Source organism: Bombilactobacillus sp. ESL1187 (genome assembly GCF_058107155.1).
Genome location: NZ_JBYLTZ010000001.1, coordinates 288358 through 346028, shown reverse-complemented (window position 1 = coordinate 346028; position 57671 = coordinate 288358). Strand labels below are relative to the sequence as shown.

The 57671-nt window shown below is 39.4% G+C and carries 48 protein-coding genes, 27 tRNA genes and 3 rRNA genes (2 of these 78 only partly in view); 65 read left to right on the top strand and 13 right to left on the bottom strand.

What is annotated here, in order from left to right; translation table 11 throughout:
* From AC3B5B_RS01880 to AC3B5B_RS01805, 16 genes are all read left to right on the top strand, one after another.
* Positions 1-871, top strand: the 3' portion of a protein-coding gene (locus tag AC3B5B_RS01880; protein ID WP_489769156.1) for a DHH family phosphoesterase. It extends 71 nt beyond the left edge of the window; 871 of the gene's 942 nt are visible here — the last part of the coding sequence; its start codon lies off the left edge, out of view; the stop codon is at positions 869-871.
* 32 nt (positions 872-903) lie between these two features.
* The gene (locus AC3B5B_RS01875; protein ID WP_489769155.1) at positions 904-2247 is read left to right on the top strand and encodes a DEAD/DEAH box helicase; all 1344 of its coding nucleotides are present in this window, start codon (positions 904-906) and stop codon (positions 2245-2247) included.
* Between the two features lie 327 nt (positions 2248-2574).
* Positions 2575-5244 (top strand): alanine--tRNA ligase, encoded by a 2670-nt coding sequence (gene alaS / locus AC3B5B_RS01870; protein WP_489769154.1) that lies wholly within the window; start codon positions 2575-2577, stop codon positions 5242-5244.
* A 111-nt stretch (positions 5245-5355) separates the two neighbouring features.
* Complete coding sequence (locus tag AC3B5B_RS01865; protein WP_489757249.1) at positions 5356-5619, top strand: IreB family regulatory phosphoprotein; 264 nt, start codon at positions 5356-5358, stop codon at positions 5617-5619.
* A complete protein-coding gene (ruvX, locus tag AC3B5B_RS01860; RefSeq protein ID WP_489757250.1) occupies positions 5616-6056 on the top strand; it encodes a Holliday junction resolvase RuvX in 441 nt (146 codons plus the stop codon). The genes AC3B5B_RS01865 and ruvX overlap by 4 nt, the downstream gene beginning before the upstream one ends.
* A 12-nt stretch (positions 6057-6068) precedes the next feature.
* Positions 6069-6374: a DUF1292 domain-containing protein gene (locus AC3B5B_RS01855; RefSeq protein WP_489757251.1), complete on the top strand. Its 306-nt coding sequence runs from the start codon at positions 6069-6071 to the stop codon at positions 6372-6374.
* A gap of 24 nt (positions 6375-6398) precedes the next feature.
* A complete protein-coding gene (locus AC3B5B_RS01850) occupies positions 6399-6941 on the top strand; it encodes a CvpA family protein (protein WP_489757252.1) in 543 nt (180 codons plus the stop codon).
* 251 nt (positions 6942-7192) lie between these two features.
* Positions 7193-9547 (top strand): endonuclease MutS2, encoded by a 2355-nt coding sequence (locus AC3B5B_RS01845; RefSeq protein WP_489769153.1) that lies wholly within the window; start codon positions 7193-7195, stop codon positions 9545-9547.
* Positions 9548-9624: 77 nt separating this feature from the next.
* Complete coding sequence (gene trxA / locus AC3B5B_RS01840; RefSeq protein ID WP_489757254.1) at positions 9625-9933, top strand: thioredoxin; 309 nt, start codon at positions 9625-9627, stop codon at positions 9931-9933.
* 172 nt (positions 9934-10105) lie between these two features.
* Positions 10106-10246 carry a teichoic acid D-Ala incorporation-associated protein DltX gene (locus tag AC3B5B_RS01835; RefSeq protein WP_489757255.1) on the top strand — a complete coding sequence of 47 codons (141 nt, stop codon included), beginning with the start codon at positions 10106-10108 and terminating at the stop codon, positions 10244-10246.
* Positions 10247-10257: 11 nt separating this feature from the next.
* Positions 10258-11769 (top strand): D-alanine--poly(phosphoribitol) ligase subunit DltA, encoded by a 1512-nt coding sequence (gene dltA, locus AC3B5B_RS01830; protein WP_489769152.1) that lies wholly within the window; start codon positions 10258-10260, stop codon positions 11767-11769.
* Positions 11762-12982 (top strand): D-alanyl-lipoteichoic acid biosynthesis protein DltB, encoded by a 1221-nt coding sequence (dltB, locus tag AC3B5B_RS01825; RefSeq protein WP_489757257.1) that lies wholly within the window; start codon positions 11762-11764, stop codon positions 12980-12982. The genes dltA and dltB overlap by 8 nt, the downstream gene beginning before the upstream one ends.
* An 83-nt stretch (positions 12983-13065) precedes the next feature.
* Positions 13066-13308 (top strand): D-alanine--poly(phosphoribitol) ligase subunit DltC, encoded by a 243-nt coding sequence (dltC, locus tag AC3B5B_RS01820; RefSeq protein WP_489757258.1) that lies wholly within the window; start codon positions 13066-13068, stop codon positions 13306-13308.
* Positions 13301-14581, top strand: a complete 1281-nt coding sequence (dltD, locus tag AC3B5B_RS01815; protein ID WP_489769151.1) for a D-alanyl-lipoteichoic acid biosynthesis protein DltD — start codon at positions 13301-13303, stop codon at positions 14579-14581. The genes dltC and dltD overlap by 8 nt, the downstream gene beginning before the upstream one ends.
* Before the next feature lie 140 nt (positions 14582-14721).
* Positions 14722-15516 carry a glutamate racemase gene (gene murI, locus AC3B5B_RS01810; RefSeq protein WP_489757260.1) on the top strand — a complete coding sequence of 265 codons (795 nt, stop codon included), beginning with the start codon at positions 14722-14724 and terminating at the stop codon, positions 15514-15516.
* A gap of 3 nt (positions 15517-15519) precedes the next feature.
* The gene (locus tag AC3B5B_RS01805; RefSeq protein WP_489769150.1) at positions 15520-16113 is read left to right on the top strand and encodes an XTP/dITP diphosphatase; all 594 of its coding nucleotides are present in this window, start codon (positions 15520-15522) and stop codon (positions 16111-16113) included.
* 133 nt (positions 16114-16246) lie between these two features.
* On the opposite strand, the gene AC3B5B_RS01800 is transcribed toward AC3B5B_RS01805, so the two are convergent.
* Positions 16247-17155 carry a mechanosensitive ion channel family protein gene (locus AC3B5B_RS01800; RefSeq protein ID WP_489757262.1) on the bottom strand — a complete coding sequence of 303 codons (909 nt, stop codon included), beginning with the start codon at positions 17153-17155 and terminating at the stop codon, positions 16247-16249.
* A gap of 110 nt (positions 17156-17265) precedes the next feature.
* Between AC3B5B_RS01800 and AC3B5B_RS01795 the strand changes: the two genes are divergently transcribed.
* Both AC3B5B_RS01795 and AC3B5B_RS01790 read left to right on the top strand, forming a co-directional pair.
* Positions 17266-17667, top strand: a complete 402-nt coding sequence (locus AC3B5B_RS01795) for a DUF948 domain-containing protein (protein WP_489757263.1) — start codon at positions 17266-17268, stop codon at positions 17665-17667.
* 14 nt (positions 17668-17681) lie between these two features.
* On the top strand, positions 17682-17960 hold the full coding sequence (locus AC3B5B_RS01790) for a hypothetical protein (RefSeq protein WP_489757264.1): 279 nt from the start codon (positions 17682-17684) through the stop codon (positions 17958-17960).
* Positions 17961-18042: 82 nt separating this feature from the next.
* On the opposite strand, the gene AC3B5B_RS01785 is transcribed toward AC3B5B_RS01790, so the two are convergent.
* Entirely contained in the window at positions 18043-19146 is a 1104-nt protein-coding gene (locus AC3B5B_RS01785; RefSeq protein ID WP_489769149.1) for a M24 family metallopeptidase, read from the bottom strand.
* Between the two features lie 149 nt (positions 19147-19295).
* Here AC3B5B_RS01785 and ccpA point away from each other — a divergent pair, with 149 nt between their 5' ends.
* Complete coding sequence (gene ccpA, locus AC3B5B_RS01780) at positions 19296-20303, top strand: catabolite control protein A (protein WP_489757266.1); 1008 nt, start codon at positions 19296-19298, stop codon at positions 20301-20303.
* 96 nt (positions 20304-20399) lie between these two features.
* Here ccpA and AC3B5B_RS01775 read toward each other — a convergent pair whose 3' ends face one another.
* Positions 20400-23228 (bottom strand): transglycosylase domain-containing protein, encoded by a 2829-nt coding sequence (locus AC3B5B_RS01775; protein WP_489769148.1) that lies wholly within the window; start codon positions 23226-23228, stop codon positions 20400-20402.
* Between the two features lie 246 nt (positions 23229-23474).
* On the opposite strand from AC3B5B_RS01775, the gene AC3B5B_RS01770 reads away from it, so the two are divergent.
* Entirely contained in the window at positions 23475-24641 is a 1167-nt protein-coding gene (locus tag AC3B5B_RS01770) for an MFS transporter (RefSeq protein ID WP_489757268.1), read from the top strand.
* Positions 24642-24778: 137 nt separating this feature from the next.
* Here the strand turns inward: AC3B5B_RS01770 and pepV are convergent, their stop codons facing one another.
* Positions 24779-26176 (bottom strand): dipeptidase PepV, encoded by a 1398-nt coding sequence (pepV, locus tag AC3B5B_RS01765; protein ID WP_489769147.1) that lies wholly within the window; start codon positions 26174-26176, stop codon positions 24779-24781.
* 59 nt (positions 26177-26235) lie between these two features.
* On the bottom strand, positions 26236-27654 hold the full coding sequence (locus AC3B5B_RS01760) for a glycerophosphodiester phosphodiesterase (protein WP_489769146.1): 1419 nt from the start codon (positions 27652-27654) through the stop codon (positions 26236-26238).
* A gap of 30 nt (positions 27655-27684) precedes the next feature.
* On the opposite strand from AC3B5B_RS01760, the gene AC3B5B_RS01755 reads away from it, so the two are divergent.
* The 5 genes from AC3B5B_RS01755 (at position 27685) to AC3B5B_RS01735 (ending at position 31480) form a co-directional block, all read left to right on the top strand.
* Positions 27685-27996: a hypothetical protein gene (locus AC3B5B_RS01755; protein WP_489757271.1), complete on the top strand. Its 312-nt coding sequence runs from the start codon at positions 27685-27687 to the stop codon at positions 27994-27996.
* 63 nt (positions 27997-28059) lie between these two features.
* Positions 28060-29451, top strand: a complete 1392-nt coding sequence (locus AC3B5B_RS01750; RefSeq protein ID WP_489769145.1) for a bifunctional metallophosphatase/5'-nucleotidase — start codon at positions 28060-28062, stop codon at positions 29449-29451.
* 1 nt (position 29452) lies between these two features.
* The gene (locus AC3B5B_RS01745; RefSeq protein ID WP_489757273.1) at positions 29453-30064 is read left to right on the top strand and encodes a YutD family protein; all 612 of its coding nucleotides are present in this window, start codon (positions 29453-29455) and stop codon (positions 30062-30064) included.
* A 7-nt stretch (positions 30065-30071) separates the two neighbouring features.
* Positions 30072-30845 carry a TIGR01457 family HAD-type hydrolase gene (locus tag AC3B5B_RS01740; protein ID WP_489757274.1) on the top strand — a complete coding sequence of 258 codons (774 nt, stop codon included), beginning with the start codon at positions 30072-30074 and terminating at the stop codon, positions 30843-30845.
* Positions 30845-31480 carry a TIGR01906 family membrane protein gene (locus AC3B5B_RS01735; protein ID WP_489757709.1) on the top strand — a complete coding sequence of 212 codons (636 nt, stop codon included), beginning with the start codon at positions 30845-30847 and terminating at the stop codon, positions 31478-31480. The genes AC3B5B_RS01740 and AC3B5B_RS01735 overlap by 1 nt, the downstream gene beginning before the upstream one ends.
* A gap of 53 nt (positions 31481-31533) precedes the next feature.
* On the opposite strand, the gene AC3B5B_RS01730 is transcribed toward AC3B5B_RS01735, so the two are convergent.
* Together AC3B5B_RS01730 and AC3B5B_RS01725 are read right to left on the bottom strand one after the other, a co-directional pair.
* The gene (locus AC3B5B_RS01730) at positions 31534-32169 is read right to left on the bottom strand and encodes a VTT domain-containing protein (protein WP_489757275.1); all 636 of its coding nucleotides are present in this window, start codon (positions 32167-32169) and stop codon (positions 31534-31536) included.
* Between the two features lie 67 nt (positions 32170-32236).
* Positions 32237-33220, bottom strand: a complete 984-nt coding sequence (locus AC3B5B_RS01725; RefSeq protein WP_489769144.1) for an NAD(P)/FAD-dependent oxidoreductase — start codon at positions 33218-33220, stop codon at positions 32237-32239.
* Positions 33221-33290: 70 nt separating this feature from the next.
* Between AC3B5B_RS01725 and AC3B5B_RS01720 the strand changes: the two genes are divergently transcribed.
* The 30 genes from AC3B5B_RS01720 to AC3B5B_RS01575 all read left to right on the top strand — a co-directional run bounded on the left by AC3B5B_RS01720 (position 33291) and on the right by AC3B5B_RS01575 (position 41089).
* Positions 33291-33698, top strand: a complete 408-nt coding sequence (locus AC3B5B_RS01720; protein ID WP_489757277.1) for a CvfD/Ygs/GSP13 family RNA-binding post-transcriptional regulator — start codon at positions 33291-33293, stop codon at positions 33696-33698.
* A 273-nt stretch (positions 33699-33971) separates the two neighbouring features.
* Positions 33972-35538 (top strand): 16S ribosomal RNA (locus AC3B5B_RS01715).
* A gap of 155 nt (positions 35539-35693) precedes the next feature.
* Positions 35694-38610: ribosomal RNA gene (locus AC3B5B_RS01710) — 23S ribosomal RNA — on the top strand.
* A 73-nt stretch (positions 38611-38683) separates the two neighbouring features.
* Positions 38684-38800: ribosomal RNA gene (gene rrf, locus AC3B5B_RS01705) — 5S ribosomal RNA — on the top strand.
* Together the 16S, 23S and 5S rRNA genes with 26 tRNA genes alongside form the textbook arrangement of a ribosomal RNA operon.
* Positions 38801-38815: 15 nt before the next feature.
* Positions 38816-38888, top strand: a tRNA-Val gene (locus AC3B5B_RS01700).
* A 2-nt stretch (positions 38889-38890) separates the two neighbouring features.
* Positions 38891-38963: transfer RNA gene (locus AC3B5B_RS01695), tRNA-Lys, on the top strand.
* 4 nt (positions 38964-38967) lie between these two features.
* Positions 38968-39050, top strand: a tRNA-Leu gene (locus tag AC3B5B_RS01690).
* Positions 39051-39093: 43 nt separating this feature from the next.
* Positions 39094-39166, top strand: a tRNA-Thr gene (locus tag AC3B5B_RS01685).
* A 4-nt stretch (positions 39167-39170) separates the two neighbouring features.
* Positions 39171-39242, top strand: a tRNA-Gly gene (locus tag AC3B5B_RS01680).
* A gap of 14 nt (positions 39243-39256) precedes the next feature.
* Positions 39257-39342 (top strand) — tRNA-Leu (locus tag AC3B5B_RS01675).
* A 9-nt stretch (positions 39343-39351) separates the two neighbouring features.
* Positions 39352-39425 (top strand) — tRNA-Arg (locus AC3B5B_RS01670).
* Positions 39426-39434: 9 nt separating this feature from the next.
* Positions 39435-39508 (top strand) — tRNA-Pro (locus AC3B5B_RS01665).
* Positions 39509-39527: 19 nt separating this feature from the next.
* Positions 39528-39601, top strand: a tRNA-Met gene (locus AC3B5B_RS01660).
* 6 nt (positions 39602-39607) lie between these two features.
* Positions 39608-39681, top strand: a tRNA-Ile gene (locus AC3B5B_RS01655).
* A gap of 37 nt (positions 39682-39718) precedes the next feature.
* Positions 39719-39792, top strand: a tRNA-Met gene (locus AC3B5B_RS01650).
* 3 nt (positions 39793-39795) lie between these two features.
* Positions 39796-39869: transfer RNA gene (locus tag AC3B5B_RS01645), tRNA-Asp, on the top strand.
* A 6-nt stretch (positions 39870-39875) separates the two neighbouring features.
* Positions 39876-39948: transfer RNA gene (locus AC3B5B_RS01640), tRNA-Phe, on the top strand.
* A gap of 15 nt (positions 39949-39963) precedes the next feature.
* A tRNA-Gly gene (locus AC3B5B_RS01635) sits at positions 39964-40034 on the top strand.
* 3 nt (positions 40035-40037) lie between these two features.
* Positions 40038-40111, top strand: a tRNA-Ile gene (locus tag AC3B5B_RS01630).
* Between the two features lie 2 nt (positions 40112-40113).
* Positions 40114-40201, top strand: a tRNA-Ser gene (locus AC3B5B_RS01625).
* A 30-nt stretch (positions 40202-40231) separates the two neighbouring features.
* A tRNA-Ser gene (locus tag AC3B5B_RS01620) sits at positions 40232-40319 on the top strand.
* A gap of 10 nt (positions 40320-40329) precedes the next feature.
* Positions 40330-40403 (top strand) — tRNA-Met (locus tag AC3B5B_RS01615).
* Positions 40404-40406: 3 nt separating this feature from the next.
* Positions 40407-40480: transfer RNA gene (locus tag AC3B5B_RS01610), tRNA-Asp, on the top strand.
* A gap of 6 nt (positions 40481-40486) precedes the next feature.
* Positions 40487-40559 (top strand) — tRNA-Phe (locus AC3B5B_RS01605).
* Positions 40560-40564: 5 nt separating this feature from the next.
* Positions 40565-40647: transfer RNA gene (locus tag AC3B5B_RS01600), tRNA-Tyr, on the top strand.
* Between the two features lie 7 nt (positions 40648-40654).
* A tRNA-Trp gene (locus AC3B5B_RS01595) sits at positions 40655-40725 on the top strand.
* Positions 40726-40735: 10 nt separating this feature from the next.
* Positions 40736-40809 (top strand) — tRNA-His (locus AC3B5B_RS01590).
* Between the two features lie 10 nt (positions 40810-40819).
* Positions 40820-40891 (top strand) — tRNA-Gln (locus AC3B5B_RS01585).
* A gap of 9 nt (positions 40892-40900) precedes the next feature.
* Positions 40901-40971 (top strand) — tRNA-Cys (locus tag AC3B5B_RS01580).
* Positions 40972-41004: 33 nt separating this feature from the next.
* A tRNA-Leu gene (locus AC3B5B_RS01575) sits at positions 41005-41089 on the top strand.
* A 186-nt stretch (positions 41090-41275) separates the two neighbouring features.
* On the opposite strand, the gene AC3B5B_RS01570 is transcribed toward AC3B5B_RS01575, so the two are convergent.
* Together AC3B5B_RS01570 and AC3B5B_RS01565 are read right to left on the bottom strand one after the other, a co-directional pair.
* Positions 41276-42598, bottom strand: a complete 1323-nt coding sequence (locus tag AC3B5B_RS01570; RefSeq protein WP_489757278.1) for a PTS sugar transporter subunit IIC — start codon at positions 42596-42598, stop codon at positions 41276-41278.
* A gap of 72 nt (positions 42599-42670) precedes the next feature.
* Entirely contained in the window at positions 42671-44044 is a 1374-nt protein-coding gene (locus AC3B5B_RS01565; RefSeq protein WP_489769143.1) for a glycoside hydrolase family 1 protein, read from the bottom strand.
* 153 nt (positions 44045-44197) lie between these two features.
* Here AC3B5B_RS01565 and AC3B5B_RS01560 point away from each other — a divergent pair, with 153 nt between their 5' ends.
* From AC3B5B_RS01560 to adhP, 3 genes are all read left to right on the top strand, one after another.
* Positions 44198-44929, top strand: coding sequence for a GntR family transcriptional regulator (locus tag AC3B5B_RS01560; RefSeq protein WP_489769142.1), 732 nt, complete (start codon positions 44198-44200; stop codon positions 44927-44929).
* A gap of 165 nt (positions 44930-45094) precedes the next feature.
* A complete protein-coding gene (locus AC3B5B_RS01555) occupies positions 45095-46126 on the top strand; it encodes a branched-chain amino acid aminotransferase (protein ID WP_489769141.1) in 1032 nt (343 codons plus the stop codon).
* Positions 46127-46305: 179 nt separating this feature from the next.
* Complete coding sequence (gene adhP, locus AC3B5B_RS01550; RefSeq protein WP_489757282.1) at positions 46306-47325, top strand: alcohol dehydrogenase AdhP; 1020 nt, start codon at positions 46306-46308, stop codon at positions 47323-47325.
* 98 nt (positions 47326-47423) lie between these two features.
* Here the strand turns inward: adhP and AC3B5B_RS01545 are convergent, their stop codons facing one another.
* Positions 47424-48731, bottom strand: a complete 1308-nt coding sequence (locus AC3B5B_RS01545; protein WP_489757283.1) for an APC family permease — start codon at positions 48729-48731, stop codon at positions 47424-47426.
* Positions 48732-48805: 74 nt separating this feature from the next.
* Between AC3B5B_RS01545 and AC3B5B_RS01540 the strand changes: the two genes are divergently transcribed.
* From AC3B5B_RS01540 to wecB, 5 genes are all read left to right on the top strand, one after another.
* Entirely contained in the window at positions 48806-49555 is a 750-nt protein-coding gene (locus AC3B5B_RS01540; RefSeq protein ID WP_489769140.1) for a GH25 family lysozyme, read from the top strand.
* Position 49556: 1 nt separating this feature from the next.
* Positions 49557-50540, top strand: coding sequence for a Gfo/Idh/MocA family protein (locus AC3B5B_RS01535; RefSeq protein ID WP_489769139.1), 984 nt, complete (start codon positions 49557-49559; stop codon positions 50538-50540).
* Positions 50541-50547: 7 nt separating this feature from the next.
* Positions 50548-51744 carry a DEAD/DEAH box helicase gene (locus AC3B5B_RS01530; protein ID WP_489769138.1) on the top strand — a complete coding sequence of 399 codons (1197 nt, stop codon included), beginning with the start codon at positions 50548-50550 and terminating at the stop codon, positions 51742-51744.
* Positions 51745-51783: 39 nt separating this feature from the next.
* Positions 51784-51857, top strand: a tRNA-Arg gene (locus AC3B5B_RS01525).
* A gap of 256 nt (positions 51858-52113) precedes the next feature.
* Positions 52114-53265 carry a non-hydrolyzing UDP-N-acetylglucosamine 2-epimerase gene (wecB, locus tag AC3B5B_RS01520; RefSeq protein WP_489769137.1) on the top strand — a complete coding sequence of 384 codons (1152 nt, stop codon included), beginning with the start codon at positions 52114-52116 and terminating at the stop codon, positions 53263-53265.
* A 99-nt stretch (positions 53266-53364) separates the two neighbouring features.
* Here the strand turns inward: wecB and AC3B5B_RS01515 are convergent, their stop codons facing one another.
* Entirely contained in the window at positions 53365-54285 is a 921-nt protein-coding gene (locus AC3B5B_RS01515; RefSeq protein WP_489769136.1) for an aldo/keto reductase, read from the bottom strand.
* Positions 54286-54405: 120 nt separating this feature from the next.
* Here AC3B5B_RS01515 and AC3B5B_RS01510 point away from each other — a divergent pair, with 120 nt between their 5' ends.
* Positions 54406-55761 carry a serine hydrolase domain-containing protein gene (locus AC3B5B_RS01510; protein ID WP_489769135.1) on the top strand — a complete coding sequence of 452 codons (1356 nt, stop codon included), beginning with the start codon at positions 54406-54408 and terminating at the stop codon, positions 55759-55761.
* 58 nt (positions 55762-55819) lie between these two features.
* Here AC3B5B_RS01510 and AC3B5B_RS01505 read toward each other — a convergent pair whose 3' ends face one another.
* Complete coding sequence (locus AC3B5B_RS01505; protein ID WP_489757290.1) at positions 55820-56266, bottom strand: GtrA family protein; 447 nt, start codon at positions 56264-56266, stop codon at positions 55820-55822.
* 22 nt (positions 56267-56288) lie between these two features.
* Positions 56289-56738 (bottom strand): flavodoxin, encoded by a 450-nt coding sequence (locus tag AC3B5B_RS01500; RefSeq protein WP_489757291.1) that lies wholly within the window; start codon positions 56736-56738, stop codon positions 56289-56291.
* 199 nt (positions 56739-56937) lie between these two features.
* Between AC3B5B_RS01500 and map the strand changes: the two genes are divergently transcribed.
* Positions 56938-57671, top strand: the 5' portion of a protein-coding gene (map, locus tag AC3B5B_RS01495; RefSeq protein WP_489757292.1) for a type I methionyl aminopeptidase. Its footprint extends 55 nt past the window's final position; 734 of the gene's 789 nt are visible here — the first part of the coding sequence; its start codon is at positions 56938-56940; its stop codon lies beyond the right edge, outside the window.

The window sequence follows — 57671 nt, the reverse complement described above, 5'->3', positions numbered from 1 at the left end:
TCCTGATCCAGATGCTCTAGGGTCACAGTTAGGTTTAGCATCCAGCATTCAAGCAACTTATCCGGATAAAACGGTTTTGTTAGCGGGGGGGTCAGTCGGTGATTTAGACTGGATTAGTACGATGGATCAAGTTAGTGATCTGCAGTATCAACAAGCATTAGTGATTGTCGTTGATACAGCTAATCAACCGCGCATTAGTGATCAGCGTTATAGTGAAGGTGAAAAACTGATTAAGATTGATCACCATCCCAATGTGGATTCATATGGTGATTTACAGTATGTGAATACGAGTGCTTCGAGTTGTTCAGAAATTATCGGTGATTTAATTAATAGTGCTGGTTCTGATTTGGTTTTCACGGACCAAGTAGCCCGCGCTTTATATGCAGGAATAGTCGGTGATACGGGACGCTTCATGTATCAAAGTACAACTTCTCATACTTTAGCTTTAGCCGCACAATTAATTGGTTATCGTTTTGATGCCGCCGCTTTAAATCGTAATATGGGGCAAATGACGTTAGAACAAGCCAAATTACAAGGTTATGTCTTTGAACATTTAGTGATTGCTCCTAATGGTGCAGCCAAAGTGGTTTTGCCAGCTGAATTGTTAACGAAATTAGGTTTACAGCAGGCAGATGCTCATGTGGTCGTTGGGACACCCGGGCGGTTAAAGAATGTTCAATCTTGGGTCATTGCGGTAGCTAAAGCTGATGGCACTTACCGTATTCATTTGCGTTCTAAGCAAGTATCCATTAATGATTTGGCAGCACAACATGACGGTGGCGGACATCCACTAGCTAGTGGTGCTAATGCGCAAGATTTGGTAGAGGTGGAACAAATTTATCAGCAACTACAAGCTAAATTAGACGATTAAGATAGAGATTAAGGAAATTTGAGGTTAAAATTATGGCTAATTTTGCAGATTACCATTTTGCAGAATTTTTGAAGACAGCGCTGACTAAAATTAATTTTCAGCAGCCTACTAACGTTCAACAGCAAGTCATTCCAGTGATCCAAAAAGGTCATGATGTGATTGTACAGGCACAAACGGGTAGTGGCAAAACGCACGCATATTTGTTACCGTTAATTAATCAGTTAATGGCTACTAAACAAGTACAATTATTAATTACTGCTCCCAGTCGGGAATTAGCATATCAAATTCGCGAAGCAGCACAGCAATTAATTCAAACGAGTACTTTAGATTTGCACATTGGTTTATACGTCGGAGGAACCGATAAATTAAAACAAGTACAACATTTGAAACAGCAGCAACCTCAAATTGTTATTGGTACTCCAGGACGAATTTGGGATTTGATCAAAAATCAGGCGCTCTTGGTTTACCAAACTAAATATTTTGTGATTGATGAAGCTGATATGACTTTGGATTTAGGTTTTTTGCAAGAGGTCGACCATATTGCCAGCAGTTTGCCTGACAAATTACAAACGATGGTGTTTTCAGCAACAATTCCGGATAAGTTACAGCCATTTTTGAAAAAATATTTATATGAACCACAAGTGATTAAACTAGCGGTTCCAACAATTATTGCCCCTAATATTACGAATTTGGCAATTTTTACGCGTGGACGGGATCGGAAGACTGTTTTATATCAAGTTTTAACCTTAGGTCAACCGTATTTAGCGTTAATCTTTGCGAATAAGAAAAAAACGGTTGATGAAGTTTTTAATTTTTTGAAAGTTAAAGGGTTAAATGTTGCCCGCATTCATGGCGGATTAACGCCACGGGAACGTAAGCGCACCATGAAGGCGATTGAAAATATGGATTATCAATTTGTCGTAGCGTCTGATCTAGCTGCTCGGGGGATTGATATTCCGGGAGTTTCTCATGTAGTTAATTATGAAATTCCGGACGATGATGACTTTTTTGTTCACCGCGTGGGACGGACTGGGCGCAATCAAATGGCCGGGAGCGCTATTACGTTATATGCACCGGAAGAAGAAGAAAAGTTACAACATTTAGAAAATTTAGGAATCAAATTTGCAGCTAAAGAAATCAAAAACGGTGAATTAGTTGCGACCCATCAGCATGATCGCCGCCAACAACGCACGGCTTCGCAGCATCAGTTAGATCCAACATTAGTCGGCTTAGTTAAAAAAGAAAAGAAGAAGAAAAAGCCTGGTTATCGTAAGAAAATTAAACAAGCGGTTGACCAAGACCGACGGCAAAAACGTAAAATAGAACAACGTGCTCAGCGCAATCAACGCAAAAAAATGCGGAAACAACAGCACTAAAGTGTTTAGTATGATATGCCTCCCTGAGAATTAGGACAATAATCTTAATTTTTGGAGGCATTTTTTATGAGCAGATTATTGAAAAAGAATTGACTTTCTAGAATTTTAAAATTATTATTAAAACTAATTGGATATGCTGTGTTCAAACTTTCTTGAGAGAGGGTAAGGTTGGTGGAATTACCTGTTGGTTTTAATGCAGTGCTCCCAACGTTTAAATTAAAATAATAAATGAAGTGGCAAACGACAAAATCGTTGCAATCAAGGTGGTACCACGCTTAAGCGCCCTTGTGAAGCAATGATTTTGTTTTTTTATTGAGGAGTGAAATTATGAAACAAATGACTAGTGCGCAAGTGCGCCAAATGTTCTTAGATTTTTTTGCTCAAAAAGGTCATACGATTGAGCCGAGTGCATCATTAGTACCCAAGGATGATCCAACATTATTGTGGATTAATTCTGGTGTAGCAACGATGAAAAAATATTTTGACGGTGAAGTAATTCCGAAAAATCCGCGTTTAGTTTCGGCACAAAAAAGTATTCGTACTAATGATATTGAAAATGTGGGACATACTGCTCGACATCAAACCTTTTTTGAAATGTTAGGTAATTTTTCAGTCGGTGATTATTTTAAAGACCAGGCTGTTGCTTGGGCATGGGAGTTGTTGACTAGTCCCGAGTGGTTTGATTTTGATCCGGAAAAATTATTTGTCACAGTTTATCCTAAGGACCAAGCGGCTTATGATTGTTGGATTAAGCAAGGTGTGCAGCCTGATCATATCTATAAAGTTGAAGATAACTTTTGGGATATTGGGGTGGGTCCTTGCGGTCCAGATTCTGAAATCTTTTATGATCGCGGACAGGAAAATAATGATGTTGCGGAAAACGATCCTGAGAATTATCCCGGGGGCGAAAATGCACGTTACTTGGAAATTTGGAACATCGTGTTCTCCCAGTTAAACCATTTGCCTAATGGTCAATATGTGGATCAACCACATAAAAATATTGATACTGGTATGGGCTTAGAGCGGATTGTTTCCGTGATTCAAAATGCACCAACAAATTTTGAAACTGACTTGTTCTTACCAATCATTCGAGCTACAGAAACTTTTACTGCTGATAAACATTATGGTGCTGTTGCTAGCGATGATGTGGCTTTTAAGATTATTGCCGATCATGTGCGGACGGTTAGTTTTGCAATTGGTGATGGCGCTTTGCCGTCGAATGAAGGTCGGGGCTATGTTTTGCGGCGTTTAATTCGACGCGCGGTTTTAAATGGTCATAAATTAGGAATTCAAGGTCCATTTTTAAGTCAATTAGTTCCTGTAGTTGGAAAAATTATGGACAGTTATTATCCAGAAATATTGGCCCAATTAGAATATATTCAAAAGGTGATTGCTAGTGAAGAAAAACGGTTTGCCGAAACCTTGAATGATGGTTTAGCTTTGCTAAATGAAACGATTGCTCAAGTTAAAGTTAACGGCAGCCAACAAATTAGTGGTAGTGCGGCTTTTAAATTGTTTGATACCTATGGTTTTCCGTATGAATTAACGGTTGAGTCAGCACAAGAGCAAGGTTTAAGTGTCGATCGCGCTGGATTTGATGCCCAAATGGAGCAACAAAAGCAACGTGCTCGGCAAGCACGTGGTAAACAACAGTCTATGGGTAATCAAGATCAATTATTAATGGGCTTAAACATTGAGAGCGAATTTGTTGGTTATGACCAAATGAGCATTGATGATGGTGTTTTACAAGCGATCATCGTGGCTGATCAAACAGTTGCTGAGGTCAAAGCTGGTCAAGCACAATTAATTTTTGATCGAACGCCTTTTTACGCTGAAATGGGTGGTCAAGTGGCCGATATTGGGGTGATTCAAGACCAAAACGGAACCACGGTTGCCCAAGTTATCGACGTTCAACATGCACCAAATGGTCAAAATTTACATTTAGTTGATGTCAAAGCACCGTTGGTGCAAGGCCAAACCTATCATTTAGCTATTGATCAAACTTTCCGGAAAAAAGTTCGGCGGAATCATACAGCTACGCATTTATTGGATCAGGCGTTACGGAATGTTTTGGGCGATAAAACCCATCAAGCTGGTTCATTAGTCGAGCCAGATTATCTGCGCTTTGATTTTACTAGTTTAGATCGTTTGACTGACGCGCAGTTGCGCCAAATTGAGCAAATCGTTAATGAACAAATTTGGCAAGAAATTCCTGTAGAAACGATTGAAACAGATTTACAATCGGCGAAGAAATTAGGTGCCATTTCACTATTTGATGACAAGTATGGGGATCAAGTCCGAGTTGTGAAAATTGCTGACTTTTCCATGGAATTTTGTGGTGGTACGCATGTCAAAAACACGGCCGAAATTGGCATGTTTAAGATTATTGCTGAAACAGCTATTGGTTCCGGTGTCAGACGAATTACGGCGGTTACGAGCCAAGAAGCTTACGAGGCCGATCAAGAACAGTTGCATTATTTGCAACAAATGCAGCAAGAATTAAAAGTTCCGCAGATGAAAGTTTTGCCTGAAAAAGTCACACAATTGACCGCCGAATTAAAGAGTACTAAGCAAAAATTACGAGATTTAAAAGTCAAGGTGGCCCAACAAGAAGCCGGTGACTTATTAAATCAGGTTGAACAACTTGGTTCCATGACAGCGATTATTACAGCCGTACCTGATACGGGAATGAATGAATTGCGGCAAATGGCAGATACTTGGAAGCAAAAGTCGCAATCAGATGTCTTGGTATTGGGAACTAAAAACGGAAGTAAAGCTAATTTAATTGTAGCTGCTTGCCGATGTCTTGGTATTGTAGCTGCTAGTTCTAAGGCGATTGCCCAAGGATTGACAGCTGGGCAATTAATTAAGCAAATTGCTCCGAAAATCAATGGCGGCGGCGGCGGTCGCGATCAATTAGCCCAGGCGGGCGGGAAAGATGCAACTGGATTAGATGCAGCTTTAACTTTGGCCCGTCAATTAATTGCTCAAGCTTAATCAATGGTCAAGGACCTCTTTTTAGACTATGATATAATGATTACTTGAAAATAGATTTGTGATTGAATCAGTTTTTGAGTATGATAAGGATTATAAAAAGAGGTGTAGCTTGTGAGTTCTTTAGATAATACAATGAGCTTTGACTTCAACGAGAGTCGAAGACAGGATGTTCGCGATACTTTGCAAAAGGTTTATAAGGCACTGGAAGATAAGGGGTATAATCCTATCAACCAAATTGTAGGTTATCTGTTGTCGGGTGATCCAGCTTATATTCCCCGTTATAATGATGCGCGTAATTTGATTCTAAAGCATGAGCGGGATGAAATTATCGAAGAATTAGTTCGTTATTATTTAGAAAATGGTGACAATCATTGAGAATTATGGGCTTAGATGTTGGCTCCAAGACCGTTGGTGTCGCGGTGAGTGACCTACTAGGCTGGACTGCTCAAGGCGTCGAAATTATCCGCATTGATGAAGACCAACAAGAGTTTGGTTTGGAGCGCTTGGCACAGTTAGTACAGCAATATCAAGTAGAGCAATTTGTCGTGGGCTTACCTAAAAATATGGATAATTCTGAGGGTGAACGTGTTACTAAATCCCAAGAATATGGTAAAATGATTGCCACAAAGTTTAATTTACCCGTTGATTATATTGATGAACGCTTAACGACAGTGCAAGCTCAACGGATGTTGATCGAAGAGGCTGATGTATCACGGCATAAACGTCATCAAGTAATTGATGAAGTCGCAGCGATGATGATTCTGCAAAATTATTTAGATAAACTGGCCTATCAAAAGGCTAATCCACAGTAGAGAGGTTAACTAATGGACGGCAAACCTGAAAATATTGACCAAGAAATTGTCTTAAGTGACGATCAAGGCAACCAAGAAGTTTATAAAATTTTATTTACATTTGATTCGGATGATTATGGCAAATCATATGTTCTAATGTATCGCGCTGCTCAAGAAGATGACGATGAAATTGAAATTCAAGCTTTTAGCTTTATTCCTGATGAAAATGGGGATGTAACTTCTGGTGACTTGATGCCAATTACTGATGACGATGAGTGGGAAATGGTACAGGAAGTTTTAAATACCTTTTCTAGTGATGAAGATAATTCACAACAATAAATTTTATAATGATCAGGTGTCAGAATGTTAAGTGTATTAATAATTCTAACTTTGGCTTACGGAATTTATGCTGGGATTAGAAGAGGATTAGCGCTGCAAAGCGTTTATACAATCGGTTATGTAATTAGTTTCGTTTGTGCGTGGGGCACCTATCGCTGGTTAGGTCCTAAATTAGACTTAATTGTTCCTTATCCATCCGCTTCGCCGCAAAGCTATTTTGCTTTTTTTAGTCAACGTGTACGATTAAGTTTAGATAGTTCCTTTTATTTAGGAATTGCATTCTTATTTGTGGTTTTTGGTGGTTGGTGTTTGACGCGAATAGTTGGAGCGTATTTTAACGATTTGACGTATCTTTCTTTCGGCGGCGATTTTAATCGCCCTTTGAGTGCAATTTTGGCTTTAGTATGCAATTATGTGGGAATTTTTATGGTCTTATATATTTTAGCCTTAATTCCAATTACGGGCTTGCAGCATATTTTAAGTCGTTCGACAATTGCTTCAACAATGATCCGTTACTCAACTGGACTAACACAATTGTTTACTAATTTGTTAATTGGTGTTTTATAAAGAAACTGAGCATAAAGTTATTTAGAACATGCAAAATAATGGGAACAAATCAAAAGGTGTGCTTACTGAAAAGATTTGTCTAGGTTATCGCAAATTCTAAGAACTTTGGACTCAGTTTTTTGTTTGGTTAGAAAATTAACCACTACTGAAAATTTATTCAAAGTATGCTGGTAGTTATACAGACAGCGCCAGCTGACGAACAATATTGATGTAATGTTGTGAAATTAATTTAACAATAAAGGAAGAACAAGATGAATCAACGGATTTTAGAAACGTTGGAGTACGACAAAGTTTTAAATTTAATGACGCCATTTTTAATAACAGAGCCTGGAAAACGACAACTGAAACAATTAAAACCGCAAACCAAGCGGTCTTTGGTGCAGCAATTACTGGATGAAACTGCCGATATTGTGGAATTACATCGCTTAGCACAAGATTTGCCGTTAGAACCGGTTCACGAATTACAATCTGAATTAAAGCGCATTAAAATTGGCGCAGTGCTCAATGGTAATGAACTATATCGAGTTAGTAGTGTATTACGGGTTAGCAATCAATTAAAGACTTTCTTTGATCAATTACGTGTTGATGGGGTGTCATTAAATCAGTTATACCGCTATGGTGAGCAACTCGTTACACTAGCTAGTATTAATGAACGTTTGCAGCAATCGGTCGATGAACAAGGGAATCTGTTAGATGATGCTGATCCGCAATTAAAGCAAATTCGACGGACAATTAATCATTCGCAACAAAAAGTACGGGCCCAAATGGATCATTATTTACAAGGCAATAGTCGCAAATATCTCACAGAAAATTTAATTACCATTCGCGATGGCCGCTTAGTTTTACCCGTGCGTCAAGAAGCACGCAATCACTTTGGTGGGGTTATTCATGACCAAAGTGCTAGTGGTCAAACAGTTTATGTAGAACCTCAGAGTGTCATTAATTTAAATAATACGATTCAAGAGCAACAAGCTTTAGAAAAACAAATTATTCAACGCATTTATCAGCAATTAAGTGATTTATTGCGACCTTACGTCACCGAGTTACAACAAGACAGCGATTTAATTGGCCAATTGGATTTAATTCAAGCTAAAGCACAATTGGCGCAACAGCAACAAGCTACTCAGCCAATAGTCACTGCTAATCAAGTTATTGCTTTAAATCAAGCACGTCATCCGCTAATTGATGCGCAACAGGTCGTAGCGAATACGATTAATTTGGGGCAAGATTTTCAGAATTTAATTATTACGGGTCCAAATACGGGTGGTAAGACGATAACGTTAAAAACGGTCGGCTTATTGCAATTAATGGCGCAATCGGGGTTATTTATTCCTGCACAAACGGGGAGTAAAGTAGCAGTCATGACTGAAATTTTTGCTGATATTGGTGACGAACAATCAATCGAACAAAATTTGAGTACGTTCTCGTCACATATGGACAACATTATTACAATGTTACCGCAATTAAGCGGTTCTAGTTTAGTTTTATTAGATGAGTTAGGTGCGGGCACGGATCCACAACAAGGAGCAGCCTTGGCAATTGCTGTAATTGAGGCGATGAGTCAAAGTCATTGTTTATTGATGGTCACCACCCATTATCCTGAGTTAAAATTATTTGCTTATAACTATCCGCAAACAACCAATGCTTCCATGGAATTTGATTTGCAAACTTTAAAGCCTACTTATCGATTGTTAATTGGGATTCCAGGAAGTAGTAATGCTTTTGATATTGCTCAAAGACTAGGGATGCAAACCACGATTGTTGAGCGGGCACGCCATTTACAGAGTGGCGCTGATCAAGATTTGAATGAAATGATTCAAGATCTAGAGCGTCAGCGGAAGCAATTTGAAAAACAATATCAGCATTATCAACAACAATCCCAACAACTGCAAGCGCAAGAACGACAATTAAAACAAGAGCAACAAGCTTTAGAACAACAACAAGATCAAATTTTAAATCAGGCTCGTCAACAAGCCAATCAGCTGGTGGATCAAGCACAACAACAATCAGACCAAATTATTCAAGATTTGCACCGCTTACAAAAAAAGGCCCCTAATTTAATCAAAGAAGATCGAATTATTGCGGCCAAAACTGGTTTGAAAAACTTGCATCAAGACCCCGTGCTCAAAAAAAATAAGGTCTTGCAACGGGAAAAACGCAAGCAACAGATCAAAGTGGGCGATGATGTCCATGTTGATGAATATGGTCAAGATGGAGTGGTCGTTGGTCAGGATAAAAAAGGTAATTTTGAAGTGCAATTGGGAATTATCAAAATGAAATTAAAACCAGAACAGTTAACTAAGGTCAAAAATGCAGCTGCTGCGCAACAGAGTCATTTTTCCCAAAAACGGGCGCATACTAACGTCCCCTTAAAGCTTGATTTACGAGGCGAACGTTATGAAGAGGCTATGAATGATTTGGAGCAGTATTTAGATTCAGCCTTGATGGCGGGCTACGGACAGGTCACAATTGTGCATGGCTTTGGTACAGGAGTGATTCGCAAAGGCGTTTGGAAAATGTTACGACAAAATTCTCGTATTAAATCTTTCGAATATGCCCCAGCTAGTTCTGGTGGCCAGGGTGCAACCATTGTGAAGTTTGGCTAAAGTGCCAGGCAATTAATTGGTTTCTGAATAGATAGTTGTTATAATAAATTATGTAATTATTTAAAGGAGATGAGCTCATGGTTGACAGTTTAACTGATCAGGATTTTGCAAATGAGACTAAAGAAGGCTTGGTGTTGACCGATTTTTGGGCAACTTGGTGTGGTCCTTGTCGGATGCAATCACCAGTAGTTGAAAAATTATCTGAGCAATACGATGATGTTAAATTTACCAAAATGGATGTTGACGCTAATCCCAAGACACCAGAACAATTTGGTATTCGGGCAATCCCAACTTTAATTTTGAAAAAAGATGGTCAAGTTGTGGAAACTTTGGTAGGTTATCAAAGTGAAGACCAATTAAAACAAGTAATTGCTAAACACTCCTAAACAGGACTGTGCTGCGTTATTTGATAGTTATTAATAAATAATTTATGAGGAACTTTTTGTTTACACTGTGCAAAAAAGATATTTTTTTGTAAGTAGTAGAGGGAAAGTTCTTTTTTTTTAGAATATTGCGTTATAATGTGTTTGTTTAAATTTTTTAGTTTGGGGAGTTTTTATGTTCAAAAAATTTTGGCAGCATCCAACAGTGCGGTTTGTATCGTTGACTTTACTGTATTTTCTCATCATTATGGCTTTGGTGTATTTATATAGTTATTCTGGTATTAATAATAGTAAATTCATCTACAATGAATTTTAGGAGGAAGCCTTTTGAATGAAAAAATAACTAATCTTTTGACAACAATCGATCAGATTGCGCAAGATAATCCGGCTATTTGCTATCAAGATACTGCCGGTCAGCATTCTTATCAAGAATTATTTCATGATAGTCAACAATTAGCAGCTTATTTGCAAAGTTTGGACTTGCCGACTGGTGAGCCGGTCATGATTTATGGAGATCAAAGTTTTCAAACTGTAGTGGTTATGTTAGCTTGTGTCAAAGCCGGTCATGCCTATATTCCAGTTGATGTTCATTCACCCAATGAGCGCTTACTACAAATTAGTGAGATTGCTCACCCAGCAGCGGTAATTGGTGTCCAAGAGTTGCCAATTACTCTGGATGTGATAACTGTTACACCACAGCAATTACAGACCGCTTTGGTTAGTTCACAACCACCATTAGATTCTGATTTAAGTGTCCAAGGTGATGATAATTTTTATATTATCTTTACTTCGGGGACTACGGGGGTACCTAAGGGAGTTCAAATTAGTCATAATAATTTGCTAAGTTATGTTAATTGGATGTTATCTGATTTTAATTTGCCACAGCAAGTTCGTTGTTTATCACAGCCGCCGTATTCGTTTGATTTGTCGGTAATGGACTTGTATCCGACTTTAGTGTTGGGCGGCAAATTATTGGCTTTAGATCAAGCAACGACTGATAACTTTGCGCAATTATTTCAGGTTTTACCGACACTAGACTTACAGGAATGGGTTTCAACACCATCTTTTGTGGAATTGTGCTTATTAGATAAAAATTTTGATCAACAACACTATCCACAATTACAGCATTTTTTGTTTTGTGGTGAAGAATTAACGCGCAGTACAGCCCAAACACTGTTACAACGTTTTCCACAAGCCCAAGTCTTTAATACCTATGGACCAACTGAAGCTTGTGTTGCGGTAACTTCGATTGAAATCACTCCACAGATCATTGAACAGTATGAGCGTTTACCAATTGGTTATGCTAAAGCTGACACGAATATTACCTTGGTTGATGAATCAGGACAATCAGCCCAAGCCGGGGAATTAATTATTAGTGGTCCCAGTGTTTCGAAGGGCTATTTGAATAATCCTGATAAAACGGCTCAAGCTTTTGAAAAACAGGCTGGACGTTTGGCTTACCGTTCTGGCGATTTGGCAACTATGGATTCGGACGGTTTATTGTTTTATCGTGGACGCACGGATTTTCAGGTGAAGTTACATGGTTATCGCATTGAGCTAGAAGATATTGATCAAAATTTAGCGGCTTTGCCACAAGTTGATCAAGCTGTCACTGTTCCGCGTTATGATGCGCAGCATAAGGTGAGCCAATTGGTGGCTTTTGTAGTCTTGAATCAAGAACTAGAGCAAGCATCTACCACCTTAAAGCAAGAGTTAGCACAAAATGTCATGTCATATATGGTGCCCCAGCGCATTGAGGTACGACAAGCTTTACCGAAAACCGCTAATGGCAAAATTGATCGGAAAAAATTGATGGCTGAGGTAAATCATCATGCCTAATGTGCAACCCTATCAAAATCCACAGTATTTTATTCTGTTACTCATTGCCTTACTGCCATTAATGATTGGTTTATATCATGGTAAGCGTTGGCGGTGGTACGAAACAATCATTTCGCTGATCTTTTTGGTTTTAATTTTTGACAATGATAAACTGAAACAAGGCTTAGCTTTAATTGGGTATACGATTATCCAAGTCATTATCGTGGCAAGCTACAGTCATTATCGGACGAAGAAAGACTCACCTAATAAATTTGGAATTTTTGCCTTAGCAGTCTTCTTATCCATTATTCAAGTAGCAATTGTTAAATTTACGCCCCTCTTTGATCACGGGCGGGATTCGATTGTGGCGTTTTTAGGAATTAGTTATTTAACTTTTAAAACGGTCGGAATGTTAATGGAAATTCGCGACGGTGCTATTAAGGAATTTCATTTAGGAAAATTCTTACATTTTCTATTATTTTTCCCAACGTTGTCATCGGGACCAATTGACCGTTACCGGCGCTTTATTAAAGATTACGATAATGTGCCGACGCAAGCTCAATATGTTGAGCTCATTGGTAAAGGGCTGCATAATATCTTTTTAGGATTTTTATATAAGTTTCTTTTAGGTTACCTATTTGGAACGGTAATGTTGCCGCGTTTGGAGCACATTGCCTTATTGCAACGCAATAGTCATTTTTTAGGACTATCTGTTTATGTGATTTTAGTTATGTATTGTTATAGTATGTATTTGTTCTTTGATTTTGCCGGTTACAGTTTGTTTGCAATTGGGACCAGTTATTTAATGGGAATTCAAACTCCGATTAACTTTAACAAACCGTTTTTGGCACCGAATATTAAAGAATTTTGGAATCGATGGCATATGAGTTTGTCCTTCTGGTTCCGTGATTATATTTATATGCGTTTTGTTTTTTGGGCGATGAAGCATAAAGTTTTAAAGAGTCGGATCGCAATGGCGAATATTGGTTATTTGCTCTTGTTTGGTTTAATGGGAATTTGGCACGGCGAGACTTGGTACTATATTGTGTATGGGTTATTTCACGCCTGTTTAATTATCGGGACTGATGCTTGGTTAAGATTTAAGAAACGGCATCGTAAACAAATTCCGTCTAATCGCTGGACCAAATATTTGGGCATCTTTTTAACTTTTAATACAGTTTGTTTTAGTTTTTTAATCTTTTCAGGCTTTTTAAATCAATTATGGTTTAATTAAACAAACTGGTTAATGCGGTAATAGTTCATCAGATTGGATATAGTTTTATCTAATTTAAGTAAAATTAAAGGGGATCAATGATTATGGATATTCAAACAACAGTTTTAGATATTTTGGCAGATTTAACAGGGACAGATTCTGTGAAGGAAAATTTAGATGAATCATTATTTGATAGTGGTTTGTTGGATTCGATGGCTACAGTGCAATTATTACTCGAATTACAGCAGCAATTAGGTATTGACGTTCCGGTTTCAGAATTAGAGCGTAGCGAATGGGATACACCGAATAAAATTATTGCGAAGGTAAAAGATCTGGCCAATGAGTAACTTTAAAAAGTTAATCAAAATTATTGCTCCAATGTTAACCGCGGCACTTTTAGCCTTATTAGTTTTATACGGTCCGTTGAAAGTGCCCGCACCAGGAGCTACAACGGTTAAAAAGGCCGCCACTTCATTATCAGCGAATGTTTTGCGTGGTGATCAAATTAAAGATAGAGCTTTGGATGAGAATTATTTGATGATTATGGGGTCTTCAGAATTATCACGGTTTGATTCTTTTCATCCATCTGTCTTGACGCAGAAGTACCACCGTGGCTACCAACCATTTTTATTGGGAGCTCCAGGAACGCAGTCTTTGACGCATTTCTTTTCAGCACAAGCCATGGGAAAGCATTTGGATCATCACCGCGTAGTTGTAATTATTTCGCCGCAATGGTTCGTGCAAAAAGGCGTTGATAAAAATATGTTTGACTACTATTATTCTAAGCAACAGGCGACATATTTTATTAATCATGCCCGACCACAGACTGAAGCGGATCGTTACGCTGCTAGACGCTTGTTAAGTATGCCGGCAGGTAGTGCCGACGAAAATGTGGAAAGTGCATTAAAAAATATTGCCGCCGGCCAACCAATTAATGCCGAGCAACGCTTGATGATTACTGGTTTAGCTAGCAAAAACTTGCAGCATCAGGATCAATTATTCACACGCTTTTTCATAAAAGATCGTCGAGCAATGATTGCTGAACATGCGCGCGCTTTGCCTGATCATTATAATTACCAACAATTAGATGTGATGGCCAAAGACTTAGGTCAAGAACACTCCACTGATAATAATTTGGGGATTGAAAATAAATTTTATAATCAGAAATTAAAGAACTCTATGCGGGGATTAAAAAATAGTCAAGAACACTATACCTATGAATATGGCCCAGAATTTTCTGATTTTCAATTATTATTAAATCAATTTCAAAAACACCACGTGACACCTCTATTTGTGATTCCACCGATTAATCGGCAATGGATGGACTATACTGGTTTACAGGAGTCCATGCTAAATCGTTTTGACCATAAAATCACTTATCAGTTACGTTCCCAAGGTTTTCAGCATATTTTAGATTTGCATTCTGATGGTAATATACCTTACTTTATGCAAGATACGATTCATTTAGGCTGGCGCGGCTGGGTTAAGGTTGATCAAGGTATTAATCAATTTGTGCACGAAAAACAGCCACAACAGACTAGTTACCATTTAAAAGATTATTTCTATACCAAAGATTGGCAGCAGCGTAAACCTACTACCATCTCTAATAAATATCACTAATGCTTAAAATGTAGTTCAGTAAGATTGAGATTGTATCAACTCTAGCTTAATTGGACTGCATTTTTACATATAGCCGCTCATTTGTAGTACACTAGAAATTCAAGTATTAATTACAATTTAAATTTGAAGGGTGTGAGTCGATGGATAATCGGCCAATTGGTTTTTTAGATTCCGGATTGGGTGGGTTGACGGCAGTCAAGGCTGCTTTAAAATTATTACCAGCTGAAAGTTCTGTTTTTATTGGTGATCAGGCACGGTTGCCATATGGCCCTCGTTCACCGCAAGAAATCCAGCAATTTACCAAACAGTTAATTGCTTTTTTAATCACTAAAAAGGTGAAAGTAGTTTTAATTGCTTGTAATACAGCAACCGCTGCGGCCCTACCAGTAATGCAACAATTATTTCCAATTCCCATTTTTGGCGTGATTGATGCGGGCAGTCGTCAAGCAATTCGCCAAACTAAGCAAAATAAATTGGGATTAATTGCGACCCAGGGCACCATTAATTCTCAAGCTTATGAAAAAGAAATTCAGCAGTTAGCGCCACAGATACAAATCTGCGGTTTACCAACACCGGAATTTGTGACGTTGGTTGAACAAGGTGATTTAAAAAGTTCAGCTGCCCAATTGCTAGTTCAACAAACGTTAGCGCCATTAATGCCGCAGTCGTTAGATACATTAATCTTAGGGTGTACCCATTTTCCGTTACTGACACCTTTAATTCAAGCAGCAATGGGGCCTAAAGTTCAGCTAATTGATGCGGGTAGTGCTGCGGTCGTTGAATTAAAAGATTTTTTACAGCAACAGAATTTGACAGCTGCGCCAGATCATTTAGCTCAACATCAGTACTATACTACTGGCTCTGCGCAACAATTTAAAAAATTAGCAACGCAATGGTTACAACAACCGATTACAGCCCAACAAGTGGAGGTTTGATCAATGAAAAAGTTATTAGTGGCAACCAAGAACGCAAATAAAGTTCGAGAGTTACAGCAATTATTAGCACAACAAGCAATTACAATTACCACATTATTAGATTATCCACAAATGCCGGACGTTGCCGAAACCGCTACGACATTTGAGGGGAATGCGTGGTTAAAAGTTAATGCAGCCATCAAAGAATTAAATTTGCCAACACTTGCTGATGATTCAGGGTTGATGGTTGATGCGTTACATGGGCAACCTGGGGTACGTTCAGCGCGTTATGCCGGTGATCATGATGATGCTGCCAATAATGCGCGGCTGTTAGCGGAATTAGGCGGAGTTCCTCTGGAGCAAAGAACTGCCCACTTTGTCACGACGTTAGTGTATAAAGATCCCATTCAAGAGCAACAATTAGTGGTTAAAGGACAGTTGGATGGCTTAATATTAACAGTTCCGCGAGGCAATGATGGTTTTGGTTATGACCCTTTGTTTTATGTGCCACAACTACAAAAAACTTTGGCCGAGTTAACTACCGCTGAAAAGAATCAAGTCAGTCATCGAGCACAAGCTCTGAAAAAGTTTGTGACAGCTTATCAAGAATTAGGTTAGATGCTAGTTAATTGACTAGATTAAAGCCAATATTCTTTTACACAAATCGTCAATTTTAACAAGCTATAAAAAAGACAGAAGTGGCAGGAAATTATTAAATTTCTAACCATTTCTGTCTTTTAATTGCGACAATTTATTGGGTTAAATCAAGTTTATTTTCGGGTAGAGCAATCTTAGCAGTTTGTAACGCGGCTAGATAAGCCTCCAAAAATTTACGTTTAACAATTAGTTGGGCACCATTACGAGTATCAATTTGAATTTGATAAATTAAGATGCCGTTCACAACATCCGTTGGTCCTAATAAATGCGGCGCATTCACTAAATCAGGATCTTCGGGAGTTAGTTGTTGATTGACTTGACTCAAAACTTTGGTGACAGCTTTAATATCCGTATGCGGAAATAACTGTAAGTTAATAATTGTCGTCATGTTACCGCGGGATAAGTTTTTAACGATGGTAATATTGCGATTGGGAACATAATTCAAAGTACCGTCAGCACTGCGAATTTGCGTAGTTCGTAAACCAATATAAGTGACTGTGCCAGAAATATCGCCCACGGTAACTGAATCGCCAACGTCAAATTGTTGTTCCACTAGAATGAAAAAACCGGTAACCACATCACTGACGAAGCCTTGAGCACCGAGCCCTAAAGCCAAACTGAAAATACCGGCGCCGGTAATTAAAGTACCGACGGGGGCGCCCAAAATAGATAGAACCATATAAATGTAAATAAAGGCTAAAAAATAAAAATAAATATTTTGAGTTAAAGTCGCAATCGTGCGCGTACGATTGGAGCTAGTTTCACTACTTTTTAGATTGTTGGCAATCCGCGAAACAAAGCGGCGGCCTAATTTATAAAGTAGCCAAAAGGCAATAGTTAATAGAATAATCTTGATCAAGTCACTGACAATTGTATTCAGTAAGTTAATCCAGTATTGGGGGTTATTGAGCTGTTGCCAGAATAATTGATTGTGATTAGCATTGTTTTGTTGCTGTTGTTGCGTATTATTATTGAGGTTATATTTACCTAAAATATTATTCAATGAAAGTACACTCCTTTAAGAACTAGTTTAAAGTATAACCGCTAAAATTGCTGTTGTCATGAATTGATGATAGAATTTATAATGATAATACAAAAACTGGAGGAATTAATATGACATTGGGACAAGTAGCAGGCTTAATTGCAGCTTTAGCCTTTGTAGTTTTAGTAATCTTTTTAGGAATGATGTTGGTTCAATTAGCGAAGGTTTTAAAGAACTTACAAGCTACTGTTGAAGAAACTACTAAAACTGTTAAGACGTTAACGATTGATGTTGATAAAATCGCTAATCAGGGCAATGATTTAACTGCTAAAGTAAATGTATTGATGGATGATGTTAATTCAAAAATAGCAAGTTTGAATCCATTGTTTGGAACTTTGGAAAATGTAGGAACGAGTTTAGAAAAAATGACTGACAAATCTGAAGCTAGTTCTAAATTACATTTGGGCAAGTTAAGTCCCAAAACTGCCGGTAAATTAGCAAAAGTAGCGTGGAAGATCTATCGTAAGAAATAAAGAGGTAATCTAAAATGGCAAAAGGTAAGTTTATTTTAGGCACAGTACTAGGTACAGGGTTAAGTTATTGGGCCTTTAAAAAATGGCAGGAGCATCAAAGTGAAATTACTGATTACGTGATTGAACATTTAAGTCAATTAGCGCAATTTGATTTTGGTCAAGTTCAGCAAATTTTGCATCATCAGAATACTCAAACATTACATCAAAATGTTACCTCGGCCAATGATGACACTAAAACCAATTTTGATGATATTAAATTAGATGAAAGTCAAATTGTCAAAACTGAAGATTAAAAAAATGAGGTGTTAACCTCATTTTTTTATTACATAAGATAAGCAAATGATATTATTCTGGAAGATTCAAGTGCGATTTAACTTAACGAACCGGAATAGTTTGTAATTCTTTAGTGGTGTGGGTAAATGCTTCACAGCCATTGTCTGTTAAGTAAACACAGTCTTCAATCCGCACACCTGCGACACCAGGAACATAAATTCCAGGTTCAATAGAGAAGCACATACCAGGTTTTAATTCCATCTGGTTGCCTTCCATAATGGATGGAAATTCATGCGTAGAAGTGCCAATGCCGTGACCAAGCCGGTGGATGAAGTATTGACCATAACCAGCGTCTGTAATAATCTTGCGCGCAATCGCATCTAATTGTTCAGCGGTAATTCCTGGTTTAGCAGCATCCATGGCAGCTAATTGGGCTTCCAAACAAACATTATAGATATCTGTTTGTTGATCATTTAAAGTGCCAAAAGCTACTGTCCGACTCGCATCGCTCATGTAACCCTGGTTGACAGTTCCTAAATCAAAGAGGGCTAAGGCATTGGCCTCAATTTTACGCTTTTCTGGTACACCGTGCGGATTAGCAGCATTGTCACCGGACTGAACGATAGTATCAAAACTCGTATGCATGACACCTTGCTTCATCAGACCATACTCAATTTCAGCTACTACTTGTTGTTCCGTGCGGCTAGTTGATAAAGCTTCAAACCCTAATTTAAAGGCATAATCAGCTTGTTTGCCAGCTTCTTTCATCAATTCAATTTCTGCTGGTGACTTGATTAATTTTAATTGATCCAAGAATTCAGAAGCATTGCCAGGAAATTGCGCATCTGGAAATTGTTTCTTAATTGCTTCATAACGAATGTAGGATAAATCGGCTTTTTCGATTGCCCAATTAGTAGTCTTACTGGTTCGTTCTTTAATATGATCAGCGATTAATTGGAATGGATCTTCATGGTCTAAATAACCAAACACATCATGTTTCCAGCCGGCTTTTTTGGCGGCACCAACTTCTAATTGCGGTGTGAATAAGAACGGCTCAGCATCTGGAAAAGCAAATAATGCTAGCACGCGCTCTTCAGGATCACTATGAAAACCTGTGAAATATAAAATATCAGTTGGATTACTAATATAAACAACATCGTAATTTTGATCAGCAACCCATTGTTGTAAACTTTGTAAATGATTCATGTCATACCTCCCAACATAATTATATCAAGTATAGCACTTTTTGAAAAAATGATGTATTTTCATCGAAGCGCTTGCAAATATGCTTGATTTTTGTTAAATTAGTTATGAAAATAAATGAAAATAAGTTCAATTGAGTTGAGGTATTGAAAATGGATAAACCAGAGAAAGACATAACAATTACGGATGTGGCCCGACAAGCTGGCGTATCCATGGCAACTGTGTCTCGGGTTGTTAATGGGAATAATAATGTTAAAGAAACTACGCGTAAGAAAGTAATGGCGGTAATTGATAAATTACATTATCGGCCCAATGCGGTGGCACGTGGTCTAGCAAGCAAAAAGAGTACCACGATTGGTGTCATTATTCCTAGTATGACGGATTTGTTATACGCTAATCTAGCTAAAGGAATTGATGACGTTGCTTCAATGTATAAATATAATATTTTGTTGACTAGTTTAAATAAGGGCATTGTCAGTGAACAACAATTATTTAATGAATTATTGGCTAAGCAAGTCGATGGAATTATTTATATGGGAGAAAGTGTTTCACCTGAATTGCATAAAGAAATGATTAATTCTCGCGTGCCAGTAGTTTTCGCTGGTGCGATTGATGATAGCGGCAAGATTGCTAGTGTGAATATTGATTATCGCACAGCGGTTCGTGATGTAGTGCAATTATTAATCAATAATGGCAACCAACAAATTGCCATGGTAGCCGATGATTTAAGTAACTCAATTAATGGCAAATATCGTTTACAAGGTTATCGTGATGCCTTAGAACAAGCCGGTTTAACTTATTCTTCCAGTAATGTTTTCGAAACAGTTTACAATTTACAAGCAGGGGCTGCAGTTTGGGATGCCATTCATGAAAGTGGGGCCACAGCAGTTTATGTGGCTAATGATTTATTGGCGGCCGGCATTGTCAATGCAGCAGCGACAACGGGCGTTAAGATTCCGGAAGATTTTGAATTGATTACTAGCAGTAATACCATTTTGTGTGATGTCACACGCCCCAAAATGACGTCCATTGCTCAACCGTTATATGATATTGGTGCTGTTGCAATGCGGATGTTAACTAAATTGATGAATAATGAACCTGTGGATCAATTGGAAGTTAGCTTACCTTACAGCTTAATTAAACGTAATACTACTAAATAAAAAATTGGGATGAAAATCGCTTAGAATTTGGGTTCCAACTTAAATAAAAAAGGCGCCGTTATCAGAATTTTTTCTGATACGACGTCTTTTTGTTTGCTATTGTTCCAAATCATTAGATTGATTGGTAGTAGTACTGTCTTCAGGAGTAGTTGCTGGAGGAGTATCGACTGTTGAGGAAGTTGAATTATTGGTCGGACTATTAGTGGCTGGTAATTGCGAAGTACTGGTCGAACTAGTATTACTTCCAGCACCACTAATCGTCGAGTTGTTATAGGAATTGTTACTTTCACTATTGGAAATACTGTTGGAATTTTCTGTACTGCGAGTTGGTGGGACATAATCGCCTAAAAGAGAATCCGGTAAACCATTGGAGCTACGTTTACGATTGGTTTTATGGCTTGGCGTTTCGTCATCCAAGTATTGGGTTACACCGTAGCCGTTATCGCGTCCAAAATAATGATTCCAGAATAAACGATAATTTTTATTAGTACCACCAATTGCAAAGTGGTGACTAAGTGATGGGGCTGTTTGCTTATAAAATAAGCTGGTTGTCAAAGGCGAATTAAGATCAGTGTCATAGCCTTGATAAGTGGTATGACCAGGCAAAGTACCAGTAGCACTGAGAACTTTTTGGGCATGCACACTTGTCGGACGTTGCATTGTTTGATTGGCCTTGAGAAGTTGGGGATTAGTTTGGTAGACACTATTCATTAAATTAGCCCAAGTAGTTTGGTTCGTCTCTGTGGAATCTTCGGCTAAATTGTAGTTATGACCGTATAAATTATCATAACCCATCCACGAAGCTAATGTGACCCCTGGTGTACTACCAACAAACCAGTTATCACGGAAGTTATTCGAAGTTCCGGTTTTACCAAAGGCATTCTTGTAATTAAAGTTTAATTGGTAAGTTAAGGATGAAGCTGTTCCTTGTTCAATAACTCCGTGCATCATGTGTTGCATGATATAAGAGGTCCCTTTTTGGAAGACGCGCTGTTTTTTGGTTTTGTGTTGATAAATAACATGGTGATTAACATCAGTAATCTTGGAAATATAATACGGATTAACATGGACACCTTGATTGGCAAAAGTAGAAAACGCACTGGCTTCTTGTTCAACACTGAAACCATTACGGGTCCCACCTAAAGAAATACCTAGTTCGTGATATTCGCGGTTACTTAAAGCTAAGCCCATTTTATCCATATAAGTTTTGGGATTAACTTTTTGCTGTAATTTCTGGTACAACTGGACTGCCGGAATGTTTAATGATTGCTCTAAAGCTTTGTCAGCTGGGACAAATTTATTACCGATGGTATCGTCAAAATCGGTTGGCGCATATTTGCCAAATTTAACTTTAAAGTCCGCAATTAGACTCTTACTACCAATGAGCCCATTTTCAATGGCGGGCGCGTAAACTAACATTGGCTTAATGGAAGATCCAGGTGAACGTAGCGTATCAAAAGCGTGGTTGAGTTGGTTCTTTTTAAAATCACGGCCACCCACGAAACTTAAGACCGCACCAGTCTTGTTGTCTAGCAAAATGCTACCATTTTGCACTGGTTCTTGCACCTTAACATTGACACCAGTATTCGGATCTTTGGCGGTTGATTGATGTGTGGTTCCCAATAAGTCGGCATTTTGAGCAAACGCAGTTTGCATATTATCATATAAATCTTTATTAATGGTTGAATGAATATGGTAGTCATGTTCACTCATCATTTGGTTGGCTTTTTGATAATAGACTTGATATAAATCTTTGTCATGCGTAACTTGGTGATAACTTAATTTATTTTCTGTCGCCAATTGGTGCATCAACTTGACCCGTAATTTATCAGTCAGTAAATTATACAGATACCCATATTTAATTTTGGTTTTTGGCGCAGCCTGATGGGCAATGAATTGACTGGAGAGATCAACTTTTTTGGCAGTTAAATACTGTTGATGCGTAATATCACCACTGCGATACATTCTAAACAAAACAATATCTTTACGTTTTAAACCAAGTTTTAAGTTTTGTTTTAAATGACCACTTTGATCAAACGGAGTATAAACTGAAGGACTTTGTGGTAGACCAGCAATAAAAGCAGCTTGAGCTAAGCTTAAATTGGCTGCGGAGGTATTAAATAAACCTTCTGCAGCAGCTTCTACACCGGCAATATTTTGGCCACGGTTATTGCGGCCTAAAGGTATGACATTTAAGTAGGATTCTAAAATTTGCGATTTGGAAAAATGCTTTTCTAAACGGGTAGCTAGCAAAATTTCAGTCGCTTTCCGTTTCCAAGTGGTTTCTGATGAAAGGATTTGCATTTTTACTAATTGCTGCGTTAAAGTGGAACCTCCAGTTTGCGTTCCGTAACCCGTAATTTGCCCCAAGATGGCGCGAATCACTGATTTTGGAACGACGCCGTGATGTTGATAAAAGTTTTCATCTTCTGTGGCAACGACGGCCTTTTTAAGATAAGGCGAGATTTGATTAAACTTGACCGGTTGGCGTTTGGTATCTGAAGGAACCCGCTCCATCTTGACATTATTGGCAAAATAAAGCGTCGTCGATTGATCGACTTTTTCAATTTGATTTTTTAAACTAGTATAACTAGGAATCGGTTCACGGCTAATAATAGCAGTTAAATAGCCGCCACCAATTCCTGCTCCTAAGCCAATGACTAAAATACCAGCGACAAAAAGTACTAAAAATAGTTTCCGAATAACGCTGATGCCAAGGGTAATCCGTCCGGTCCAAGTAGTTGGTAAATCGTCGGGGTCTACCACCCGATTGGAATTTGGAGTCGGGGCGCTTGGTGTTGGCTGTGGTGCAGGCTGCGAACGAAAATGATTTTGGGAATGAACTCCAATTGGTTGATCAGTTTCTAAAAAATGGTTACGGAGCTTATTAAAAAGCCGGTCCCACCATGAATCTTGATTTCTCACAAAAAAACCTACCTTTGGCTATAATTTAGTTCTTGATAGTCCTAGAATTATTTGGGCAATAATAAATCTATTCTAATTATTATACAACAAGATAATTCATCTGATGACAATGATTAAAATCTAAAGTATATCTTCAGCAGATAATATGCTATCATTAATCTAATTTACTAGCTAGCAGTCAATAGCTTGATAATTGGTTTTTAGTTAAACCTGTTATTGAGCTTTTTGTTTAGGAGGCGTTAAAACGTGAATAAAGAAGCAAAACGGGCCATTTATATTCTAGTAGTGGGAAACTTTTTAATTTGTTTGGGAATTAGTTTGGTGATTCCCGTTCAGCCTTATATTAAGAAAGCTTATGATTTAACGACAACTGACGTGGGAATTATGAGTTCGTTATACGCTTTGGCGCAATTTATTGTGTCCCCGATTATGGGCCGGATTTCTGATCGTGTCGGACGTAAGCCAGTGATTTTAACAGGCTTAGTCTTATATATGTTTTCTGAATTTTTGTTTGCGGTGTCGAACTATTTTTGGTTATTTAATGTTTCACGTATTATTGGCGGTATCTCAGCAGCCATGTTTGTCCCAACTTCAATGGCCATGGCTGCTGATATGACCAATCAACAGCAACGTGCCAAAGTCATTGGTTGGATTTCCGCGGCTTTTAGTGGGGGGTTAATTTTAGGACCCGGAATTGGGGGCTTGCTTGCTAATGTTACTTATAAATTACCCTTTTGGGCCGCAGGAGTCTTGGGGTTAATCAGTAGTATTTTTACCTTCTTTTGTTTACCTAATGTCAAAACCACTACGCAAAAAGCTGTTGCCAAAATTAATTGGCGGACTTTTATGACTCCTATTTTATTGATTTTATTTGTCATGATTTTTATCTCATCATTTGGTTTGCAGGGCTTTGAAAGTATTTATAGTATTTATGTTAATCAAGTTTTTCATTTTAACATGAGCTCAATTGCTTTAGTCTTAACTTTAAATGGAATTATTTCCCTCTTTTTCCAGGTGGTTTTATTTGATTGGTTAACTCGCTCTGTTGGCGAAATTCGCTTAATTGCGATTTGCTTTTTGTTAGGTTCAGTAGCCACTTTATGGATCACACAAACGCATAATCATGTAGTAGTGATTATCGCTACTTTGATTGTCTTTACGGCTTTTGATTTGTTGCGGCCTTCGATTACGACGGTTCTGACGAAGATGAGTCATGCTAATCAAGGTTTAATTAATGGCCTTAATACGTCCTTGACGAGTGTGGGTAACGTCGTTGGCCCGTTAGTTTCGGGGATGTTGATGGATTGGCGAGCTAATAGTCCGTATCTATTGGTGACAATTATTTTATTCATTTCTTTTGTGATAACGTTAATTGTACAAAGGGTGGCTGTTTTACAAAAATCTAAAGAATAGAACAAAAAAGAGATTGGGCATCGAAGAAATTTTCATAATGAAATATGAATAATTTTTTCTTAGATCACTGCAAAAATTAAACGTATTTTATTAGATTTAACTTTGAAGTGTCTTTAATCCCAATCTCTTTGTGTTCTTTATTTACATAAGCGCCACAAGGCATCTGCATAAATGGCGGTGGCAGTTAGTAGGTTGTCTAAAGTAATATATTCATTAGCTTGGTGCATGACATTAGCGGCTCCTGGCATTAAAGCGCCAAAGGCAACGCCACGTTCTAGTAAGCGGCCATAGGTTCCACCACCGACGGTCATCGGTTTACTTTTATAATCACCAGTTTGATTTTGATAGGCAGTTAATAATTCTTTGACTAGTGGGTCATGGGCTTCCACAAAATGTGGTTCTTGAGCATGGGCAGCCAATTTGACGGTAGCCTTAGGAATAGCTGTTTGATATTGTGTGGCTATTTTATCAGCGGTGATGCCTTTAGGATAACGGACATTAACGACAATTTGACCACCTTGGTTCAGTTGATATTCAAAAATATCGGGACTTTGACTTAAAGCGCCCATTGTAACGTCTTGATGGTTAATACCTACTTTTTTGCCCAGATAGTCTAGATGAAAGTTGTCAACAATAGTTTGAAGAAAGTCGTGTCCAGGCTGATCTAATGGCAAGTTAATTAACAAGTTGGCTAGAAAAGTGGCGGCATTTAAACCATTTTCTGGTTCCATCGCGTGGGAACCTTGACCGATTAATTTGAGTGTGACAATTTGATCTTGAATTAAAGCATTGCCTTGTAATTTTGGGTTTTGTTTCAAGTATTGATTAAAAGCATTAACGACTTTGGAACTGTCCAGTGTTTGAATTTGACAAGTTGCACTTTGCGGAACCATGTTAGGCCGTAAACCACTGTTGAAACTAATTAAAATTTGTTCACCTTCACTGGTTTGGGGGGCAAAGTGTAGTTCATATGAAGCAATGCCTTTTTCGCCATTAATTACAGGAAATTCACCGTCTGGTGAAAATCCCAGATCCGGGAGTGGTTCAACTTCTAAATAACGGTTAACACCTCGCCACTGATTTTCTTCATCAGTTCCGAAGATTAATCGAATAGTCTTTTGAGGCTGAAAATTTTGGTCTTTTAAAATTTTTAAGGCATAGTAAGCTGCTAATGCGGGGCCTTTATCGTCTAAAGTACCACGACCAAATAATTTATCGTCTACTTGGGTTAACAAAAAAGGATCGCTGTCCCAGCCTTCTCCAGCAGGAACGGTATCCATATGGGCAAAGATACCTAAAATTTTTTCGCCTTGACCGTATTCAATGTGCCCCCCTAAGTTATCGACATTTTTAGTTGTAAAGCCATCCCGTTCACCCAGAGCTAGCATTTGCTGTAAAGCTTTGGCCGGACCAGGTCCTAAGGGAAAAGTAGAACTTTGATGGTCTTCATCGCTGGCACTATTAATGGCCACTAATGTTTGTAAATCATTTAAAATTGCTGTTTGATAATTGGTTGCTAATTGTTTCCAATTCATAATAAACCTCCTGTTGTTCAATCAATCATTACTAATATAGCAGATTTCAACTGTGGTATTTACCACCAAATATTATTTTTTAAAGCAGTGAGGTTATTAGCGACCAAATCGGTATAAGTGATCGCTGGTAAGTTAGAAACTTGGTGGGCGCTTGGTGGGCGGTTAGCATTAGAGCGTAGAGCTTGTTGAGTATTAATATCAATCGGATGATTCAAATTATTAATTAAGGGATCCGTTGTGGTTAGTTGTGGATTCAAATCTGGGTTGGCCGCTAAGACCAATAAATTTTTCAGTTTGATCCAGCCTTGATTATTGATTTGGGCCCAATTATGGCCATCAATATTTTGCAAGGCAGTGATTTGATAAGCTTGATTACAGTTTAAACTGCCTTTTTGGGCAGCTTTAGTAGCCGGCTGTAAATATAAATTGCGATTAACTTTGTTATTTTCGGGGATAACTGTTTGATTTAAAAAGGGAGCAAGATTGGCAACAAAGTCACTTTGTACTAAACCATTAGCAGTAATAAAACGATTGTTATCAATTTGTAAGTAATTGTCGTTATTCCAGCGCACAATTTTTTGGACATGAACGGTGTCATTGGGCTGTAACATGCCTTTTTGTGGTGACTGTGGGTAAGGATTTTCCCAGATTATTTGTGGATTTTGACTAATCAAAGTGGCGTCAAAACTCACGTTACTTTGATTAGCTTGGCGTTTTAATTGTTGATAATAACTAGCCCGCGCCGGAAAATTAGTCACTACCCCATCAATGGGCAGATTAACAAGCCAATTCCATTGCTTGGGATTTTCAGTCATTTCATCCCAGACAAAGACCTGTTGCCCAATGGCGTGCAATTGACTAATTAATTCCGGGGTTAGTAAAGCTGAAGAGACGTTAACTGCATTGGTATGTGTGAAAACGTCAAAATTTAAACGTCCCAGACTTCCGGCAATAAAAATTCGTGGGATTTGGGGCGCGAGTTGTTGCATATTCTTTAAACTATCAATTGAAAAAGAGTGAACCATAATGCGGGACTGCATGTGGTACTTATTGATAGCATTAACTAAGAGTTGTTCCATATTTTGGGGATTGTTATGCTTAGTTTTTTTAGTTTCAATTAAAAACTTAACGTTAGGGTTATTTTGGTAATGGCTAAACAACTGCTCAATTGTATAAATATTTTGACCGTTACTTTGCTTGAGTTGTGTCAGCTGGCTAGCCGGATGTTGGGAGACGATTAAATTGGCGCCAGTTACTCGCTGCAAATTACGATCGTGAGAAATGATCAATTGATTGTCACTAGATTCATGAACGTCTAATTCAACCCATTGCGCACCATCACTAAAGGCCGCATCAATACTAGCAAAAGTTTCTTCGGGGGCCTTTAACGGATCGCCACGATGACCAACCACAATAAAACCGGTATTAAAAATTAGACTAATTAATAGTAGAATAGAAAAGAAAGATTTTTTAAACACAGACTGTAACCTCTTAAAGGAGCGGATTTTTTGCACGATTATCAAACTTTAGATTTAATTGAACAGATTACGCGAAATGATGGCAGTCGTTATTATGAAATTGCCAATATGTTTATGAATGGGCGCGCGGAGTTAGCTGCGGAACGGAAAATGATTAAAGAAGTCCGCATTTTGCAGCTAAATATTCCACATTCGACAGCTGTTCAAGTCTATGAAGACTATATTAATAAAACATATACTTTTCCTAAAGAAGATTTTGATCATTGGCAGGAATGGGAAAAGCCCGCTGGCCCCATTAAAACTGCCTTTGAACAAATTTTACATGCTAATAACATTAACTAAGATTATATGATAATACTTTTAATAAGTCATCGGTGGAACTAAATTAACCAGAGGGGGAAAAGTATGTCAGAAGAAATTCAGATAATCCATACTAACGACTTGCATTCACATTTTGAAAATTTTCCCAAAATTGAGCGGTTCATTCAACAACAACGAACGTCAGCCAAGCAGGCGGGGCAAACGCTGCTTTTGTTTGATTTGGGTGATGCTTCGGATCGGCAGCATCCCTTAACTGAAGCGACTAAAGCGCAAGCTAATGTTCAATGGATGAATCAATTACATTATGATGGAGTGACGATTGGTAACAGTGAAGGTCTATATTATCGCCATCAAGATTTAGAACATATGTATGATCAAGCTAATTTTGATGTGATTTTAGGTAATTTGAAAGAAAAAAATGGCCTGCCCCCAGCATTTGTGCAAGATTATAAGATTCTACAAACTTCCAAGCAAACGAAAATTGGTGTCTTAGGCTTGACGGCACCTTATACCTTAACGTATCCCTTAGCTGGTTGGCAAATTCAAATGGTTGATGAAGTTTTACCAAACTTGATTCAAACCGTGCGGCCACAGGTGGATGTCTTAATCTTATTGTCGCATTTAGGTTTGCCAATAGATCAACGCTTGGCTCGGCAATATCCACAATTAGATTTGATTATTGGTTCGCATACGCATCATTTGTTACCGCAAGGTCAATTAATTGATCATACATTATTAACAGCTGCTGGCAAGTATGGGCAACACGTTGGGACCGTGACTTTAACTTTGGCTGATCATCAACTAATTAAACAACAAGCCCAAACAGTGACGGTAGCTCAAATGCCAAGTCAAGACGACGACCAAGCTGTGATTGCTAAGTATGAAGATCAGGGACACCAGTTACTCCGTCAACAAAAAATCGCCAACTTACCGTTCACCTTAACGCAAGATCCTTTTGCCAAGCAGGCAGCTTTAAAACTCACACTACAGGCTTTGTTGGAACGAACTCAGGTGCCAGCGGCAATGCTAAATAGTGGCTTGTTTTTGACAGATTTATCTGCGGGGGTAATTACAGCGGACGATTTGCATCGCCAATTACCGCATGCCATTCATTTAATGATTACCAAATTAAAGGGGCGAGATTTTTGGCGCTTTATCATGGAAGTAGAAAAGAATCGTAATTTTTTGCGGAACTTTCATCAAAAAGGAATGGGCTTTCGTGGCAAAATTTTTGGTGAAATTTTCTTTTCAGGCGTAGAATTTGATGCAACAACTAACCGCGTATTTTATTGCGGTCAAGAAATTCAACCACAAAAAGAGTATCAAATTGCTTTACTGGATCATTATTTGTTTATTCCTTTTTTCCCTACTTTGCAAATTGTTGGTCAGAATACGATTTTGTACCCTGATTTTTTACGGGAAGTGTTAGGGAAGTATTTGCAACAAAAATTTCCATTAATAAAAGAAGGTGATTAGTATGCCAGAGAAAAAGAGCGTTACTGTAGCGACGAAAAAAAAATCGATTCTGAGTCGCAGTATTGAACATGCCATTGCTGTGACAAATGATGAGTTATCAGACGAGGCGGAACAATCAGCGGCTGAAGTTTTACAGATTAGTCCTGAACAGATTAAAATCAATCAAGAACCGTATTTGATTGTCACTAACCACCAGAATGGTTTGGATTTAAATCGGCTGGCGCTACGTTATAATTCCGTTTTACAAAAGTACGATTATATTGTCGGCGATTGGGGCTACGGGCAATTACGCTTACGGGGGTTCTATGATAATAATCGAATTCATGCCAAGATTGATCAAAAGATTAATACACTGCAGGATTATCTGTTAGAATATTGTAATTTTGGCTGTGCTTATTTTGTCTTAGAGCGGGAACAAAAGGCCCCCGAAGTTCATAAACAGCTGATTAAAAAGCGTAATATTCAAAAAAAGTATGCGAATCAGCATAAAGTTAAAACAACGGCGCAACAGTTTAAGCGCCGTTCACTAAAGAAAACGCCTGTGGTTCATTCACGGGGAAAAGTTACTAAAAAATCCAATTTTAAAATTCGAAATCTTAAACAACAAGGATAAATGAAGTATGAAATATCAAGGCTATTTAATTGATTTGGACGGAACAATGTATCGGGGGCGGCAAAAAATTGCTGCCGCCGCACGCTTTATTACGCGATTACAGCAACAACAGATTCCGTTTGCTTTTTTGAGTAATAATACTACCAAAACGCCACAGCAGGTGGCTGATAATTTACGTGTTAATCATCAGATTAAGGTGACACCGCAGCAAATTATTACCCCGGCAGCAGCGAGTGCTGATTATATTCAACACCATCAACTTTCGGCAGCAAATACTTGTTTCGTGATTGGTGAATGGGGCTTAAAGTCGGCACTTTTTCAAGCTGGTATTCAGTATTCAGAGGTCAATCCTGATTATGTAGTAGTGGGGTTAGACACAGATTTAACTTACCATAAATTAGAAGTAGCTACGTTGGCGATCAAAAATGGTGCGCAATTTATTGGAACCAATGCGGACACTAATTTGCCCAATGAACGTGGATTAGTCCCTGGAGCGGGGTCAATTGTTTCTTTTGTGGAAACTTCGACACAACAAAAAGCTATTTATATTGGTAAACCGGAACGGACGATTGCTGATTTTGCTTTGAAACAATTAGGTTGGCAACGCCAACAAGTGGCCATTATTGGTGATAATTATCATACAGATATTGAATGTGGTTTTAATTCCGGAATTGATACAATCTTAGTTTATACAGGGGTCAGTACGCCAGCACAAGTGGCACAATATGCGCGCAAACCAACTTATCAAATTGCTAGTTTGGATGAGTGGCGTGTGGATTGATGATATTAAACCTCAATTTTTTGGTAGTTAGTTTAGTTTTTATTTTAACGTCGGCTGTGATCGTGACGATTTTAGGCAGTTTTTTGATTTTTTGGTGTGACTTACATTATTTACAATTAAATTTGGTAGTGCACCTTTCTAATCATCAAATTTGGCATAATTATGGTCAAATTATGCTGTACTTAATTAATCCGTTAAAAAAACATTTGGTATTGGCTAACTTTTTTAGTTCGGCTCAGGGCTTGGAACATTTTCGAGAGGTCAAGGAGCTGTTTTTATTAGTGGGCTTAGTATGGCTGTTCAGTGGAGCAATCATTATTTGGTGGCAAAAGCACCACCAATTATTACCTTTAATGACGATTAATTTGCAATGGTTGCGAATTTTAGGAGTAGTGCCGTTAATCTTAGGGGCATTGGCTGGTTTAGATTTTGATGGCTTTTTTGTAGTATTTCACCAGCTTCTTTTTCGCAATAATGATTGGTTGTTTGATCCGTTAAAAGATCCGGTTATTAATATTTTGCCAGATACCTTCTTTTTACATTGCTTTATACTAGCATTTCTAGTTTTTGAATTATTGGTATTAATAAGCTTATATTGGCAACATTGTTATGCCCAAAAAAGACTAAAATCATAATAAAAAAGGCTGAATTCTATCAATTAGAAGAATTCAGCCTTTTTTAATAGTTTTTATTTAGTTGATTTGGCCCGAAGCATGCCCACGACGGCAGGCAGTACCGAAATGACGATAATTGCCAGTACAATCATGGAAAAATGCTCTTGAACGAAGGGCAAGTTGCCAAAAAAGTGCCCACAAATTAAACAAATACTAACCCAGATAAAAGAACCGATGAAGTTATAGTGCAAGAAACGTCGATACTTTAATGCGCCACTGCCGGCTACAAAAGGTACAAACGTGCGAACTATTGGAATAAATCGGCCCATAGCGATGGCTTTACCACCATGTTTATCAAAAAATGTTTGAGCTTGATTGATATATTCGGGTTTAACCAGTTTATGAAACCAAGCTTTTCCTTGCAGCCAATGATTGAGATACTTACTAATTGAATAATTACAAGAATCACCACCCATGGCAGCCAGCAGAAAGAGTAAAAATAATAACCAAACATTAAGCCCACTAGCTTTGTTGGCTGCTAAAGCGGCAGCAGCAAATAAAAGTGAGTCACCGGGTAAAAATGGAAGAATGACTGCTCCAGTTTCGATAAAAATAATCAAAAATAAAATAATGTAAGACCAGTTACCAAATTGGTTAACCAACCCAGCAAGGTGTTTGTCGACATTCATTACAAAATCAATTAGTTGCATAAAGACTCCTTAATTTTTGCTTTTGATGTATATTTTACTGGTTGCTAGTGAGAAGTTCCATAAAAACTTAATTGAACATGGAAGAACTGTGCATTAAACGACTATTCTTCGGATTGATTGCCTCAACAGCAGAATTAACGGCAATGGTGCCTTCACTAAATCCTAAAGTAATTAGGCGCTGCTTCCCCGGATAGCTAACGACATCGCCGGCAGCATAAATATTAGGACGATTGGTTCGCATTTTGGAATCAACTTGAATAAACGGGCCTTGAAGTTTAAGCTCCCAATTTCTTAAAAGACGTGAATCACTCATAATGCCATAGTTAACTAATAATTTGTCAACATTAATAGTCTCTACTTGATTTTGTCCCACTTCTTTATAGCTAACAGTTAGTTGCTGATTGTCAGCTAACACAAGGTTAGTGATTATTTTGGGCGTTAATAGTTGAATGGTAGATTCTTTTAAAGCCTGGACACTAGATTCTAACGCACGAAATTGATCTCTGCGATGTAAGAGAAAAGTTTTATGTGCAATTTTGTTGATTGTTAAGGCCCAATCTACGGCAGTATCACCACCTCCAGCTATCAACACTGTTTTGTTCTGATAAGAATTAATATCTTGAACAAAGTAGTCTAACTGATGGCCTTCGAGTTTTTGATCATAGTCAAAGGCTAATTTGCGCGGCTTGAAAGGACCATTGCCGACGGTGATGATGACGGCTTTAGCGAAAATATCTTGACGATTAGTTACTAATTGATAAATATCATCTTGTTTAACTATATTATTGACAATGGTATTTAATCGCTTAGTATACTGAATTTGGGTTCCAGTTTGAATTAGATCATCAATCAAACCTTGACCAGTAATGCCAAATTTGCCAGCAACATCGTAAATCTTTTTTTGCGCATATAAGTTGCGTGGTTGGCCTCCTAGATTAGGCATTCCTTCAATTAAGACTGCATCTAAGCCCCGCATAGCAGCGTAATAAGCAGTAAAAATCCCGATTGGCCCTCCACCAATAATTGCGACATCAAACGTTTTATCTTTCATAAGTAGCACCTCAAATATAATTACATTGGTTAATATTATATGTTAATCTTAGTAAAGAGGTAATAATTTTATGGATTTAACGATAGGCCAGGTTGTCTCAGGAACCGTTACGGGAATTAGATCTTATGGTGCATTTGTCCAAATAAAGGATAGTAATCGACAAGGATTAATTCATATTTCGGAATTTCGGAATGGTTATGTTGATGATATTTCTGAGCTTTTACATTTGGGACAGGTAATTCAAGTGCGTATCCTAAATATTGATGAATATGATGAAAAAATCAGTTTATCATTACGAGCATTAAAGCCAGTTTTATATGATAGTCAACATTATAATCGAAAAAGTTACTGGACCGATCAACAAAAGAACATCGGTTATCATACAATTGCCAGGCATAAAGAGGCTTGGATTAAGGAAGAACTACAGAAAATTGAAAAAAAATCAAAAAAATGTCAAAAAGGGGTTGCAAAAGGGTAAAAAAGTTGATAATATATTTTCTGTTGTCAATGAGTCATGCGCGTCACTGTTAAGCAAATAAAAAAAACAGTTGACAAGCTCATGATAAGATGATAAACTAAATAAGCCGCTTAATCAAGTGGTAATCAACAAAAAGTTAAGTAGATCTTTGAAAACTGAACAAAGTTTCTTTAAAAGCCAAGTGCTGGGTTCTTGAAAAAGAACCTGTCAATTTAAAAGTAATAAAGAAGACAAAGAACGTTAGAGTTCTAAGTCTGAGTCAACAAACTAACAAAAAATGAGAGTTTGATCCTGGCTCAGGACGAACGCTGGCGGCGTGCCTAATACATGCAAGTCGAGCGAGCAGAAGTAACGGAATACCTTCGGGTAGGAAGATATGGACGCGAGCGGCGGATGGGTGAGTAACACGTAGGTAACCTGCCCTTTAGCGGGGGATAACAATTGGAAACAGTTGCTAATACCGCATAAAGTGCTTAATCACATGATTAAGGAATGAAAGACGGTTTCGGCTGTCACTAAAGGATGGACCTGCGGCGTATTAGCTAGTTGGTGAGGTAAAGGCCCACCAAGGCGATGATACGTAGCCGACCTGAGAGGGTAATCGGCCACATTGGGACTGAGACACGGCCCAAACTCCTACGGGAGGCAGCAGTAGGGAATCTTCCACAATGGACGAAAGTCTGATGGAGCAACGCCGCGTGGATGAAGAAGGTTTTCGGATCGTAAAATCCTGTTGTTGAAGAAGAACGTGCTTGAGAGTAACTGCTCAAGTAGTGACGGTATTCAACCAGAAAGTCACGGCTAACTACGTGCCAGCAGCCGCGGTAATACGTAGGTGGCAAGCGTTGTCCGGATTTATTGGGCGTAAAGGGAGCGCAGGCGGTTTGAAAAGTCTGAATGTGAAAGCCCTCAGCTTAACTGAGGAAGTGCATCGGAAACTGTCAAACTTGAGTGCAGAAGAGGAGAGTGGAACTCCATGTGTAGCGGTGAAATGCGTAGATATATGGAAGAACACCAGTGGCGAAGGCGGCTCTCTGGTCTGTAACTGACGCTGAGGCTCGAAAGCATGGGTAGCGAACAGGATTAGATACCCTGGTAGTCCATGCCGTAAACGATGAGTGCTAAGTGTTGGGAGGTTTCCGCCTCTCAGTGCTGCAGCTAACGCATTAAGCACTCCGCCTGGGGAGTACGACCGCAAGGTTGAAACTCAAAGGAATTGACGGGGGCCCGCACAAGCGGTGGAGCATGTGGTTTAATTCGAAGCAACGCGAAGAACCTTACCAGGTCTTGACATCTCCTGAAAGCTGTAGAGATACAGGGTTCCCTTCGGGGACAGGAAGACAGGTGGTGCATGGTTGTCGTCAGCTCGTGTCGTGAGATGTTGGGTTAAGTCCCGCAACGAGCGCAACCCTTGTTACTAGTTGCCAGCATTAAGTTGGGCACTCTAGTGAGACTGCCGGTGACAAACCGGAGGAAGGTGGGGACGACGTCAAATCATCATGCCCCTTATGACCTGGGCTACACACGTGCTACAATGGATGGTACAACGAGAAGCGAACTCGTGAGGGCAAGCAGAACTCTAAAAACCATTCTCAGTTCGGATTGCAGGCTGCAACTCGCCTGTATGAAGTTGGAATCGCTAGTAATCGTGGATCAGCATGCCACGGTGAATACGTTCTCGGGCCTTGTACACACCGCCCGTCACACCATGAGAGTTTGTAATACCCAAAGCCGGTGGGGTAACCCTTCGGGGAGCTAGCCGTCTAAGGTAGGACAAATGATTAGGGTGAAGTCGTAACAAGGTAGCCGTAGGAGAACCTGCGGCTGGATCACCTCCTTTCTAAGGAAAAATAAACGGAAAGCAGTTGGCAAGAAACTTTGTTTAGTTTTGAGAGGTCTACTCTCAAACATTAGTACTTTGAAAACTGAATATTATGAGAAGAAAGACACCGAGAATCGAGAGATTCGAAGAAAGTAAGAAACAGTAGTAATTAAGGTTAAGATAATAAGGGCGCACGGTGGATGCCTAGGTACTAGGAGCCGAAGAAGGACGCAACGAACAGCGAAATGCTCCGGGGAGTTGTAAGTAAACGAAGATCCGGAGATATCCGAATGGGGGAACCCGGCTAAGGTAAAACTTAGTCACACTGCGACGAAAGTTGTAAGTGAGGAAGACGTGGTGAACTGAAACATCTAAGTAGCCATAGGAAGAGAAAGAAAAATCGATTTCCTGAGTAGCGGCGAGCGAAACGGAAAGAGCCCAAACCAGAGAGCATGCTCTTTGGGGTTGTAGGACTGGGACGTGAGATAGTCGAAGATAGCTGAATCAGTTGGGAAGCTGAACCAGAGATAGTGATAGTCTAGTAGGCGAAATCAGAGACACTCTACCAGTATCCTGAGTACGGCGGGGCACGTGAAACCCCGTCGGAAGCAGGGAGGACCATCTCCCAAGGCTAAATACTCCCTAGTGACCGATAGAGAACAAGTACCGTGAGGGAAAGGTGAAAAGCACCCCGGAAGGGGAGTGAAATAGATCCTGAAACCGTGTGCCTACAAGTAGTCAGAGCTCGTTAAAGAGTGATGGCGTGCCTTTTGTAGAATGAACCGGCGAGTTACGATTGCGTGCGAGGTTAAGTTGAGAAGACGGAGCCGCAGCGAAAGCGAGTCTGAATAGGGCGAAAGAGAGTACGTAGTCGTAGACCCGAAACCAAGTGACCTACCCATGTCCAGGTTGAAGGTGCGGTAAAACGCACTGGAGGACCGAACCCACGTAAGTTGAAAATTGCGGGGATGAGGTGTGGGTAGCGGTGAAATTCCAAACGAACTTGGAGATAGCTGGTTCTCTCCGAAATAGCTTTAGGGCTAGCCTCGGAGAAGAGGATCTTGGAGGTAGAGCACTGTTTGGACTAGGGGCCCAACATGGGTTACTGAATTCAGATAAACTCCGAATGCCAAAGATCTTTCTCCGGGAGTCAGACGGTGAGTGATAAGATCCATCGTCGAAAGGGGAACAGCCCAGATCACCAGTTAAGGTCCCAAAATCCATACTAAGTGGAAAAGGAAGTGGAACTGCACAGACAACTAGGATGTTGGCTTAGAAGCAGCAACTCATTTAAAGAGTGCGTAATAGCTCACTAGTCGAGTGGTTCTGCGCCGAAAATGTACCGGGGCTAAGTATGGTACCGAAACTGTGGATGTGCATCGAAAGATGTACGTGGTAGGAGAGCGTTGTAAGCACGAAGAAGCCAGATCGAGAGGACTGGTGGAGAGCTTAGAAGTGAGAATGCCGGTATGAGTAGCGAAAGACCAGTGAGAATCTGGTCCACCGGATGACTAAGGTTTCCTGGGGAAGGCTCGTCCGCCCAGGGTTAGTCGGGACCTAAGATGAGGCCGAGAGGCGTAATCGATGGAAAACAGGTTGAGATTCCTGTACTGTTCAGTGTTGTTTGAACGATGGAGGGACGCAGGAGATGAATTGTGAGCATGCAGCTGGAAAAGCATGTCTAAGCAGCGAGTCTGGATATGAGTCAAATGCTTATAACCGCGAAGGATGAGTTGTGATAGGGAGCGAAATTAAAGTAGCGAAGCACAATAGTCACACTGCCGAGAAAAGCTTCTAGTGAGACACTGAATACCCGTACCGCAAACCGACACAGGTAGTCAAGGAGAGAATCCTAAGGTGAGCGAGAGAACTATCGTTAAGGAACTCGGCAAAATAGCCCCGTAACTTTGGAAGAAGGGGTGCTGGTGTAAGAGCCAGCCGCAGTGAAAAGGCCCAAACAACTGTTTATCAAAAACACAGGTCTCTGCAAAATCGTAAGATGACGTATAGGGGCTGACGCCTGCCCGGTGCTGGAAGGTTAAGAGGATGAGTTAGACTTCGGTCGAAGCCCAGAATTGAAGCCCCAGTAAACGGCGGCCGTAACTATAACGGTCCTAAGGTAGCGAAATTCCTTGTCGGGTAAGTTCCGACCCGCACGAAAGGCGTAATGATTTGGGCACTGTCTCAACGATAGACTCGGTGAAATTATAATACCCGTGAAGATGCAGGTTACCCGCGACAGGACGGAAAGACCCCATGGAGCTTTACTGTAGCTTGATATTGAGTTTTTGTGTAACATGTACAGGATAGGTAGGAGCCGTAGAGATCGGTACGCTAGTATCGAAGGAGGCGCTGGTGGGATACTACCCTTGTTATATGAAAGCTCTAACCCGCGCCGTTGAAGCACGGCGGGAGACAGTGTCAGGTGGGCAGTTTGACTGGGGCGGTCGCCTCCTAAACAGTAACGGAGGCGCCCAAAGGTTCCCTCAGAATGGTTGGAAATCATTCGTAGAGTGTAAAGGTAGAAGGGAGCTTGACTGCGAGACAGACAAGTCGAGCAGGGACGAAAGTCGGGCTTAATGATCCGGTGGCACCGTATGGAAGGGCCATCGCTCAACGGACAAAAGCTACCCTGGGGATAACAGGCTTATCTCCCCCAAGAGTTCACATCGACGGGGAGGTTTGGCACCTCGATGTCGGCTCATCGCATCCTGGGGCTGTAGTCGGTCCCAAGGGTTGGGCTGTTCGCCCATTAAAGCGGTACGCGAGCTGGGTTCAGAACGTCGTGAGACAGTTCGGTCCCTATCCGTCGCGGGCGTAGGAAATTTGAGAGGATCTGTCCTTAGTACGAGAGGACCGGGATGGACATACCACTGGTGTACCAGTTGTCTTGCCAAAGGCATAGCTGGGTAGCTAAGTATGGAAGGGATAAACGCTGAAAGCATCTAAGTGTGAAACCCACCTCAAGATGAGATTTCCCATTCAGTAATGAAGTAAGACCCCTCAAAGAAGATGAGGTAGATAGGTTGCGAGTGGAAGTGTAGTGATACATGGAGCTGAGCAATACTAATCGGTCGAGGGCTTAACCAAGGGTGTCGAGTAAGAACATAATATTCAGTTTTGAGAGGACTAAGGTTCTTTCAGAAGGTAAGAAGAGAGCAAGTGTGGTGGCGATAGCGAGGAGGAAACACCTGGAATCATGCCGAACACAGAAGTTAAGCTTCTCAGCGCCGAAAGTAGTTGGTGGGAAACTACCTGCGAGGATAGGTCGTTGCCATGCTGCTCTTATTATCTTGGAAGATTAGCTCAGTTGGGAGAGCGTCTGCCTTACAAGCAGAGGGTCACAGGTTCGAGCCCTGTATCTTCCATTGAGTCGCTAGCTCAGTTGGTAGAGCAACGGCCTTTTAAGCCGTGGGTCGTGGGTCCGAGCCCCACGCGACTCATTTTGCGGGTGTGGCGGAATTGGCAGACGCGCTAGATTTAGGTTCTAGTGTCCTTTGGACGTATGGGTTCAAGTCCCTTCTCCCGCACTTGCATGTTCTTTGAAATATGTTATAGTTTTATTTTTATTATGCCGACTTAGCTCAGCTGGCAGAGCATCTGTCTTGTAAACAGAGGGTCGGAGGTTCGAATCCTCTAGTCGGCATTTTGCGGAAGTAGTTCAGTGGTAGAACATCACCTTGCCATGGTGGGGGTCGCGGGTTCGAATCCCGTCTTCCGCTTTCATTATAATCACGCCGGGGTGGCGGAACTGGCAGACGCACAGGACTTAAAATCCTGCGGTAAGTGATTACCGTACCGGTTCGATTCCGGTCCTCGGCATTATAATGAGCACCCATAGCGCAATTGGATAGAGTGTCTGACTACGAATCAGAAGGTTGTAGGTTCGACTCCTACTGGGTGCATGTTTTTTTCGGGAAGTGGCTCAGTTTGGTAGAGCACCTGGTTTGGGACCAGGGGGTCGCAGGTTCGAATCCTGTCTTCCCGATTAGCTTTTTAATAGCTATGGCGGTGTAGCTCAGCTGGCTAGAGCGTCCGGTTCATACCCGGGAGGTCGGGGGTTCGATCCCCTTCGCCGCTATTAATCGGACCTTTAGCTCAGTTGGTTAGAGCAAACGGCTCATAACCGTTCGGTCGTAGGTTCGAGTCCTACAAGGTCCATAGATTTTTTATGGACTTTGTGGTAAGATTTTATTATCGCGGGATGGAGCAGTCTGGTAGCTCGTCGGGCTCATAACCCGAAGGTCGTAGGTTCAAACCCTACTCCCGCAATTTGGTCCTATGGTGTAGTTGGTTATCACGCCTGCCTGTCACGCAGGAGATCACCGGTTCAAGTCCGGTTAGGACCGTTAGATGGCTCGGTAGCTCAGTCGGTAGAGCAATGGATTGAAGCTCCATGTGTCGGCAGTTCGATTCTGTCCCGCGCCATTTTTGTTAAAGATTGCGGGTGTAGTTTAGTGGTAAAACCACAGCCTTCCAAGCTGTTGTCGCGAGTTCGATTCTCGTCACCCGCTTATGGGCCTATAGCTCAGCTGGTTAGAGCGCACGCCTGATAAGCGTGAGGTCGATGGTTCAAGTCCATTTAGGCCCATTGGAGAAGTACTCAAGTGGCTGAAGAGGCGCCCCTGCTAAGGGTGTAGGTCGCGTAAGCGGCGCGAGGGTTCAAATCCCTCCTTCTCCGTTGGAATTTTTTCCATGTTTATTGCGATTTGGAGGATTACCCAAGTGGCTTAAGGGAACGGTCTTGAAAACCGTCAGGCGTGTAACAGCGTGCGTGGGTTCAAATCCCACATCCTCCTTTATAATTATCGCGGGATGGAGCAGTCTGGTAGCTCGTCGGGCTCATAACCCGAAGGTCGTAGGTTCAAACCCTACTCCCGCAATTTGGTCCTATGGTGTAGTTGGTTATCACGCCTGCCTGTCACGCAGGAGATCACCGGTTCAAGTCCGGTTAGGACCGTTAGATGGCTCGGTAGCTCAGTCGGTAGAGCAATGGATTGAAGCTCCATGTGTCGGCAGTTCGATTCTGTCCCGCGCCATTTATGGAAGGGTAGCGAAGTCTGGCTAAACGCGGCGGACTGTAAATCCGCTCCTTCGGGTTCGGTGGTTCGAATCCACTCCCTTCCATCATAATAGGGATATAGTTCAATGGTAGAACAACGGTCTCCAAAACCGTCGATGTGGGTTCAACTCCTACTATCCCTGTTATATCCTGGCGGTATTGGTGAAGTTGGTTAACACACCGGTTTGTGGCACCGGCATACATGAGTTCGAGTCTCATATACCGCCCTTTCTTTATTGGGTTATAGCCAAGTGGTAAGGCAATGGACTTTGACTCCATTATGCGCTGGTTCGAATCCAGCTAACCCAATTTTTACCTGGCGGTATAGCCAAGTGGTAAGGCAGAGGTCTGCAAAACCTTGACCACCGGTTCAAATCCGGTTACCGCCTTTGGCTTTAGCCATGGTTTATTATTAATATTTTGCCGGTGTGGCGGAATTGGCAGACGCGCTGGATTCAAAATCCAGTTCCTGTTAAAGGAGTATCGGTTCGACCCCGATCACCGGTATCTGATGAAACAGTTAACTTAATTATGTTAGCTGTTTTTTTGTGTTTCAAAATAAATTGGTCTACATAAAAAAGAGTGCCGACGAAATACTTATCAACACTCAATATTATAGAACCTTAAAAAACAAGTCTTGTTTGGTCAGAAAATCAAACAAGACTTGTTTTTTAAAATTTGTTTATTTTAATTTTACAATTGTGCGCTTTTTTGCATTGTACGTTCACTAATAAACATGAATGGTAAATAAAATAGCACGCCGATAATGATAATTAATAATTGTACAATGACGGCACGCCAATCACCGGCAGTACATAAATAAGCATTTAAGAGGGGCGGAGTGGTCCAAGGAACTAAAACCACGACACGATTCATCCAACCAATGGCTGTGAAAAAGTAAGCAATTAAATCACCAATGACGGGCATTAAAACAAAGGGAATCATCATAGGAATATTAAAAACGATAGGATAGCCAAAGATGACGGGTTCATTAATATTAAAGATACTAGGCGCAATGGCTAATCCCGCAATTTCTTTGCTGGATTTCATTTTGGAAAAAATAAAAATAGCAATTAATAAACACAAGGTACAGCCCGTACCACCAATCATTCCGAACACATCGCGAAAAGTATAAGTCAAAATATAGGGAATATGTTTGTGTGCTTCAAAGGCTGCCATATTCTTATTCATATTGATTAATAATAATGGATCCAGTAAAGTCCCATTGATAACTGTTTGGTGAATACCTAAAGTAAAGAGAAAGTTTCCTACACTATAGATAAAAAGCATCCCCGGTAAGCTAGTTGTAAAGCCGCGTAATGGTTCTTGAATTAAGTTGGTAATCAGGTCAATCAAGTTAGTTTTACCGAAAACCATCAATAGGGCGGAAATGAGTGCAAAAATACTTAAAGTTAAGATAGAGGGAATCAAGTCGTTAAACGAAGCGGCTACCGCTGGCGGAATATTTTCCCCGAGATGAATTTTTAAATGTTTAATATTTGATAAACCAATAAATAATTCGGTTGCTAATAATCCAATAATAATGCCAGAGAACATTCCTGTGGTGCCCAAGTTAGTATAAGATAAGCCACCGGTGACGTTAATATTTTTCGTACTGTGGGCAATGGTTAACTTAACTGTAGCGGGCATCATAATAATTAAGCTAGCTAAGGAAATAATAGCCGCAAGAATTCCGTTCTTATACTTTTTATTAACTGATAAGGTATAACCAATTGCTGGTGCTAAAACTAATCCGGCAATGTTTAAGGTCCCGTTACTAATGTCACTGCCCCAAATTTGTAAATTGGCTAAGGTTTTGCCATGAGCAAATAAGGGAAAGACTACATTATTCATTAAGACACCTAGGCCGGCTAAAATGAAGAGGGGCATGATTGTGGCAAAAGCATCTCGCAAAGAACGTAAGTGAACTTCATTACCAATTTTGACAGAAATTTCGGTAAATTTATCAAAAAAGCGTTTGCCACGACTTTTATTTGCTGAAGCAGTTTGAGCCATTAAAACAACCTCCTTATGGTTAAATCTGATTGAAGAATATTTGCTCGTGTTTCACTGTTGGTTTATTAACAATTAAAATAATTGATTACCATTGGATTGGATTACTTTTTGCAGCCAGTGATAACTTTTTTTGGGTACTCGTTTTAAATCTTTGAGATCATGATTCGTACGATTGACATAAACAACGCCATAACGTTTATCAACATTGCCTTGGGAACTTGGGATGTCAATTAACCCCCAACCCAAATAACCAATAACGTGAGCGCCATCTTGGACTGCTTGTTTTAAGGCTACTAAATGTTGGCGATGGTAGTTAATACGGTAATCGTCATTAATTTCATGTTGACCATCCCAAATTTCACGGACCCCAAGACCATTTTCAATTGGGAAAATCGGTAAGTGAGTGCGGTTAGCTAAGTCCATTAAAATACCATAAAAACCTTGGGGATCAATTTGCCACTGCCATTCATTAGTTTGTAAATAAGGATTATGCGCATGACCTGCGGAACCAAAGTCATTAGGAATAGTCCCAACGGGGATTTTAGAGCTGTCCAGGCAAGAGGTTGCATAGTAGCTAAAACTGATAAAATCACTACGAGTTTGTTTGATTTCAGCTAGCTCACTAGTTTGTAAAATGTCTTCTAAGTGTTGTTGCTTCATAAAGGCCACTACTTCATCTGAATATTGCCCTTCAGTAAAAATGCGCAAGAGATTATAATCTGTAAATTCTTTAAATTTTCTAACTGCGGCCACATCTTGTGGATTAGCAGTAGCGGGATAAATTTCTTGGAAAGCTTCCATTCCGCCAATTTTTAAATCAGGATAATTTTGATGAATAAAGTTAGCGATACGCGTATGAGCTAAAGCTAAATTATGTTGAATTTGAAACAGTTCACGAGTAGTTTTTTGCCCCTTTAAGTAGCCACTACAATGAAAGGCTTCTTGGGTACTATATAAATTTTGTTCGTTAAACGTGAGCCAATATTTGACTTGTGAAGAAAACTCGGTCACCATTTTTTGACCGTAAGTTACAAAATTATCGACCACATGTTTGTTCACAAAGCCATTATATTTCTGTGCTTGCTTTAAAGGCATATCGAAATGATATAAGCAAATCATCGGTTGAATACCATTTTTAAGTAATTCATCAATTAAGTCATGATAAAATTTGAGACCTTGTTTATTAAACTGACCTTCGCCATCAGGTTGCACACGACTCCAAGAGATTTGAAAACGATAGAAATTCATTCCTAAATCCTTCATTAAGGCAATATCTTCGGGATAGCGGTGATATTCATCAATGGCCACTGACCAATCAGAATTGTTGGGGCCACTGGGGCGTAGGTCATAAACAGAAGCGCCTTTGCCACCTTCGTTAGTTGCACCTTCAGTCTGCATACTAGAGGTAGAATTACCCCAGAAGAAATTGCTAGGTAGTTGTTTCATAAATAGTTCTCCTTTTTTGTAATCGCTAACATCCAAAACTACTTTTAAGTATAGACATTTATTTTTAAATGTAAATACTTTTTATTGGATCTTTCAATGGCCTAATGGAGAGTGATAAACTTAATTCAAGTGATAAAAAGGTGGGATCAGTTGATGGCACAAAAACCTAAATATTTAATCATTGCTGCAACTTTAAAAAAACGGATTCAAAACGGAACGTATTTACCGGGAACACCTTTTCCACAGCAAAGTAAATTGGCTCAAGAATTTCAAACTAGTCGCGTAACAGTTCGTAAAGCCATTGAACAGTTGATAAAGGTTGGCTTGGTCTATACTCAGCGAGGAGCGGGGACTTTTGTTCGAACTACCGTGTTAAAAACTTCTCACTTTGATCGTGCAGTGGATCAATATATTGGTACGACTAAATTAGTTGGTGATCAAAGTCGTGTGACCAGTCAAATTATTCAATTTCAAATTCGCTATCCTAATGCTGAAGAGTGTCAGTTACTAAATTTGACACCGCACGAAATGGTTTATGATATTCAACGCCAACGTTTAGTCGATCGCGAACCCTATGCTTTGGAGTATACAAAAATGCCAGTCAAAATTGTGCCCGGCATCGATGAAACGGTTTTAAAGGCTTCAGTCTATCGTTACATTGAAACCACGTTGCATCAAAAAATTGGTGCTGCTTACCGTAAGATTAGTGCTGCAAAAGCCACGGCAGCTGACCAACAGTATTTAGCTTGTCAAAATTCTGATCCCATTTTGCGTTTGCGTCAGGTCGTTTTTTTAGAAAATAATGTTCCGTTTGAATTGTCTGAAACACATCATCGATATGATAAAGAGCAAATTACAGTTTATCTGCCAGGACATACTAAGTGACGCTACTAATTTATTAAGAATGCAACATTAATTAAAATTAATTATAGCTATTTTTAAATTAATAAAAATTAAAAGATAAGCTATTTCTATAAAACCATTCTTGACAAAATAGGATTTAATGCTATTCTTTAAATTAAATAAAAATTAAAAAGAGAGGTAAGTAAGATGGCTAAAGTAAAAGCATCAGAGGTTGATTTTAATAATTTAGGATTTAATTACTTAGACTTACCTTATCGCTACCAGGCAACTTACAAAGATGGTCAATGGCAAGATGAAGGTTTGGTCACCGAAAGTGATGTAACAATTAATGAGGATTCAACGGCCTTACACTACGGACAATCAGTTTTTGAAGGTTTAAAAGCTTATCGTACTAAAGATGGTCATGTGCAATTATTCCGTCCCGATCAAAATGCGCAACGAATGCAAAACAGTTGTCAGCGTCTGTTGATGCCACAAGTACCAACTGACATGTTTGTAGATGCTGTGAAACAAGTGGTGAAGGCGAACATTGATTTTGTGCCACCTTATGGTAACGGAGCAACGTTATATTTACGACCAATTATGATGGGTGTTGGCGGCATGATTGGTGTACATCCGGCAACTGAATATATTTTTCGGATTTTTGCAATGCCAGTTGGTAATTACTTTAAAGGTGGTTTAACACCAACTAATTTCACCACTTCGCAATATGATCGGGCAGCGCATAAAGGAACTGGACAAAGTAAAGTTGGTGGTAACTATGCTGCTAGTTTAATGCCTGGTGACGCTGCGCAAAAGCATGGTTTTTCCGATTGTGTTTATCTGGATCCGGTTAATCATGAAAAGATTGAAGAAGTTGGATCAGCCAATTTCTTTGGAATTACGAAAGATGGTACGTTTGTGACACCAAAATCACCATCTATTTTACCGAGTGTTACCAAATATTCACTTTTGTATTTAGCTGAGCATGAGTTAAACATGCCAACTGAGCAAGGTGATGTTTATATCAATGATTTAGATCGTTTCGCAGAAGCTGGGGCTTGTGGTACAGCGGCAGTTATTTCACCAATTGGTGGTTTGGAGCACAATGGTAAGATGCACGTCTTTTATAGTCAAACTGAGGTCGGACCAGTGACCAAGAAGTTGTATGACATCTTAACTGGCATTCAATTTGGTGATCGCAAAGGACCTGAAGGCTGGGTTGAACCAGTTAAATAAAAGCAATTTATTAATAAACTTCAATTAAAATCTCAAAGCATTTAATATAGTTATAAACTAATTATATTAAATGCTTTTTTTGTTTTTTAAGTAAAAATTAAAAAATCTCTTGACCATGTGAAGATATTCACTTAAAATTCAATTGTGGGATTCAAAAAATCAAAAAGAGGTTAACTGATATGAAAGCAGCAGTAGTACGGGACAATTGCGATGGTTATGTTGATATTAAAGATGTTAAGTTACGTGATCTGCGAGCCGGTGAAGCTTTAGTTAAGATGGAATACTGTGGCTTGTGTCATACGGATTTGCATGTAGCCGCGGGTGACTTTGGTAAAGTTCCCGGCCGCATTATCGGGCATGAAGGTGTTGGTAAAGTGATTCAAGTAGCCGCTGGAGTTTCTACTTTAAAAATTGGTGATCGAGTATCAATTGCGTGGTTTTATCAAGGCTGCGGGCATTGCGAATATTGTACGACTGGCCGTGAAACTTTATGCCGTAATGTTTTAAACTCTGGGTTTAATGTTGACGGTGCGATGGCTGAAGAATGTATCGTTCCTGCTGACTATGCAGTTAAAGTTCCCGCTGATTTAGATCCGATTGAGGCTACTTCTCTAACTTGCGCGGGAGTAACAGTTTATAAGGGCTTGAAGACCGGAAATGTTCGTCCTGGTCAATGGGTTGAAGTGGTTGGCACTGGTGGCTTAGGCAATTTAGCAGTACAATATGCTAAGAACGTTTTTGGTGCGCATGTAGCAGCAGTCGACATTAATGATGAAAAATTGCAAGCTACTAAAAAGTTAGGGGCTGATCTGACAATTAATTCGCAAACCGAAGATGCTGCTGATGTTTTACAAACTAAAGTTGGTGGTGTTCATAGTGCAATTATTACGGCTGTGAGCCCGTCGGCATTTACATCGGCAGTTAACTCATTAAGACCAGATGGAACGTTAGTAGCGATTGCTTTACCTCAAGGAGACATGTCTTTAAATATCTCTAAAACTGTTTTAGATGGGATTAAAGTTGCTGGTTCATTAGTTGGTACTCGGCAAGATTTGGCTGAAGCTTTTGCTTTTGGAGCTGAACATAAAGTAAAGCCGATTGTCCAAACGCGTAAATTATCAGAAATTAACGATATTATTGATGAAATGAAAAATAATCAAATTGTTGGGCGAATGGTAGTTGATTTTACTAATAATTAATATTTTAGCCAAAACAAAAAGTGATGTGACAAAAGCACAGTTGGTTTGAACTAATTGTGCTTAGTCGCATCACTTTTTAGATTATTCATAATTAGTACTTAATTTTGCAATTGGCGGTGCTGCCAGTAATAAACGGGCCAGCCAGTTAAGGTTAATCCCAAACCGGCTAAGGCTAGTAATGGTTGACTGACCGTAGTATTGATCACAATAAATAAACCACCTAAAATTGCTAAAATAGGAGGGATGGGGTACCAAATAATTTGATACGGTCGCTGCAAATTAGGTTTGTTTTTACGGAGAATAAAAATTCCGATGAACAGAAGAATTGAAAAGATCCAAGAGATATAAACCAACATATTGGTTAAAGTGTCAAAAGTTCCCGAAAAAATCATGATGACGGCAATTAAACTTTCGAATAATAAACTGTTGGTGGGCATTTTTGTTTTGGCATTTAAATGGCTAAAAAAATGGGCTGCTGGTAATTGTTTTTGAATACCTAAAGTATACGGCATGCGAGAACCAACCATTAAGTGACCATTCACTGCACCATAAACTGATACTAAAATACCGATGGTTAAAATTTTGCCACCCAGCGGCCCAAATAATTTTTGGGCCGTTTGCATAGCAGCGTTTTGATTGCCCGCAATTTGGGTAAAGGGCAAAATTTTGATAAAGCTCCAGTTGAGTAAAGTATAAACAATGGTTACGGCGATTAATCCCCAAATAATAGCATGCGCTAAATTTTTTTCCGGACGTTTAATTTCACCAGCTAAATTACCAATGCTTAGCCAACCATCGTAGGCAAATAAAGTAGCGAGTAAAGCTTGCCCGAAAGCTTGCGGATGTTGAAAGGTTAAGGCTGATGTTAAATGACTCCAATTTAAATTGTTAGTGGTATTAAACCCCAAGGCAGCAATAATAATAGCGATAATTGGAATCAATTTAATAATTAAAGTCAATTTTTGTACTTGACTGCTGAGCTTACTACCTAACCAGTTGACAATAACTAATGAAAAAAGGCACATTAGCGCCCACATGGTTGGCGAAATGTGTGGTAAATTAAATAGTTGTTGTGCTTGCGTTCCAAAAACGATGGAAATTGCTGCAATATTAGCGGGATAGTATACAATGATTAAGGACCAACCAAACAAGAAAGCAATCTTGGGTCCATAAATTTCGCTGAGGTATTTAACGGGACCACCGTTTTCAGGATAAGTAGCAGCTAATTCGGCAACGGTTAAACCAGCCATGAGGGTAATAATTCCGGCTAATGGCCAAACTAAAATACTAAGCCAGGAACTTTTGGTTAATTGCGTAATACTAGCAACTTTAAAAAAGACTCCGCCACCGATGACAGTCCCCATGACGGTAGCCAGAGCCGAGAAAAGAGATAATTGACGTTTCATTTGCTTCATTCCTAACTAAATTTTCTTAATACTGAGTATTGTACTTGATTTTAAGAGAGAGGCAAAGATTTTTAATGCAGTCACGATTAATGGTCCGTCAACAAAAATTTCATAAAAAACAACTGCTCTTTGTGGGCTTTTTATTATTGGTTTTGGCAGGGCTTTTTGTGAGTAAACAAATTTTCAATTATTGGCAAAAAAGTGGTCGTCCCAGTACTAGCAACTATCCAGTTTTAGGAGTTAGCTTGAGTCAAACGGATGGCTATCAGGACTTTCATTTGCTGAAGAAACATGGCATAGATTTTGTTTATTTAAGGGCCACTCAAGGTGCAGATTATTTTGATGATGCATTCTTAAGTAATTATTGGCGGATTCAAGGCGCGCAATTACCGTATGGTATTGAGCATGATTTTAGTTGGCAAACTTCACCACAGGCCCAGTTTACTAATATTAAGGCTAGTGTTGGTACTCGAGTAGGAACGTTACCGTTAGTTCTGCAAGTTAAAGCTCCCTCAGCTTCGCAGTTAACTGCGCACCAAATTGATAAATCTGTTTCACGATTACAAAGTTTGCTGGTAAAATATTATCAGCGCCCAGTTTTAATTCAAACAGATCCAGCCTTGAATTATTTGATCAATCATAATTCATGTGGCGGTATTTTACAGACTAGACCCCATCCCATTAAGGGTGATCAAGTGAAATTTTGGCAATATACGGATGCTGGACGCATTCCTAGTTTGGCAACTGCCAATCAGTATAGTTTATTAGTGTTTAACGGCAATCAGCAGCAATGGGCGGCTTTTTTGCAAACAGGAGGTTGGTAAAATGTTACGTTTAGGTGTAATTGGTACCAATTGGATCACTAAACAATTTGTGCAAGCAATTCAGGCTACGGCTAGTTTTCAATTGACAACAATTTATTCACGCACATTAAGTCATGCTCAAAAATTGGCGCAGCAATTAAAAATAGAAGACGTTAAGTTAGTCGATCAACGTGAACAACTTTTTACTAGTTCCCAAGTTGATGTGATCTATGTGGCTTCACCTAATAGTTGTCACTTTCAAGATATTATGGCCGCTTTAGAATGCCACAAACATGTGATTGTAGAGAAACCGTTGGTCTCCACGCGCTCTGAATTTTTACAAATTAAAGCTTTTTTAAAACAACATCCGGAGTTATTTGTTTTTGAAGCTGCCCGGCATATTCATGAGACTGAATTTCACCAATTACAACAACGAGTGGCCGAATTACCAGTAATTACGGGCGCCACGATTATTTATCGCAAATACTCTAGTCGCTATGATCAAGTCTTAGCGGGCCAAGAACCGAATGTGTTTTCACCCAAATTTTCGGGCGGCGCCTTGTATGATTTGGGAGTTTATTTAATTTATGATGCCCTTTGCTTATTTGGACAACCACTAACGGCTCAGTATTTTCCGCAAATGATTGCGACGAAAGTTGATGGTCAAGGGACTTTAGTCTTACATTATCACGAGTTCGACGTAACCCTATTAGTAGGCAAAATTAGTAACTCTTTATTACCATCGGAAATTTATAGTAATCACCAAACGCTTTTATTTAATGATGGTGGCACCATTCGAAAAATTTGGGATGATCAAAACCAGCAAGTGCAAAAATTTGCGGATCACAATCCGATGCTGGCGGAAGCGCAAGTTTTTAGTCAAATTATTCAACAACATGATCACAAAGAATTCTTACGGCTCTGGCAATTAGCTGATCAAGTGAATCAAATTTTAACAACGGTGCGCTTAGCAGCGAAAATTCACTTTACTGCCGATGAGAAATGAGGAAAATATGCAAATACCAAAGATTTATCAAAAATATTATCAGCAACATCATTTTCAAAGTTTGACACCGATTCAAGAACAAGTCTATGAACCGCTACAACAAGGAAAATCCTTACTGGCTTTAGCTCCTACTGGTTCTGGTAAAACATTAGCATTTGGAATGCCGTTATTGTCTAAATTAACGCTTAATGGTGGGATTCAGTTACTAGTACTGGAACCTTCTCAGGAGTTGGCTATTCAAACGCGCAATGTGTTACGCTCTTTAAATCCCCAGTTACGGGTGTTAGAGGTGATTGGAGGTGCTAATGTTCAGCGGCAAATTGAACATTTAAAACAAAAACCTGAGGTCGTTGTCGGAACAATTGGGCGCATTCAAGATCTAGTTGTTAAACGCAAATTTAAATTAAATAAAATCCAGACGGTGGTCATTGATGAGGCTGATGATTTGTTGATGGATAAATTGACGCCGGTACGGGATTTATTGGGTCGCTTGCAAGGTCAGTTTCAATTAGCCTTGTTTTCAGCGACGGCGGCGCCGATTTTTCAAGAATTGTCTAAGTGGTTTCCTCAAGATTTTCTCAAGATTGATTTGCGTGCCGACCAACAGTTTCGGGCGGGGATCAAGCATTACTTTTTATTGACGAGTAATTCACAAAAAGCAGCTACTTTACAACGTTTAGCACATCGCAAACACAAACGCAATTTAGTTTTTTATCAATCTAGTAAAGAATTACACCAATACGCTGCCGATATGCGGTATCGTAAAACGTATTTTACAGTATTAGATACCAGTGATCCGAAAAAACGGCGGGCTGATGCACTAGCTAATTTTAAAAAGCGTGATACTTCACTTTTATTGACGACGGATGTAGCAGCTCGGGGCATGGATTTGCCAGATTTAACGACAGTCATTAATTGGAACAATCCGCAAAATTTAACAGAGTATATTCATCGTAGCGGTCGGACTGGTCGGATGGGGCGTAACGGCGAGGTAATTACTTTAGGTAACGAACATGATTTTCGACAATTACAAGAATTATTGCAAGCGCAACATATTAAATTATGGAAAGTGCAGTTAGTTGATGAACAGTTGGTAACGGCCCAGTCCTCCAAAAGTGGGGCTAAAGCAAAAGTTATTCGGCATCGTTCTAAAAAGCGACAACGTGATCAAAAACGCCAAGGTTATCATGGTGTCAAAAAATAATCTTTACAGTTGAGTTATTTCGTGGCAAGATTAAACCATGGTCTCGTGGCTCAGCTGGATAGAGCAACTGCCTCCTAAGCAGTAGGTCATCGGTTCGAATCCGATCGAGATCATCGTGTTGCCGCTGTTCATTAGTGATCTGCGGCTTTTTTATTTCAAAAATTTTGTTTGAAAGAAATAAAAAATTAAACCACAAATAATTAAACTTAAAATAAAAAAGAAGCTGTAGCGCCAATGTTGGTGTAAAATTTGATCAAAAGTAAAAACTAAACTAAAGCCGCAAATTAATAATAATATGCCGCAAATTATTAAATAAATCATAAAAAAACTCCTAGTGTAAATAAAATAGGTGATTGAGGAGGAACACTTTTGCAAAAAATCAAGGTTATGACGGTTTTTGGAACGCGTCCAGAAGCCATTAAGATGGCACCTTTGGTCTTGAAATTACAGCAGCAAGCCCAATACTTTCAAACCACCACAGTTGTTACTGCTCAACATCGAGAAATGTTAGATTCAGTCTTGGATATTTTTCATATTCATCCAGATTATGACTTGAACATTATGAAGAAAAAGCAATCATTAAGTGGAATTACTAGTTCAGTCTTGCTAGACATGGATGATGTTTTTGAACAAGAACAGCCGGATATTGTGTTAGTACATGGCGATACAACCACCACGTTAGCGGCTGCCATGTCAGCTTTTTATCACCAAACGGCGATTGGTCATGTGGAAGCGGGGTTGCGTACTTGGAATAAGTATTCACCTTGGCCTGAGGAAATGAATCGGCAAATGACCGATGATCTGGCGGATTTGTATTTTGCGCCGACGGAGCAAAGCAAAGCTAATTTATTAACTGAAAATCATCCAGCAGAACAAATTTTCGTCACTGGGAATACTGCCATTGATGCGCTGGAACAAACTGTCCAAAGTGACTATCATCATCACGCTTTAGATCTTGTTGACCATAATAAGCGAATGATTTTGGTGACCATGCACCGCAGAGAAAATCAAGGTGCACCGATGAAACGAGTGTTTCAAGCGATGCTAGAAGTCGTCCAAAGTCATTCTGATGTAGAAATTATCTATCCCGTTCATTTAAATCCAGTGGTTCAACAAGCTGCTCATGAAGTTTTAGGTGATCATGAACGCATTCATTTAATTGATCCGTTAGATGTGTTAGATTTTCATAATCTGGCTGCGCGGTCTTATTTTATCATGAGCGATTCTGGCGGTGTTCAAGAAGAAGCCCCAGCTTTAGGTAAGCCAGTATTGGTTTTACGTGACACGACGGAGCGTCCTGAAGGAGTTCAAGCTGGGACTTTGAAATTAGTAGGTACTGATCCCCAAAAGGTCAAAGCGGCAATGAGTCAACTGTTAGATGATTCCGCAGCTTATCAAGCGATGGCTCAAGCCAAAAATCCCTATGGTGATGGTTTAGCGAGTGAACGCATTTGTGCGGCTATTCGTTATCATTTTCAACAATTAGCGCAGCGTCCAGCGGAGTTTAGTTACCATAAATAAAATGAATTATTTGTTAAAAAAGATGTTCGCAGTAATACGAACATCTTTTTTCATGGTACTTTAAAAGTCATAAATTAGTCCTAACAATAGGCATTTGATTTAAGGTAAATCATGACCAGCTGCCAAGTACAGATCGTACCATTCTTGACGACTCAATGAAAAATCAGTACATTCACTGCTAGAGATAATATGTTTGGGCTGCGTAGTTCCTAAGAGAACTTGGATTTTGGCGGGATGGCGTAGAATCCAAGCAGCGGCAATCGCATTTTTATTAGTTTGATATTTCTGGGCCAATTGGGCTAAAACTTGGTTTAAATGCGGAAATTGTGCGCTATTAATAAAAGTTCCTTTCGAAAAATCAGCTTGAAAAGGTGACCAAGCTTGAAGGGTCAAGTGGTGTTGTTGACAATATTCTAAAGTGCCGCCAGTGCGATCAATAGCGAAAGCGTTGGCCATATTAACATGCAAGCCAAAGTCAATCAGTTGAGTATGAGCTAAGCTAAATTGCAATTGGTCTACAACTATTGGAGTAGATAAGCCTGATTGTAAAAGTTGAATCTGGGCGGCATTAAAGTTGGAAACGCCAAAGTTTTTGACTTTACCGGCTTGCTGTAGTTGTTGAAAAGCTGAATTAACTTCTGCTAAATCCATCAGTGGATCGGGGCGATGTAAAATGAACAAATCTAAATAATCGATTTGTAGGCGTTGTAAAATTTGCTCGACGCTGTGCAATAAATATCGCGCTGAAAAATCATAACGTTGCCCCGGGACAATACCAGCCTTAGATTGAATAATCCAATCTTCACGTTGAAAATTGCCTGTAGTGAAGGCATTACCGAAAACTTGTTCAGATTGACCATTGCCATAAATATCGGCAGAATCAATGAAATTAATACCACATTGTTGGGCAGCAATTAAATTAGCAGTGGCTTGAGCCGTGGATAAATCTTTCCAGCGCATAAAACCTAAAGCTACAGTGGATACTGGTGGTAAGTTTGGACTAATCTGCAAATATTTCATTGAAGAACCTCCTGATGAAAATAAGTATACGACGAAACGAGTTCGATTTGTACCAATTGACTTGGTAACTTGTTTTTTTAAATTAACTCTTTATAATATGATTAAAAAGGAGAAAATTTAATGGATTTTGCACAATTAAATGAAACTTTAGCTAATAGTATTCAACAGTTCAACTTGCCCGCTTGTGGAGTCGGAATAGCGAGTCATGATCAAACGATGGTTCAGGGATACGGTGATTATGATGATCAATGGGTCTTTCCCCTGTGTTCTATTTCCAAAAGTTTTCTGGCAACCACCATTTGTCAACTAGCTGATCAGGGCGTTTTAGATTTGGATAAACCGATTATTGATAGTTGGCAGCAATTTAAAGTTTATGATGATTATGCTACTAAACATTTAACGTGGCGTGATTTGTTATGTCATCGTAGTGGAGTGCCGGCACATGATTTAATGCGCTTTACCAATGGTCCACTGAGTTTAAGTCAAGTAGTCACGAAAGTGCCATATTTAAAACCGAACGTTGATCTACGCTATAAAATGCAATACAGTAACTTAATGTTTGCTGAATTAACATTTGCGTTAGAGCAGGTTTTAGGAACGGATTATTATTCTTATCTACAACAACATCTATTAACAGATTTAAACTTAACTAATACTTATGTACATGATGAAGCAGTAGCGTTAGAACAAATTGCTCCAGCTTATTTGCCAGAAGGTAATCATTATCGTCCAATGCAATTCATGTCTCCTGGTCATTTAGGTGGGGCCAGCAGTATGTTAGCAAAGCCACAAGATTTATTGACCTGGGCGCAATTTCAATTGCAGAATTATCAACAACAGTCACATAATAATGCGGCGCAAATGTATCAACCACAAATTGTTATGCAACCTAGTCGCAATTATGCCCAGCCACAATTGAGTGCTTACGGCTTTGGAATGATGATGGAAACCTATCGCGGGTATAAATATTTTTATCATACGGGTTCTTTTATTGGCTATTGTGCAATTTTAGGTTTTGTACCGGAATTAGATTTAGCTTTTGGCATGGTCACCAATTTAGATTCAACAAATGCAATGTTTGGTTTGGCTTATCAAATAATTGATCAAGCAGCTCAATTACCAACAGTTGATTGGACACACAAGATTTTACAAGATGACCATCAAAAAGCTAGCCAAAAAAAGCAGCAGCTACAACAACAATTTGGGGCTACTAAACAAGTTGTTTTGAGTCGTCCAGAGTGGTTAGGTGTCTACGCTAATCCGGGGTATGGTCGCTTAGAGTTGTGTGCAGAGCAGGGGCAGTTGCATATTAAATTTGCGCAATTTGATTTTGCTATTGTCACTGATTTAAAGGGACAAGCTTGGATTGATATTGCTCCATTGAATAAAATCGTACAATTAAACATTACGCAACAACAAATTGCTTTGTTTGCAGAAACAGCACTAAATGAACCGATCATTTTTTCACGGCAGTAATAATGATGGTAATTAAAAAAGGTGAGACTTTTATCTCACCTTTTTTTTGATCGTGCTTTCATTTTTCACGATGAATCCGCTGATGTAGATGTTGAATCATGGCGCTATTTTCTCGCAAAAAAATAGCTTGCGTGGATAAATAATTGACTAAACCAACGATGATTTGGTCTAACATTTTAGCAATTAAATTGTTCCATTGTAACAGGCTGATGCCAATCCACATCAAAATATTATCTAAAATTAATGACAGTAACCGCTGCGAAAGGAAAAGTCCACTTTCTTGGATAAAAGTTTTCCAATTTTGATAGCTGCTTTGAAAGACAATTTTTTTGTTAACAATGAAAGAAAAAACATTCGCAATCAGCCAGGCGACAGTATTGGCAACTAACATATTAATACGCCAGTGATTGTGTAAAATATGAAAAGCAAAGACATTAATAACAGAAGCTAAGAAACCATAAAATGTGTAAACAATAAAATCGCGATGCTTTTTATAGATATCCATGAGTCAACTTCTTTTCTCTTACTTAGAATAGGTCAATCAATGTTTGGGCAAAGTGGTCTAATTTAGCAATATCGGCGCTCTGCGGGGCGAGCTCTACTTTGACACTAGTGGCGCCTTTGATGGCTCCAGCTTGTTCAAATGCTTGTTCAAAATGATCAACTGCAATGGCAAAATCTTGATAAAAAGTATCGCCTGAACCACAAACACCAAAGATTTTGCCTGAGAGGTCGGCTTCTTGTAAGTCATGATAAAAGTCGAGGCCTTCGTCTGGAATGTTACCTTCTAAGCCATCAGAATAAGTGTAACTAACCACAATACAGAGATCGGCGGTTTGAAAATCTTGGACATCAGTTTGGGAGATTTCTGAGACGTCCACTTCCATCTTGGCGTTTTCAAAATCTTCACTTAAAATATCTGCCATATCTTCATCATTACCAGTCATACTGGCATAAACGATTTTTACTTTTGTCACGAATCTTGCTCCATTCCCATAATCTCGGCAACTATTATATCATAATTTTGATTTGGATAAATTACTAGCTAGATACTTATTAATAAGTTTAAAAATTCTAAAATTTTTTGAGCGTTTGAAAGTAAAAAGGAAATTATTAGTCAATTATTCGTCCGTTGAGCTATAATAAAATTAGCGTGAAAGAGTGGAGGTAACTTGTTTGATTACATTAAAATCAGCTAGAGAAATTGAAGGTATGAGAAAGTCAGGTGCTTTGTTGGCGCAAACCCATATTGGTTTACGGAACATTATCAAACCGGGAATTTCTAGTTTTGAAATTGAAAAGTTTGCTGATAAATTTATTACAGATCATGGTGGGCATCCATCAGAAAAAGGTTTTGAAGGCTATCGTTACGCAACTTGTGTGTGTGTGAATGATGAAGTAGCGCATGCAGAACCACGCCACAGTTTGATTTTAAAAAACGGCGATATTGTGAAAGTCGATATGACAGTTGAATTGGATGGTTATCAAAGTGATTCCTGCTGGTGTTATGCTGTGGGGGAAATTTCGCCCGAAAAAAAGCATTTGATGGAAGTCACTAAAAAAGCTTTATATTTAGGAATTGATCAGGCTCAAGTCGGTAATCGCTTAGGTGATATTGGTTACGCTATTCAACATTATGTCGAAGATCAAGAACATATGGGTGATGTGCGTGATTTAATTGGTCACGGGATTCAACCGACGATGCACGAAGCACCGAATGTGCCCCATTATGGTGAACCAGGCAAGGGCTTACGGCTCAAAGAAGGCATGACTATTACCATTGAACCAATGGTTAACTTGGGAACTTGGGAAATTACCAGCAAGTTTACAGATAATAATTGGGAATATTTTGTGTCAGCTGATGGAACTCCTTCAGCTCAGTATGAGCACACCTTGGCTATTACCAAAGA

Coding starts and splice junctions, on each gene's coding strand:
- AC3B5B_RS01875 (WP_489769155.1), top strand. CDS start 904: ATGGCTAATTTTGCAGATTACCATTTTGCAGAATTTTTGAAGACAGCG.
- alaS (WP_489769154.1), top strand. CDS start 2,575: ATGAAACAAATGACTAGTGCGCAAGTGCGCCAAATGTTCTTAGATTTT.
- AC3B5B_RS01855 (WP_489757251.1), top strand. CDS start 6,069: ATGGACGGCAAACCTGAAAATATTGACCAAGAAATTGTCTTAAGTGAC.
- AC3B5B_RS01850 (WP_489757252.1), top strand. CDS start 6,399: ATGTTAAGTGTATTAATAATTCTAACTTTGGCTTACGGAATTTATGCT.
- AC3B5B_RS01845 (WP_489769153.1), top strand. CDS start 7,193: ATGAATCAACGGATTTTAGAAACGTTGGAGTACGACAAAGTTTTAAAT.
- trxA (WP_489757254.1), top strand. CDS start 9,625: ATGGTTGACAGTTTAACTGATCAGGATTTTGCAAATGAGACTAAAGAA.
- AC3B5B_RS01835 (WP_489757255.1), top strand. CDS start 10,106: ATGTTCAAAAAATTTTGGCAGCATCCAACAGTGCGGTTTGTATCGTTG.
- dltB (WP_489757257.1), top strand. CDS start 11,762: ATGCCTAATGTGCAACCCTATCAAAATCCACAGTATTTTATTCTGTTA.
- dltC (WP_489757258.1), top strand. CDS start 13,066: ATGGATATTCAAACAACAGTTTTAGATATTTTGGCAGATTTAACAGGG.
- dltD (WP_489769151.1), top strand. CDS start 13,301: ATGAGTAACTTTAAAAAGTTAATCAAAATTATTGCTCCAATGTTAACC.
- murI (WP_489757260.1), top strand. CDS start 14,722: ATGGATAATCGGCCAATTGGTTTTTTAGATTCCGGATTGGGTGGGTTG.
- AC3B5B_RS01805 (WP_489769150.1), top strand. CDS start 15,520: ATGAAAAAGTTATTAGTGGCAACCAAGAACGCAAATAAAGTTCGAGAG.
- AC3B5B_RS01795 (WP_489757263.1), top strand. CDS start 17,266: ATGACATTGGGACAAGTAGCAGGCTTAATTGCAGCTTTAGCCTTTGTA.
- AC3B5B_RS01790 (WP_489757264.1), top strand. CDS start 17,682: ATGGCAAAAGGTAAGTTTATTTTAGGCACAGTACTAGGTACAGGGTTA.
- AC3B5B_RS01785 (WP_489769149.1), bottom strand. CDS start 19,146: ATGAATCATTTACAAAGTTTACAACAATGGGTTGCTGATCAAAATTAC.
- ccpA (WP_489757266.1), top strand. CDS start 19,296: ATGGATAAACCAGAGAAAGACATAACAATTACGGATGTGGCCCGACAA.
- pepV (WP_489769147.1), bottom strand. CDS start 26,176: ATGAATTGGAAACAATTAGCAACCAATTATCAAACAGCAATTTTAAAT.
- AC3B5B_RS01750 (WP_489769145.1), top strand. CDS start 28,060: ATGTCAGAAGAAATTCAGATAATCCATACTAACGACTTGCATTCACAT.
- AC3B5B_RS01745 (WP_489757273.1), top strand. CDS start 29,453: ATGCCAGAGAAAAAGAGCGTTACTGTAGCGACGAAAAAAAAATCGATT.
- AC3B5B_RS01740 (WP_489757274.1), top strand. CDS start 30,072: ATGAAATATCAAGGCTATTTAATTGATTTGGACGGAACAATGTATCGG.
- AC3B5B_RS01735 (WP_489757709.1), top strand. CDS start 30,845: ATGATATTAAACCTCAATTTTTTGGTAGTTAGTTTAGTTTTTATTTTA.
- AC3B5B_RS01730 (WP_489757275.1), bottom strand. CDS start 32,169: ATGCAACTAATTGATTTTGTAATGAATGTCGACAAACACCTTGCTGGG.
- AC3B5B_RS01725 (WP_489769144.1), bottom strand. CDS start 33,220: ATGAAAGATAAAACGTTTGATGTCGCAATTATTGGTGGAGGGCCAATC.
- AC3B5B_RS01720 (WP_489757277.1), top strand. CDS start 33,291: ATGGATTTAACGATAGGCCAGGTTGTCTCAGGAACCGTTACGGGAATT.
- AC3B5B_RS01570 (WP_489757278.1), bottom strand. CDS start 42,598: ATGGCTCAAACTGCTTCAGCAAATAAAAGTCGTGGCAAACGCTTTTTT.
- AC3B5B_RS01565 (WP_489769143.1), bottom strand. CDS start 44,044: ATGAAACAACTACCTAGCAATTTCTTCTGGGGTAATTCTACCTCTAGT.
- AC3B5B_RS01560 (WP_489769142.1), top strand. CDS start 44,198: ATGGCACAAAAACCTAAATATTTAATCATTGCTGCAACTTTAAAAAAA.
- AC3B5B_RS01555 (WP_489769141.1), top strand. CDS start 45,095: ATGGCTAAAGTAAAAGCATCAGAGGTTGATTTTAATAATTTAGGATTT.
- adhP (WP_489757282.1), top strand. CDS start 46,306: ATGAAAGCAGCAGTAGTACGGGACAATTGCGATGGTTATGTTGATATT.
- AC3B5B_RS01545 (WP_489757283.1), bottom strand. CDS start 48,731: ATGAAACGTCAATTATCTCTTTTCTCGGCTCTGGCTACCGTCATGGGG.
- AC3B5B_RS01540 (WP_489769140.1), top strand. CDS start 48,806: ATGCAGTCACGATTAATGGTCCGTCAACAAAAATTTCATAAAAAACAA.
- AC3B5B_RS01535 (WP_489769139.1), top strand. CDS start 49,557: ATGTTACGTTTAGGTGTAATTGGTACCAATTGGATCACTAAACAATTT.
- AC3B5B_RS01530 (WP_489769138.1), top strand. CDS start 50,548: ATGCAAATACCAAAGATTTATCAAAAATATTATCAGCAACATCATTTT.
- AC3B5B_RS01515 (WP_489769136.1), bottom strand. CDS start 54,285: ATGAAATATTTGCAGATTAGTCCAAACTTACCACCAGTATCCACTGTA.
- AC3B5B_RS01510 (WP_489769135.1), top strand. CDS start 54,406: ATGGATTTTGCACAATTAAATGAAACTTTAGCTAATAGTATTCAACAG.
- AC3B5B_RS01505 (WP_489757290.1), bottom strand. CDS start 56,266: ATGGATATCTATAAAAAGCATCGCGATTTTATTGTTTACACATTTTAT.